We start from the raw sequence: 57671 nt of genomic DNA on the forward strand, positions 1-57671 counted from the left end.
CCCGTCGTGATTTGTTCATGACCTTAGATTCGCTTGTATCGATACGTCATCCCCTTATCAGGTGGTTATGGCGGCAGGGTTCCACCTCTTCCCATTCCGAACAGAGAAGTTAAGCCTGCTTGCGCCGATGGTACTGCAATGCAATGCGGGAGAGTAGGTAGCCGCCTTTTTTCAAACAGAAGCCTTCAGGACTAAATTGTCTTGGAGGCTTTTTTTTGATATTAGGCCAATAAGGCTTATTAGGCTAATTGGGCTTATTAGGCTAATATGGCTAATTAGGTTAATTGGCCTAATGATACTATACAATATTTACTTGGTTCATCCGTTGTAACACTATGCAATGGACAGACCGAATTAGGCAGGTAAAGCTTCTTCTCGTCGTGGCCGCTATACTTATAGCGGTGGTGTCGCTTGTGGTTTCTCATTACCTCATCAGGGACCTTGAGAACGAAGAGCGCAACAAGATGGAAGTATGGGCCGAAGCTATGCGCACTCTCAACCAGGCGGATGAGAACACAGATCTGAACCTGGTGTTGAAGGTGCTCAACGAGAACCATACCATTCCGGTCATCGTCATGGACTCAACGGGTGAAGTGCAGACCTATCGCAACATCAGCCTTGACAACCGGTCAGGAGAGGACAGCACGGCTTACCTCAAGACCTTGGGCTATCGTCGAAAAGCGGCCAACCACTTTATTCGTATTTCTTTGAATGACCGTGTGAAAGACGATTACATTGACGTTTGCTACGACGACTCACTGATGCTCAAGCGATTGGCCTTTTATCCTTACGTGCAGTTGGGCGTGGTGCTCATCTTCGCCGTGGTGGTGATTTTTGCTTTGCTCACCTCTAAACGTGCCGAGCAAAATAAGGTTTGGGTGGGACTGTCGAAAGAAACTGCGCACCAGTTGGGCACCCCCATCTCCAGTTTGATGGCTTGGACGGAAATCTTGAAGGAGAATTATCCTGACGATGCACTGATTCCCGAAATGGAACAGGACGTGAAGCGGCTGCAATTAATCGCCGATCGGTTCTCAAAAATCGGTTCGATGCCAGAATTACAGCCATACAGTCTGCGAGAGGTGATGAGTCATGTGACATCCTACATGAACCGCCGCACATCGAAGGGCATCCGGATTCAGATTCAGTTGCCAGAGGATGAAGATATGCTCATGGTGCGGATGAATCCCGCACTCTTTGAGTGGGTTATCGAGAATTTGTGTAAGAATGCCGTTGATGCCATGGGTGGAGAGCAAGGCCTCATCACCATCCGTGTGCAAGACGCCTTTGGGAAGGTCGTTGTAGAGGTGTCTGATACAGGGAAAGGCATCAGGAAAAAGGATATCAGAAATGTTTTTCGTCCCGGATTTACCACCAAGAAACGTGGTTGGGGACTGGGACTTTCGCTGGCCAAACGCATCATAGAAGAGTACCATCGAGGCCGAATTTGGGTGAAGAGTTCAGAAATGGGGAAGGGTACGACGTTTCGTATCGAGCTGAAGCGGTAAGCCTCTCTGTGTCAACGCTCTATGTTTTCGTTGTAAGAGCATTGACCTTGCGCGCTAATACCAACGCCTTTGCCGCTTAAACGCGATGAGCTTGTGCGCAAAAGTCACTGCTTCGGTCGTATCTTTAAATGAAACAGTTTTCACCGTCTCATTGTCGCAATATAAAAATGATGGTATTTATAAAAAAGAAGCAAGCCTATTTAAATGAAGAAGCCGTGTGCAGATTAAAAAACGAAGTGCAATAAAAGATTAGGCATAGAGGCAGGGACAAAATCTCTGCCTTTTGCTATAAAAGAAAAAATGAACTTACGAGAACGCTTCGGCACATTACGTCCAGATTGGAAGTGAAAAACTCAAGTTTTCAACACCAAACAAGAGTTTTATAAAATGATTGACTAATTTTGCACTTGTTGGTTGACTCTACGAATGGTTATGTCTTGATGGGTTCTTTTAGAATCAGTCAAGATATGACCGTATTAAAAGACAAATGGCATGACATATAAGAATTTTTCTATACTAACTAAAGTTGTTACAACCCTGACTCTAACATATTCTGTATTTATGATACTGTTCGTGTCAATTTTTGACTTGCTCTCTATGTCGACATCTGTGAGTTTTACAACATTCTTTATCGAAAAGATGATTTCTAATATTTCAGCTGTAATTGCACTTATTTTTCTTATTAGGTATCTTTGGATTACAGATAAGAACTCCAATACTTCTAAAAAAGATTCCATTGAAAGAAACAATCGCTAATGATGATCGACGGACATAAAGACCGTACAGTCGAAGAGCGCAAGCTAATCTGGGACGAGGAGAACCGCTTGCTGGCAGTCGATGAGAATGGTTTTGTGAGCAACTATTGGTATGATGCCGATGGTGAGCGCACGGTGAAGACTAGTGGCGAGAACGAAGCGATTTATGTAAACTCCGAGTTCTCGGGTGGCAACACTGGTACGGCACGCTTCTCGCTCTATGTCAGCCCATACTTGGTCGCAGGACAGGGTGGTAAGTACACCAAGCATATCTACATCGGTAGTCAAAGAATCGTTTCTAAATTGGGCGACTTGGCAAGCTATGGTGCAGACCCAAGACGAATACCGTATGCAGGAAATGAGGCTGATGGTTTGACTATCAATTACAAGGATAAGTATGCACAACAACTGCAATCTATCAAGGACAACTATAAGACGTTTGACATCCCTTATACTGGAACGGACAATAACGACTATGTAAACGGTCAAGGCTTTAGTAGTGATGACGACACGCCAGAGGCTGCACTGGCACGGGCGATGACACGCACAGCCATTGACGAAAACTTTAAGCCAAACGATGACCACGAAAAGATGCAGTTCTACTATCACCCAGACCATTTGGGTAGCAGTAGTTACATCACCAACCTTGATGGCGAGGTGGTGCAACATATCGAGTATGTTCCTTTCGGAGAAGTATTCGTTGAGGAGCGCAATAACATTTGGAATACGCCTTATCTTTTCAATGCGAAGGAATTCGATGAGGATACAGGTATGTACTACTATGGTGCGAGGTACTATGAGCCGAGATTGAGTCTGTGGATGAGTACGGATCCGATGGAAGAAAAATATCCGGCGACAAGTTCCTATTGCTTCGTAGCAAATAACCCTATTAAATATTTTGATTTGGATGGCTTACAATTATGGGTTGCTAATAATGAAGCTATGAGTCTTTTATTACATACCTTAGCACCTGAAGATCGAGGGTATGTGGTAAGAGATAAAAATGGATTTATAGATTCTAAAATACTAACAGAAGGTGTAAAACATTCTGTTTCTAACAGTGAAAATTTAAAGTCATTGCAAAAAATTGTCGCTGATCCAGATAACACTGTTCGATTGTATGGATTAGTAGAACAATATGATTTTTTATCGGTTAACAATGAAAAAAAGACTAAGATTTTTGAAGCTCCGAATAGACAGAATCTATATCGAGAACTAATGGAGGGTTTTAGTGGAGATGAATCTATGAAGGCCAAATACAGTGAAACTTTAATACAACAGGGAATTGTAGACGAATATGAATTAACAGGAAATCTCGGTGCAACTTTACGTCCCAAAAGGTTAACAAATGTTTTTCCCGCAGGACAAATGTCCATGTCTAATGATGTCGAAATATACATAAGTTGTAAAGGTACTACAACCTTGGAGCAAGTTAAAACACTTGGACATGAACTATATGGTCATACTCTGTTTGGAATTAGCGGATTAGATCCAAGACATGGAGGAAATACTGGACGACCTGATGGTAATCCTACTTTGGAAAAGCAAATAATTAAATCTGAAATGGAATCAGAAAAGAATTATAATCAATGAGAAGTATTCTTCTTTTATTTATCTCACTAGTAGTAGGCGGTTGCTCCTGCAGTCAACTGTCTACTACTGTGTGTAGCATTGATAGTATTGCTGTGTACATAAATGATACGTTATATATAGCAAAACCATTTGTATCGAAAGATATATCAAAGGAAATAAACAATAAATTTAATTGGTCAAATATACCCAATAATGATCTTGAATGGAGAGGAAAGGTCTATATAGAATTTACTCTGACCCAAACAGGTAGATGTATAGACATTAAGATTTTAACAAGAACTAATAGCAAGTATATTGACACAGAAATAGTTCGATGTATAAGAAGAATAAAATATAATATCCGTTATCGTTCCAAACATAAGGTTAAAGTTTTTGCGATTGTTGATTTACAAGGAGGTCTTGGATAATTTATCATTATGGTATCAAAGAGAAAATAGATAATGCCCCAAATTAGGTGTTGTGAAAATAAGGTACTGATTATCAATGCTATCTGACAAAATGAAAAGTGTGAAGGCTGGAATTAACGCTTTGCTTTCGCATTATTTCCGACATTACAGCATAAGCACATGAGCAAAGATATTTTTTGGGTACTTTAAGCTCCAGATTGGAAGTTATCAAAATTAAAAGAACAACAAATATGGCACGCAAACGACAAGTCACAATAGTGATAGATAACTGTATGACATTAAAACAGCAAGAATATGGCAAACAGACCGTTAGTCCATATATAGATTGCTTGAACTTACCCATACAAGGGTAACAGGCAATACCCATATAAGGGTGTTCATCATTACCCTTACATGGGTATTAAAAGCCGTGAGCAATAAATAGAAAAGAATGACGTTACATAAGTGATAACCATAAACAATTAAGAGTATGATAGAATTTGAAGTAAAATCAAAGACGCAGCCTATCGGCAAGCGAAAGGGGCAGACGGTGTACTTCGCCCAGCCTGTTTCGCAACAGCATCTGACAAACAAGATGGTAGTAGGCCGTATCGTGCGTGAGTCCTCCCTCTCGGCAGGTGACGTGAGCAATGCGCTCATCAGCCTTGGCGCCATCGTGCGTGATGCCCTCTAATTAGGTCAGAGCGTGGATTTGGCAGACCTTGGCTCATTTCGCATCATAGTACCGCCAAAGATGATGGATAGCGAGGCAGAAGTTACCGCCGACAGCCTGAAGGCGCCGAAAATCGTCTTTACGCCAAAGGTAGCCATGCGTAACGCTGCAAAATCTGTAGGACTCCGAGTGGTCAAAAAGAAGAAAGGCGATAACGAAAAGCCTAAAGAGGAAGAAGATCTGAATCCTTAACAGCACATCTATTGCCTAATTGATGTACGCTCAAAACCATAATACACTTAATTTTGCCTCTATGCACAAGCCTATGTGTGTGGAGGGAATAGGTGTGACTTATGCCACACTGTACCGTTTGTCAAGTGCAACGGGTACTTATAGGGGAACGGACAATAAGACGGCTTCTTACACCCTTGCCATGAGCTACGACAACATGCACCGCATCACGAGCAAGAAGCAGCACCTCACGCAAAGTAACGTACAGTTCAACGGCACTCTCAATGCAGGCTATGACCTCACCTACACATATAATAATGATGAGGGCAAGAAGTTCCAACTGGCCAGTGTCCGTGACATCAACTACCGCACGGAAGAAGCGCCGACAGACAGCACGAACATCAACAACGGACACAAGTACGAGTATGACCTCAACGGAAACCTTGTCTATATCAATACCTCTCGTGTAAAGCATGATGGCAAGGAAGATGAAAAGGCAACCGAGCAGAAGTACAAGTGGGATGAGGAAAACCGACTCCTTGCAGCCGATGAGAACGGCTTTGTAAGCAACTATTGGTACGATGCCGATGGCGAGCGTACAGTGAAGACCTCAGGCGAAAACGAAGCCATCTATGTGAACTCCGAGCTCTCTGGTGGCAACACCGGTACGGCACGCTTCAGCCTTTATGTCAGTCCATACCTCGTTGCAGGGCAAGGTGGTAAGTACACCAAGCACATTTACATCGGCTCACAAAGAATCGTCAGCAAACTCGGTGACCTCGCAAGTTATGGCGCAGACCCAAGACGAATACCATACGCAGGCAATGAGGCTGACGGCTTGACGGTAGACTACAAGGCCAAGTACAACCGGCAGCTCCAATCCATCAAGGACAACTACAAGACATTCGACTTGCCATACAACGGTCAGGACAATACCGACTATCTCAATGGCAAAGGCTTTAGCAGTAATGACGACACACCAGAGGCTGCACAGGCAAGGGCAATGGCACGCACAAGGGCTGCAAACGGTAACTTCAAAACAAATGAAGAGTACGAGAAGATGCAGTTCTACTATCATCCTGACCATTTGGGTAGCAGTAGCTACATCACCAACCTTGACGGTGAGGTGGTGCAGCATATAGAGTATGTTCCTTTCGGCGAAGTCTTCATAGAGGAACGCAACAACGTATGGAACACGCCTTATCTCTTCAACGCAAAAGAGTTTGATGAGGAGACAGGTCTGTACTATTATGGTTCTCGATACTATAATCCTCGTTTCAGTTTTTGGTTATCTACGGATCCTATTGAAGAGAAGTATCCCAATATCACAAGTTATTGCTATGTCGCTTCTAATCCTGTAAAATTTATTGACCCTGATGGTAATGATATAGTAATTGCTGGAAAAGAAAGCTCAAGTGTTACTCTTACCACAGATCTCATTGACATTAGAGTCAATGCATCGGCTTTAGGAATAAATTGGGGTGGTAATTATGTGCTCCAAGGAGAAGCTTTGTTAAGTGCCACCTTAGATTTGGTAGGAATCGTAGATCCGAGTGGTGTTGCAGATGGCCTAAATGCTTCATTACAAGCAAAAAATGGGGATTGGGGTGGAGCCTTAATAAGCGCTGCTGGTCTTGTGCCTTATGTTGGTGATATAGCGAAAGTTGGCAAGATAAGCAAAGATGTCAAGATAATTAAAACCGCTATTAATTCTACCAAGGCATCTAAGAGCCTCTCCACCTTGAGAAAGCAAGCTGTTAGAGATGCTTGGAAAGCAGAACAGCAATTAGTCAAAAAGACAGGAAGTGGCACCAGAAATTGGACAAAAGCGGAAAAGGCTGAATTATTGAAAACCGGTAAGGTTAAGGGATAGAAGGTCATCACATTAATAATGTGAAAGATCATCCTGAATTTGCCGGCAATCCCAATAATATTGAATTTGTCAAACGTCCTGAGCATCTTGATGCTCACGGCGGGAACTTCCGCAACGAAACACATGGAGAGTTACTAAACCGAAATCCGAATAAAGATTAACAATTCGGTGTCCTGTTCAGTGATTAAACTGAACAGGATACCGAATCAAACGTTACTCAAATATGAAAGACTATTCAGAAATAAAAGAATTAATCCTAAAATTTTCATTCTTAGGAATAGAAGAGAGTAAATCAACTGGTGCTTTGCTAATTGGCAGAGCACCGCATATTGCGGAAAGTGCGTGGCTGAATCGACTCTATTCACCAATAGACAAAAACGAAATAATAAAAATGGAAGATGGTATTAGCAAAAAGATTCCAACTTCATATGTTGATTTCTTGACCAACTTCTCAAATGGACTCAATATACTTGGGGATACCTTATGTCTATTTGGATATCGTTCTAACTATGTGAGAACTGTTGATTTCTCATGGCAACCATATAGTTTAATTAGTTTTAATAAGTATGATAAGCCTAGAAATTCAACAGAAGAAATGTTGTTTATCGGCAGTTATGATTGGGATGGTTCTCTATTATATATGACCACTGATGAGAAGGTACACTTTTGTAATCGCGATGATTCAACAAGTTTATTTATATGGGACTCTCTTTCATCTATGTTAATCAGTGAACTGAAACGGCTTTATAATATTTTCGATTCTTCTGGTATTCAAATTGATGACACGCAAGCCACCACACCTATTTAATGAGCACTTGATGTTGCGATGAACAACTAACAGAAGAACAACAGTATGGGAAACGGCAATCTTTGGCGAGTTACATATTCCTACAACCTCGGCGGGCAGCTCACCCACGTGCGTGGCTACAAGTCCTACGGCTACGACTATGTGAACAAGATTGGCTACGACAAGTTTGAGCAGCGCACTTATCTCAAATACTGTAACGGAGCGGAAACGTTCTACAGTTACGACCCACAGCGCCGCAGACTACAGAACCTTGCAGTCAATGCAGGTGGCAAGACCATCATGGACAATGCCTACGGTTATGACGTGGTGAGCAACGTACTTTCTGTTGTCAATAAGGCGGCAATTCCGGAAAAGGGCAAGGCAGGCGGACAGATGAGCCACAGCTACACTTATGACCCACTGTACCGTTTGTCAAGTGCAACGGGTACTTATAAGGGAACGGACAATAAGACGGCATCTTACACACTTGCTATGGGCTATGACAACATGCACCGCATCACGAGCAAGAAGCAGCACCTCACGCAAAGTAACGTGCAGTTCAACGGTACCCTCAATGCAGGCTATGACCTCACCTATACATACAATAGTGATGAGGGCAAGAAATTCCAACTGGCCAGTGTTCGTGACATCAATTACCGCACGGAAGAGACCCCGACGGACAGCACGAACATCAACAACGGACACAAGTACACCTATGATGCCAACGGAAATCTTGTCTATATCAACACCTCTCGTGTAAAGCATGATGGCAAGGAAGACGACAAGGCAACCGAGCAGAAGTACAAGTGGGATGAGGAAAACCGACTCCTTGCAGCCGATGAGAACGGCTTTGTAAGCAACTATTGGTACGATGCCGATGGTGAGCGTACAGCAAAGACGAGTGGCGAAAACGAAGCTATCTTTGTCAACTCCGAGTTCTCGGGTGGTAACACGGGTACGGCACGTTTCTCGCTCTATGTCAGCCCATACTTGGTGGCAGGGCAAGGTGGTAAGTACACCAAGCATATCTACATCGGCTCACAAAGAATCGTCAGCAAGTTAGGTGACTTGGCTTCTTATGGTGCAGACCCAAGACGAATACCATACGCAGGCAATGAGGCTGATGGCTTGACCATCAACTACAAGGACAAGTACTATCAGCAGTTGCAATCCATCAAAGACAATTACAAGACGTTCGATTTGCCATACAACGGTGTAGACAATACCGATTATGTCAATGGCAAAGGCTTTAGTAGTGATGACGACACGCCGGAGGCAGCACAGGCAAGGACTATGAATGCCAGCACACGTGCTGCTGTAGATAATAATTTCCATGACAAGGACAATTATGAAAAGATGCAGTTCTACTACCATCCTGACCATTTGGGTAGCAGTAGTTACATCACCAATCTCGACGGTGAGGTATCGCAGCACATTGAGTATGTACCATTTGGTGAGGTGTTCATCGAAGAGCGCAACAACACATGGAACACACCTTATCTTTTCAATGCCAAGGAGTTTGATGAGGAGACGGGATTGTACTACTATGGTGCAAGGTATTATGAGCCAAGGTTGAGTCTGTGGATGAGTACGGATCCGATGCAGGAAAAATATCCAAATATTAGTACTTATTTGTATTGTCATGGTAATCCTTTAAAATATATAGATCCTACAGGAATGGATGATATTTTTGATGAAGAGGGACATTTTATTAAGGATACAGGCAAAGGTTCCAATGTTATTATTGAAAATAGACAGCAACAACAAGCTATGTTATCATCATTTGATTATAGCAAAGGAAATGATTCAAATAGAAAAATGCTTAAGAATGTTACCGCGTATTATTTATCAAAAAGTGATAAGAAACAGTTTGATATTAGAATAGCAGAAACAAAACCAGAAGAGCCTAAAGGAGCTGTTTTAGCTAATGTTGCTGGTACATCTAAATATTATGTTCAGTTGGATAATGGAAAAATTAACCCAACATTAGATAATAAATATGACTTTTGGAGTATAACGTATCACGAAAGCCTACACAGGTCTGATTCTCGTACACATGGTGGAACAGTAGGAGAAGTTGAAGCTATTTTACAACAAACAAAGCATGAGGCCTGGAATAAAGTTTCCGATAGTTATTTAAATTCTCAGGCAACTTATGCTAAAAATAGTTTGCAACTGGCACTTCATAATCTATCTGAGAATCAAATTAATGGTTATATAAATAGATTAAATAATGCTTTCATGGGATCAGCCTCTTTCTCCTATGAAAAAAAGACTCATGAAATAAATTTCAATTTATCAATACAAGAAGTTATTATTAAACCTCAATAATGATATGAAGGGGAAGTTATTTAATTCAATATTTGGAATAATATTCTTTTATTTTACATCTTGTAGTTCTGGAATAGCAATTAGGAATCTACAAGACAAGCAATCCTTTCATGCAAGAATTATAGGATTGCTGACAGATGATAGTATTAAATATTGGAAATCTACGGAATATCCATTTTCCATAGAGTTTAATAAAAGAGAGAATCAATTTAGGACATATGATAAAGAAGGAAAGTTGATGATATCATCTCAGCAGGATGCAATGTTCTCTAAAAAGTTCGAGTTGCATAATATGACAATTTCTATTTATTATGTAATCCCAAATGAAAATCACTCTTTATACCTCAAATATGATATAAAGAAAATTTCAAAAGATACTTTATTATTAAATAATGGGATACGAAACCTAATTTTTGTTAAAGATGAAAAAAGCCACATTTAGCGCACACACTTACGAATTTAACGGGGTAATCTGATTATTACGAGAACACTTCGGAACTTTATGCTCCAGATTGGGAGTTGAGTTTCTATGGCCGCATTGCAGAAATCGGGAAGAATGACGTTAAATGATTGATAACCATAAACAAAATGGTGGCATATCGCATCATGCTTGCCCCCTCTTGTTTGGTGATTGATAACCCATGCAAACGTATTCAACAACCCATACAAACATGGTCAACAACCCATGCAAATAAGCGAGCAAACTCAATGGGTCATTAAGTTGTTGTTTAACAGATAGTTATATGGTCTATCTAATAGATTATTATCTCAATGCCAAGGCAGGCACCATCATGGACAATGCCTACAGCTATGATGCTGTGAGCAACGTACTCAGCGTAAAGAGCAATGCTCCACTCCCGCAGAGTGGTAAGGCAGGTGGACAGATGAGCCACAGTTATACTTATGACCCACTGTACCGTTTGTCAAGTGCAACGGGTACTTATAGGGGAACGGACAATAAGACGGCATCTTACACCCTTGCCATGGGCTATGACAACATGCACCGCATTACGAGCAAGAAGCAGCACCTCACGCAAAGTAACGTACAGTTCAACGGCACGCTCAACGCAGGCTATGACCTCACCTACACATACAATAGTGATGAGGGCAAGAAGTTCCAACTGGCCAGTGTCCGTGACATCAATTACCGCACGGAAGAGACCCCGACAGACAGCACGAACATCAACAACGGACACAAGTACACCTATGATGCCAACGGAAACCTTGTCTACATCAACACCTCCCGTGTAAAGCATGACGGCAAGGAAGACGACAGGGCAAGTGAGCAGAAATACAAGTGGGACGAGGAAAACAGACTCCTTGCAGCCGATGAGAATGGTTTTGTGAGCAACTATTGGTATGATGCCGACGGTGAGCGCACGGTGAAGACCTCAGGTGAGAACGAAGCTATCTTTGTCAACTCCGAGTTCTCGGGTGGTAACACGGGTACGGCACGCTTCTCGCTGTATGTCAGCCCATACCTCGTTGCAGGACAGGGCGGCAAGTACACCAAGCATATCTACATCGGTAGTCAAAGAATCGTTTCTAAATTGGGCGACTTGGCAAGCTATGGTGCAGACCCAAGAAAGATTCCTTACGCAGGTAATGAGGCAGATGGTGTGAAAGTGGACTATAAGACAAAATATGGCGAGCAGTTGCAGGCAATTAAAGATAATTATCGTACCTTTGAGATCCCCTACAACGGTCAGGACAATACCGACTATGTGAACGGCAAGGGTTTCTGCTGTGACGACAACACCCCCGAGGCTGCACAGACAAGGGCGATGGTCAGAACAAGGGCAGGTGAAGGCAGTGGTGCTAACGAAAAGTTGCAGTTCTACTACCACCCCGACCACTTAGGAAGCTCCAGCTACATCACCAATCTTGACGGTGAAGTGGCACAGCACATCGAGTATGTGCCGTTCGGTGAGGTGTTCATAGAAGAACGCAACAATATGTGGAATACTCCTTACCTCTTCAATGCAAAGGAGTTTGATGAGGAGACAGGTATGTACTACTATGGTGCAAGATACTATGAGCCGAAGTTGAGTTTGTGGATGAGTACGGATCCAATGCAGGCAAAGTATCCTCATATTAGTACATATTGTTATACTTTTAATAATCCAATTAAGTTTATTGATCCAAATGGTAAAGATTCTTATTATAACGAAGCAGGCGAATTCCTTTTCAAAAATAAAAGAAAAACTGATATTATTTATGTTGTATCAGGCTATAGTTTTATTAAGAAATTAAAGGATGGTACAAAGGTTTTTAGCCTGAAAAATAGAAGAACGTTAGAAAAGTCAGATCTTTCTGCAAAAGCATATTCTAAAATATTTACTAATGTTCTAAAACGAAAAGGTTTTGATACAAGAAAATTGTATAATGGTCAGGTTTCTGTAAACAAATTGTATGATAAATATGATAATGATAGTAGAAGAATAGAAACATATGCAGAAGATTATAATGTTAGTGGCAATTTTTTGTCATATGACCCAAGACGTGAGAGAGGAGTTGCTCCTGCTGTTACAAAGAAAATAGGAGGAAAAATAGAAGTATGTGTAAATGTATATCCAGTTGGTTATGAAGAGAAAAACTATGTCTCTACAGAATCTAACATAGTAAATTTATTAGGAATACATGAATTTACATGGCATGGAGTAAAAGGTTTGGGTAGCAGTCAGCATTATAGGATTCTTAAAGCACAACGTCAGAGTCCTTCATGGCAAACAACTTCTCCTCAGTTTAAGAGTTTGTATGATAACTTAGAAAAGAATAACGATGAATATAAAAAACCTTAGTTATAATGTAATATTTTGTTACTTCTTTAGTTTGGTCGTAATTTCTTGTAATCTTCATTCCTCTCATCCTATATTAGAAGCATATTTATATAGAGTAATAGACAATTACCCCCAAAAAGAAAGTGGGGGTAATTGTCAACTTCCTAATTATACTCGATGGATACAAATGGAATTTGGTGTAAAAAATAATACAAAAGATACTTTATTTCTTCCTATTAGTATAGTAAATGGTTATAATTCGTTTCATTCAAAAATAGTTCTAAAGGAAGGTAATAAAAAATATAAAGAAAGCATTGATCAACGACTCATGTATGGAAAGAATGATGCTATATTGGCTCCAGGAAACCATACAACCATAAAAATATTATTATATGATACTGACCTTAAAAGAATGGGAATACAGCAGACGATTTCATCTAAACAACTTATAAATCGTATTTCTTTTATATTTTATTCTAATCAAAAAGATTTCTTTTATTACAAGATTCCATTTATTATGTTTTATAATAGTAATAAACAAAATAAAATAGATATAAAGGATATTGAAGAGGAAACAAAGCAATCGTGGGATGTTAATTGTGATAGTATAAACAAAATCGTTTATGCTTTTTACAAGAGTGGAATGATAATAAATCCTATAAAAACTGGTAACACTTCAAATCGGGAGTTATTAAAATAATCATCTGATTATCAATGTGATTTTTAAAAGATTAGACGTAAAGGCAGGGAAAGATTCTCTGTCTTTTGCTATATTTGTAGTCCAAAACAAAGACAAATGAATATACGAGAACGCTTCGGCACATTACGTCCAGATTGGAAGTAAAAAACTCAAGTTTTCAACACTAAACAAGAGTTTTATAAAATGATTGACTAATTTTGTACTTGCTGGTTGACTCTACGAAACAACCATTTAGTGTTAAAAACAACTTTTTTACTCCTAAGTGATGAGCATGTCGGAAAATATTCGTAACTTTGCACTCCAAAGTATAATTATGCGTGATTTAGAGCCATTTAAGATTGACTTGAAAGCTTTGACCGATCAGGTTGTGACCTATGCGTTTGAGCTTGACGATGCGTATTTTGAAGCCATTGAGGCTCCTGATATTCAAAAAGGCAATCTTTCTGTCGCACTGTCCATACGCAGGATGGCCGGCAGTTTTGAGCTGTCTTTCCATATCCAAGGGTTCGTCATCGTGACCTGTGACTTGTGCCTTGATGAAATGCAACAACCCATCGATACGGTAAACACGCTCATGGCGAAATTTGGCGAAGAATACTCAGACGATGATGACCTAATCGTAGTGCCAGAGCGCGAAGGCGTGCTCGACATCTCGTGGTTCATCTATGAATTTATAGACCTAAGCGTCCCCATCAAGCATGTGCATGCACCTGGAAAATGCAATGCTGTGATGACGAAAAAGCTGCAAGAGCTTTCGGCTACCCGAAGTAGTTTGGAGGACGGTGAAGAACCTGTGAATTCGTGCTGGGCTGGATTAGAAAAATTAAAAACAATAATTAAAGATTAAAAGAAAATGGCACATCCTAAAAGAAGACAGTCGAAGACTCGTACACTGAAAAGAAGAACCCATGATAAGGCCGTAGCTCCCACGCTGGCACTTTGCCCTAACTGTGGCGCATACTATGTTTACCACACTGTTTGTCCTACTTGTGGATATTACAGAGGTAAGGTTGCGATTGAAAAGGAAGTAGCTGAATAATGGAAAGAATCAACGCGATTATAACCGGCGTTGGGGGATACGTTCCTGACTATGTTCTCGATAATGAGGAACTCTCACGAATGGTTGACACCAGCGACGAATGGATTACTACTCGTGTTGGTATCAAAGAACGCCGCATCCTGAAGGAAGAAGGCCTCGGAACCAGTTACTTGGCACGTAAGGCTGCCAAGCAGTTGATTCAGAAAACCGGGGTAGATCTCGATACGATAGACGCGCTCATCGTTGCAACGACAACGCCCGACTACAAATTCCCCTCCACGGCATCCATCGTGTTAGGTAAGTTGGGGTTGAAAAACGCTTTCGCCTATGATTTGGAAGCAGCCTGCTGCGGTTTCATGTATGCATTGAGCACGGCATGCAGCTTCGTGGAGAGTGGGCGTTGCAAGAAGGTGATTGTCATCGGAGCGGACAAGATGTCATCGCTCGTTGATTATCAAGACCGACAGACATGCGTGCTCTTCGGCGACGGTGCAGGTGCCGTTTTGGTGGAAGCATCCGAGGACGGAGAGCTGGGTATGCAGGATATGTTCTTCCGTACCGACGGCATAGGACTGCCGTTCTTACACATGAAGGCCGGTGGCAGCGTTTGTCCAGCCTCACACTTCACGGTGGATCATCATCTGCACTACCTCTATCAGGAGGGGCGTTCGGTGTTCCGCTATGCGGTGACCGACATGAGTAATGACGTGGTGGAGATTATGAAGCGTAATAACCTTTCGGCAGCTGATGTGGATTGGGTGATACCTCACGAGGCTAACTTGCGCATCATCGAGGCCGTGACCAAGCGCGCTGAGCTTCCGATGGACAAGGTGGCTATCAACATTCAGCACTATGGCAATACCAGTGCCGCAACCATTCCGTTGGCTCTTTGGGACTATGAAAGCAAATTGAAGAAGGGTGACAACGTCATCTTCACAGCTTTCGGGGCCGGATTCGTACACGGAGCTTCTTTCTGCAAGTGGGCTTACGATGGCGCTGACGCCGTGACGAGGAAATAACGAATTGTGAAATTCCAGAATAAGAAAGCGCATCCTTTCCACGTAAAGAATGCGCTTTTTTCTTCTCAAACAAGTAGCAGCTTATGCACAAGGCAGGTTTTGTAAACATTGTGGGCAACCCAAACGTGGGCAAGTCGACGCTGATGAACCAGTTGGTGGGCGAGCGTATCTCCATTGCGACGTTCAAGGCCCAGACCACCCGGCATCGCATCATGGGAATCGTGAATACCGACGACATGCAGATTGTGTTCTCAGACACTCCGGGCGTGTTGAAACCCAATTACAAGATGCAGGAATACATGTTGGCTTTCTCTGAATCGGCTCTGGCCGACGCTGATATCCTGTTGTATGTAACCGATGTGGTGGAGGATCCGGAGAAGAATGCCGACTTTCTTGAAAAGGTGAGGACGATGACCATTCCGGTTATCTTGGTCATCAACAAGATTGACGCGAGCAACCAAAAGACCGTTGGCCAACTGGTGGAGAAGTGGCATGCGCTGCTGCCCAATGCCGAGATTCTTCCCATTTCAGCTGCTAATAAGTTTGGTGTGGACATGCTGCTCAAACGCATTCAGGAACTCCTACCCGACAGTCCTCCTTATTTCGACAAGGACCAACTGACTGATAAGCCTGCCAAATTCTTTGTCAGTGAGATTATCCGCGAAAAGATTTTGCTGTATTACGACAAGGAGATACCTTATTCGGTGGAGGTGAGGGTAGAGCAATTCAAGGAGTCGGCCAAGCAAATTCACATCAACGCAGTGATCTATGTGGAGCGCGAATCGCAGAAAGGCATCATCATCGGGCATCAGGGCGTGGCGCTAAAGAAGGTTAGCACCGAGGCTCGCAAGACCTTGGAGAAGTTTTTTGACAAGAAGGTGTACCTCGAAACCTTTGTCAAAGTAGATAAAGACTGGCGCAGCTCGCAGAAAGAACTTAGTAGTTTCGGGTATAATCCGGAGTGAGGGGAGCCTCCCCCAGCCCCTCCGAAGGAGGGGAGCGGACTATTGAGGAGAACGATGTGACATGCTCCCCTCCTTCGGAGGGGTTGGGGGAGGCTTTAATATAACTCTCTTTGGCACACTCCCCTCCTTCGGAGGGGTCGGGGGAGGCTTTAATATAACTCACTATGACACACTCCCCTCCTTCGGAGGGGTTAGGAGAGGCTTTTTTTTCAATATGGCAAAATTAGTAGCAATCGTTGGACGTCCCAATGTAGGTAAGTCCACATTATTTAACCGTTTAACACAGTCGCGCAAGGCGATTGTAAGTGATACTGCCGGTACCACCCGCGACCGTCAGTATGGAAAATGTAGTTGGAACGGACGTGAGTTCTCCGTGGTGGATACCGGAGGCTGGGTGGTCAACTCGGATGATGTTTTTGAAGACGCCATTCGCAGGCAGGTTATCGTGGCTACCGAAGAGGCCGACCTGGTGCTCTTCATGGTGGATGTGCAAAACGGATTGACCGACTGGGATGCCGACGTGGCGCAGATTTTACGTCGAACAAAGCTGCCCGTCATCCTGGTGGGTAATAAGGTAGACAACAGTGCCGAATATTATACGGCGGCCGAGTTTTATCGGTTGGGCCTGGGCGAGCCACAGTGCATCAGTGCAGCCACAGGTGGCGGTACGGGTGATTTGCTGGATTTGGTGCTGGAAAAGCTCCCGGCTGATGAGAAGGAAGCGCTGGAAGAAGACATCCCCCGCTTTGCTGTCGTGGGTCGACCCAATGCTGGCAAGAGCAGTCTTATCAATGCCTTCATTGGTGAGGATCGTCACATCGTGACCGAAATAGCCGGCACCACGCGGGACAGCATCTACACGCGGTTTGACAAGTTTGGATTTGATTTCTACCTGGTTGACACAGCCGGCATCCGTAGAAAGAACAAGGTTTCGGAAGATCTTGAGTTCTATTCGGTGATGCGCAGTATCCGCAGCATTGAGAATAGTGACGTGTGCATCCTCATGATTGATGCCACACGAGGCATTGAGTCCCAGGACATGAACATCTTCCAGCTCATTCAGAAAAATAACAAGTCGTTGGTGGTGGTGGTCAATAAGTGGGACTTGGTGGAAGATAAGGATCACAAGGTTATCAAGACCTTCGAGAACGCCATCCGTGAGCGTATGGCGCCATTCACCGACTTCCCCATCATCTTCGCTTCTGCCCTCACCAAACAGCGCATCTTTAAGGTGCTGGAAACGGCCAAGCAGGTGTACCTCAACCGTAAGCTGCGCATCGGAACATCCAAGCTTAACGAGGTGATGCTTCCCATCATCGAGGAAACACCGCCGCCATCCATCAAGGGAAAGTACATCAAGATAAAATATTGCACGCAGTTGCCTAACACGCAGATTCCTTCGTTTGTGTTTTATGCCAATCTGCCTCAGTATGTCAAGGAGAACTATCGTCGGTTCCTGGAGAACAAGATTCGCGAGAACTGGACGTTGACGGGCTGTCCCATCAACGTGTTTATCCGGCAGAAGTAATTTTGTTATAGGGAGTTATTGGGAGTAAATAGGGAGTTAAATGGAGTTAATGGACGAATGTTTTTTTAGTGGGGGTTAATGAGGATGTTAATTGGATTTAATGGACAAATGACTGCTAACTCCCCCGTAACTCCAGTTACCTCCTGCTAACTCCTCTGAATAAAATATCTAATGTCCGCTAACTCCCCCATAACTCCTGTTACCTCCCGTTAACTCCCTGTTAGATGATTATCTCCCACTAACTACTTGTAAAAAATAGCTGTAAAATGAAAAAACTTCTCTATCTGTTTGTCGCCATGGTGATTGTCGCCTGTACATCTTCTCTTGATGAAGGCGAGGTAGCCGCACGCGCAGCCAAGGAATATTACGACTATTTGATTCAAGGCAATATTGCCTCGTTCGTGGACGGGCACTATCGTCCCGATAGCATTCCTGACACCTATCGGGAACAACTCATCACCAATACTAAGATGTATATGAACCAGCAAAACGAAGAGCATCGAGGCATCAAGGACATTCGTATCGTAGATACCAAGACCGACATGCAGAAACATGCTGCCAACGTGTTCTTAGTGCTTAGTTTCGGTGATAGCACCAGTGAAGAAATTGTGGTTCCGATGGTTGAAAGTGGTGGCGTGTGGTACCTTAGATAAACAACAACCTCACTCTTCTCTTGCCCTTCGTTCTTCGTCAATGAGTTGGAAATCTTTTTTGCGGAGGATGAAGTTGCTTCCTAAGTATTTTTCTCGTACAATTTTATTGTCGGCAAGTTCTTCCGGTGTGCCGTGGAACAGGATTTTTCCCTCGAACAACAGATAGGCGCGGTCGGTGATGGTCAGCGTTTCTTGTACGTTGTGGTCGGTGATGAGGATGCCGATGTTACGGTATTTCAGTCGCCATACAATGTGCTGGATGTCCTCCACGGCAATGGGGTCGACGCCGGCAAACGGCTCATCGAGCATGATGAACTTGGGGTCGATGGCCAGGCAGCGGGCAATCTCCGTGCGTCGGCGCTCACCTCCCGACAGTTGGTCGCCCTTGTTCTTGCGCACTTTGTTCAGTCTGAACTCGTTAATTAGGCTCTCCAACTTGTCTAACTGCTCCTGACGGGATAGCTTGGTCATCTCCAGAACCGACAGGATGTTGTCCTCCACGCTCATCTTCCTGAACACGCTGGCCTCCTGTGGCAGGTATCCAATGCCGGCCTTTGCGCGCTTGTAGACGGGATATTCGGTAATCTCTTCCTCGTTGAGATACACATGTCCTTCGTTGGGAATCACCAGTCCTGTGGTCATGTAGAACGAAGTGGTCTTTCCCGCACCATTGGGTCCCAGCAGACCAACAATCTCTCCTTGTCGCACATTGTAGCTCACCTTGTTGGCAACCGTACGCTTGCCATATCGTTTTACCAGTCCTTCGGTACGCAGTACCAAGCTTTCGCTTTCCTGTTGTGGCACTTCCGTTTCTCTTTGCTCGTTCATGAATGCTGTATCTTGATTTTTACTCACTTTGTTAGGCGCAGCCTATCTTTTGCAAAGATAGAAAAATTTATCAGAATAGAAAGGGAGTTCCTGTTGGTTTGTTGCTTGTTTTTGAAAAAGGGTCAGCAAACAGCAAGGGGTATTCGCTGTCTGTCAGACCAGTGAATACCCCTTGTAGGTTATGATGTCAAGCGTAAGGCTTAGAAGTTGGCAGCGCCTTGCTTGTCCCACCAAACGCGAGTTCCGCCAATGTCACCTTTGAACTTGGAGCTTGAATTCTCTTTGTTGAGTAATTCGATGCCCTTTTGCAGTTCGGCATTGTTGGTGTTTTCGTATTTGATGCACCCTTAGAAAGTCTTGCAAATTTGACATCAGTAAGTACTTATATGCGCAAAAACAAGATTCTTATACGCAAAAAAGAATCCATTGGATAAAAATATTGCCTAATTTTGCAAAAAACAATTAAATATTAACCTTATCTAAATTATAAAATTATGGCAATAAAAATGAATCAAACAAATGACTCGTGTTCCATACAGTTTGGGCGCATTCTGAGTCTATGTGTATTTTTGCTGTTGTGGTACATTCCCTTAGGTGCACAGCAAATTATTCCCATTCGTGGAACTGTTTTTAGTGCTGACGACAAGGAGCCGCTCACTGGGGTTAGTGTCCATGTGGAGGGGGCTTCTGCAGGAGCCGTGACCGATATTGATGGGAACTTTGTGTTAAAGACCGCACTTCCTGCAAGATTGAAATTTAGTTATGTTGGATTTCAGACGGCCACCATCGAAGTGCAGGAGAACAATCCTGTAAAATTATTCATGAAACCAGATACCCACTCTTTGGACGAAGTGATGGTAGTAGGTTATGGAGTTCAAAAGAAAAAACTTGTTACCGGCGCTACAGTCCAGGTGAAAGGTGACGATATAGCAAAGCTAAACACTGTCAATGCTCTTGGCGCACTACAGAGCCAATCACCAGGTGTTAATATTGTTTCCAGTTCGGGCATGCCTGGTGAAGGTTTTAAAGTGACCATTCGCGGATTGGGTACTACAGGATCTTCTGAACCGCTTTATATCATTGATGGTGTTACGGGCGGCGATATCAATGCGCTCAATCCAGGTGATATAGAATCTATTGATGTACTCAAGGATGCTGCTTCTGCTGCTATTTATGGAAGTCGTGCTGCTAATGGCGTTATCCTTGTAACTACCAAGCAAGGACTTAAGGGTAAGCCACAGGTAACTTATGATGGTTATATTGGATGGCAGAATGTATACAGACAGCCTGATCTTCTTAACGCACAAGAATATGCTAAAATTATGAGTGAGGCACGCTATATGGACGGGCTTTCTGATTTTGATTATCAAGCACTCGTTCCTGATTGGTCCATGATAAAAAATAATGAATGGAATGGAACAAATTGGATGGACGAAGCAAGAAATAAAAACGCATTGGTGACAAACCATGGAATTAATATCATAGGTGGCAGTGATTTGTCTACATATTCACTCGGCCTTTCATATACAGAGCAAAACGGAATCATTGGCAAGCCAGTTTCTCCAAAATATGACCGCTACAATGTGCGTCTAAATTCCGACCATAACCTTATTGTATCGGGAAAGCTCAATATATTAAAAGTTGGAGAAAACCTTACCTACTCCTATTCAGAGCGCAGTGGCATCCGAATCGGTGATATGTGGAGTAATGACATTCGCAATCTTTTACATACAAGCCCATTCCTTCCCAATTTAGATAAGGATGGCTCCTCATACCATTATGCTATTCCTTGGGAGTCTCGAGAGCCAAACCCTATCGGTTTGATGGATTATGTAGGAGGGCAAAACGTTTCCAAATCACACTGGCTGCAAGCAAATCTATATGCACAGTTAGAACCTGTCAAAGGTCTTCGCATAAAGACCAATTTCGGGTACAAATTTAATGCGAACAGCAATCGCAGCTTTGTCCCAGTTTATAAACTAGCAAGTAATAATTTTGCCTCAGAAAGCCAAGTGACCCAAGGAGCAAGTATTGGAACGTCTATTCTTTGGGAAAATACGCTGAACTATAACACGAAAATAAAATTGCATACCATAGATGCTCTTCTTGGTCAATCGATTGAGAAGAACAACATGGGCGAATCAATCAGTGGCACCAACTTTAATTCTATATTCCCAGATTACAAACATGCCTATCTAAACAATACTCCTGTAGTAACGGGACGCACAATCTTGGCAGGAGCTCCATGGGGTAATAGTCAGTTGGCGTCATTCTTCGGTCGTATCAATTATGACTTCAATGGCAAATATATGGCTACTGCAGTAGCTCGAGTTGACGGCTCTTCTAATTTTGCACGTGGGCACAGATGGGGGTTCTTTCCTTCAATATCAGCAGGATGGATTATAACAGAAGAACCGTGGATGAGACCAGTACGGGGATGGATGGATTATCTAAAATTACGAGCCAGTTGGGGACAAAATGGCAATCAGGAAATCCCAGCTTTCCAATACCTTTCAACGATCTCTTTCGCTGGTTCTGATTATGTTTTCGGTCCTGATAAGAGTGCTATTCGCAAAGGAGCCTATCCTGACATTCTGGCTAATGAGAATCTAACATGGGAGACTTCCGAGCAGCTGAATCTGGGCTTAGATGCTCATCTCTTTAATAACCGACTTGCACTAATCTTCGATTACTACATAAAAACCACTGTAGATTGGCTCGTGGTAGCTCCTATTCTCGATAGTTATGGCACCGGAGCTCCTTATATAAATGGTGGCGACGTTCGCAACAGTGGCGTTGAGCTTGCTCTGAATTGGAATGACAATTTGGGTAAATTAAAATATGGAGCGAGTTGGAATATGGCATATAATAAGAATGAGGTCACGAGGATAGCCAATTCAGAAGGAATTATTCATGGAGCCAATGACGTACTGAGCAACCAGACCACTGAAATATACCGAGCACAAGTGGGTTATCCGATAGGATATTTCTATGGTTTTAGCACAGCGGGGATATTCCAAACCGAGGAGCAAATCAAAGCTTACCACGGAGCGAAACTTGAAGGAACTCGGCCTGGAGATGTTATTTGGGTAGACAGAAATGAGGATGGCGTCATAGATGAACATGATCAGGGAATGATTGGTAACCCACATCCTGATGTGACGATAGGACTCGGTCTTACAGCATCGTATAAAGGTTTCGATTTCAGTGCAACTCTGCATGGAGCCTTTGGGCAACAAATCATGAAATCATATCGCTCATTTGTCGATTATGCCAGACAAAACTATACATCAGAAATTTTTGGTCGCTGGCACGGACCTGGCACGTCAAACCGACTGCCTAGGTTAACTACTGGTACATCTACTAACTGGCAGTTTGTATCAGACCTATATATGGAAGATGGAGATTATCTGCGCTTACAGAATATCACCTTCGGATATGATTTTAAGAGCTGGTTTAAGAATTTGCCTTTAGAACAGCTTCGTGTCTACCTTGCCTTCGAAAATCTTTTTACAATTACAGGTTATTCTGGAATGGATCCGGAAGTAGGCTATGGTGGATACGAATCTTGGGTGATGGGTGTAGACATTGGGTCGTATCCCAGTCCCCGCACCATCATGGTTGGTCTTAATGTCAAGTTCTGATAACTTTAACATGCTACTTTCTAATTCTAAAATTAAAAGTCTTAAATTACCTATACAGATGAAAAAAATATTGTTGTTCATAAGCTGCATACCCTTAATCTCTAGTTGTGAAGGATTTCTTGATACTGAAAACCTCACGAAAAAGGACAGCTCAAATTTTCCACAGACAGAAGCTGATATTGAATCAGCCGTAGTATCTATTTATGATGAGTTACGCAAAACAACAGGCGGTGAAGAAGGTCAGTGTTTCTTTATCACTTCTGAGGTCCTCTCTGATGATCGGTTTGGTGGAGGAGGACCTGATGACCGCCGTATAGCTGCTATAGATTTTCTACTTAAGTCAGACGAAAATATGTTTGCCGATCCATGGAAGCAAAACTATAGCGGAATTTTTAGAGCAAACTTCCTTCTTGAGAAATTGAATGCAATCAATGTCAGTGAAGATATTAAACAGCAAGCGCGTGGAGAGGCGTCTTTCCTGAGGGCCTACTTCTATTTTCAATTATGCCAGATGTTTGGAACAGTTCCACTAATAGTCTCAACAAAAGCCGAGAACTTGCCCAGAGCCAAAAAAGAAGATCTCTATGCTCAGATTGGAACTGATCTGAAGACAGCTATTGAGTGTTTGCCAGCAACGCCCTATAGTCCATCAGATGTATCGAAACTCGGCCGCGCCAACCATTGGGCTGCGGAGGGTATGCTTGCACGCGTATTTCTGTTCTATACGGGATATTACAGTGAAAAGAGCATGCCGCTTATTAAAGGTACATTAACAAGAGAAGATGTGATAAAGTACATCGATGATTGTGTGGAAAACAGTGGCTATGGACTTGTTGCAGATTTCCGTAGTCTTTGGCCATATGCAAATGAGTATACAACAAAAAATTATTCATTTGCGAAAGACAACAACTTGCATTGGATTGGAGAATCTGGAAATAACATCGAGAGCATATTTTCCATCAAATACTCAACGCAGGCTTCATGGAACGATGGATCTGCGTATCGTTCAAACAGAGTGTGCCTGTTTATGACTCCACGTGAGGGAGCCGATATGATGAGCAATTTCCCATATGGATTGGGCTGGGGCATTGGTACAGTCAATTCAAGGACCTATTCTGATTGGCCTACAAACGATTTGCGTCGTGATGCTTCGATTATGAGTGTGAACAAAGAAATGCCAGATTACGTTTGGGGCAATGATAAGCAGATGAACGAAACAGGATACTGGCAAAAGAAATATGCAGCGTTCAATTGTATTGATGACGACGGAAGCAGTGTTAACTTCTATATGAAGATGTATCCTTCGTTAGACCCCGACTACCAGCTCAACAACATGCAAGACATCTATGTGCTTCGATTTGCCGATGTTTTACTCATGCAGGCAGAACTTAAGCAAGATGCTGTACCCCTGAACCGCGTTCGTCATCGTGCAGGGCTTGCCGATGTCGCATATTCGGATGAGAATCTGCGCAATGAGCGGCATTGGGAACTTGCGTTCGAAGGATTAAGATATTGGGATTTGTTACGTTGGAATATCGCAGGGGATGTCCTGGACGCAAAACAAAACAATGTAAAAGTTAAGAATAATCTTGTAGATGAGAAGATGAACTTTACTGGAATAAAGGCACGTATTCAGGCAACAAAGGGTGTACTTCCATTGCCCAAAACACAGATAGACCTCTCTAACGGAGTTCTTCTGCAAAACCCAGGCTGGGGTACTGAGAGCTTAAAACCATAATCACTTTACAAAAACTGTTTTTATCATGAAAAGATTCTGTATATTTGCTACATTAACGATTGCCATTTCGTTAGCAGCATGCGACCCGTTGATTGATGACAAACCTATGGGGGCGATATTGTCACCAGAACAGCTTGACATTGAAGTAACTAACATCAAAGAAGGAAGTAATGCCATAGTCCTAAGAAACAACACTTCACGCACGGCCGCCTATTGGGATACAGGCATAGGGTTGTCTACACGTCAATGTGACACCATAATCATGCCATACATTGGTGATGTTAAGGTGAAATTCATAGGTATGTGCGATGGTGGACAGGTAGAAACTGAGCGGTCTGTTCACATCAATCAGATAGATCATCCCATCCAGAAAGAATGGACTTCGTTTGCGGGAAATGGAACAAAAGGTAAAACTTGGACGTGGAATTTTGACAATACGGACCAGGCGGTCTATGGCACTGGTGGCTGGCTTACGCAGGATAATCCTTCATGGGACGTGAAGCCGCTCAGTGAGTTGGAAGACAGGAACTGTTCTCTTGTGTTTGACTTAAATGGCGGAGCCAATGTTACTAAAGTTGATGCAAATGGCAAGATACTTGAGAAAGGAAAGTTCTCTTTTGACATGACAGCCACAAAGAATAACCCTGACAATGGAGAGCAATGGTCAATAGGTCAGCTTACGCTTACTGGAGTCACAATGCTTTCGGGACATGCCTTTTATGATCCTAACAACAAAATCACCACGTTTGAAATACTTAAACTTACTGACGACGAATTGGTGTTATGCTATAACGCGCCAGATGCAGCGGCATGGTCTGATGCCACTTTCTGGATGTTATGCGTCAAATGATAAATAGAAATATTTGAATAAATGAAAATAGGATTAGATGTGGGTGGCACGAATCTACGTGCTGCCCTTGTAAGTAAGCACAGCATTTTAAAAAAAGAGCAAGTGCAATGTCCTGCAGACGGCTCTGTACAAGACGTGGTAGATGCATTATGTGGAATCATTGACAAACTCTTTGATGAGAATATAGAGTCCTTAGGAGCTGGCATACCATCAGTAGTCGACAGCGAGAGTGGCATTGTATATAATACGGCGAACATACCTTCGTGGAAAGAGGTAAGACTGAAGGAGATTCTGCACAAGCGTTACAATGTTCCGGTTGCAGTCGAAAATGATTCTAACTGTTTTGCATTAGGCGTTTCACTTCATGAACAAGATAACAAGTTTAAGCACATGGTTGGGATTACTCTGGGAACAGGACTTGGCTGTGGCGTTGTCATAAATGGAAAATTGTATAGAGGAGCAAATGGGGCCGCTGGTGAGATAGGCTCACTCCCTTATCTGGATAGTGATGTAGAACATTATTGTGGCAGCATGTTCTTTTCTCGCTTCTGCCATAAAACAGCTCTACAGCTCTACAGTTTGGCAAAGAATGGTGATGCCGAGTCTATTGAAAAGTGGCATGAGTTTGGCTGCCACATGGGAAACATGGTCAAGATGGTGATGTTTGCTTACGATCCAGATGCGATTTATTTTGGCGGAGGCATTTCACAAGCGTTCTCTCTGTTCGAGCAATCCATGAATGAAGTGATTAAGTCGTTCCCATATCCGAAATCGACAAAACTTCTACAAATCAGGCCCACCAGATTACAAGATGCGGCACTGTTAGGAGCTGCCAGTCTTATTTAAAATTCAAAAGCAAAAGAATAACCTATAAAACCAATAGACAATGAAAGGAACATTAGTACATATACAACGACACATTGCATTGTTCTCACTACTTTTCTTTCTTGGAGTAACGACTTTGCCAGCTCGCATATTTGAGTTAAAAAATGGATGGATCTTGCAGGGTCGATACAAAGCTACTGTGCCATCAACCATTATGGGTGTATTGACAGACAATGGCGAATACAACGGTATACTTGAAGGAACCGCCTATAAGCAGATAGACCGCACACGGTTTGACAAGCCTTGGACGTACTCCAATACATTCAGTCTCACGGAAAATGATCGGAAGGGGCATGTCTTCTTAAAGCTTGATGGAATCAGTTACCGTGCAAACATTAAACTTAATGGGGGCCTAATTGCAGACACCTCAGTTGTGTATGGCACATATCGTCGCCATCTACTTGATATTACTTCTGTTGCGAAAGAGAAGAACAATCTTCAGATTCAAGTGTATAGGGCTATGCCTGGCGAGCCCAATGCAGGATATGTGGACTGGAATCCAAGACCAGCCGATGAAAGTATGGGAATCATACGGCCAGTGAGTATTGTTACCTGTGGCGATGTGATGTTGACAAGTCCTGCAGTGTTCAGTGAGGTGAACATGGCCACGCTTGACGAAGCTTGGTTGACATTTTCTACTAAAATAACCAATTTGTCCGATCACGAGGTTCATGGTGAAATACATGCATCGTTTGGAGAAGTTGAGTTTACATATCCTATATCTCTACATGCTGGCGAACAACGGCTGTTGACACTTACGCCTGACCAGGTAAAGCAACTACATATAAAAAATCCAAGGTTGTGGTGGTGCCGGGGTTTAGGAACCCCGGAACTATATAAAATGGACCTCACGTTCTTATCCAATGGGAAAATTCAAGACTCTAAGTCCTTCCAGTTTGGCATCCGTCAGGTAGGAGAATATTTCACCTCAGATGGCGACCGTGGATTTACACTCAATGGTAAGCGTGTGCTTATTCGAGGAGGCGGATGGACCGATGATATTTTTATGAGAGATACGCCTGAGACAAATGCAGAGCAACTCTATAAAGTATGTGACATGAATCTTAATGCAATACGAATGGAAAATATTTGGGGAAAGTCGCAAGATATATTCAATCGATGTGACTCTCTCGGTATAATGGTACTTCCTGGTTGGACATGCCATTGGGAGTGGGAAGTATACCTTGGAAAATCCTGTGATGATTTATATGGATGTATGACATCGGAGAATGACATACGTTTGATGACACAATATTTTCATGACCAATTGCTTTGGTTGCGTAACCATCCGAGTATTATTTGCTGGTTTGTTGGGAGCGACAAGATACCTGTACCTAAACTTGAACAGAATTATCAGCGACTACTTCGTAGATTTGATCCCTCTCGCTCGATAGTCACATCTGCAAAGAAATTAGAAAGCCAATTGTCTGGAACCGCAGGCATGAAAATGGAAGGACCATACGACTATGTTGGACCGGCATATTGGTATGCACAGGAGGCTCCAGGCGGCGCGTTTGGCTTTAATACAGAAACTGGCATTGGAGCACAAATTCCACAGAAAGAGTCACTCAAACGTATGATAGGCAAAAATCTATGGCCGATTAACGAGACTTGGGAATATCATTGTACGGCATCTCAAACTTCCATGAATTCTCTTAACCATCTACAGAAAGTCATTTCCTCGCGTTATGGTACGCCAACTACCTTAGACGATTTCTTACACAAGGCAGATTTAGCCAATTATGAGAGTACAAAGGCAATGTTTGAAGCTTTTCGTGTGAACACTCCACGCTCTACGGGCATTGTGCAATGGATGCTTAATTCTGCGCGTCCAGGATTGTACTGGCAACTATACGATTACTACGGGCAGCCAAATGCGTCATATTATTCGGTGAAAAAAGGTAACTCTCCAATACAGTTGATTTATAACTACGCATCAAAAAAAATCATCGCTGTCAATGAGTCGATACTTCCTGCACATGTTCATGCATCCATGAAAATATATTCTTTGGACGGAAGTCTGATCGATGAACAAAATACTGATATTTCTATTTCTGGTCAGAAGCATGAAATCATATTTAATACACCAGAAATAAAGGAAAACGCTTTTCTGTTCTTGAAACTCACCGATGCTAAACACAACATCATTTCCACCAACGAGTATGTTCTTGCAGAACAAATGGATATTTATGATTGGGAAGCTACCGACTGGATAACAACTCCAATAAAAAGGTACGCTGACTATTCCGCTCTTGCAAAACTTGAAAGAGTGAAGCTTAACTTCAAAGCCGAATCAAGTAACAATGTCGAAGGGAAAAGTATCAATATTAGTGTGAATAATCCTAATAAAGTGGTTGCATTACTCATACGACTTGCCCTTACTGATCAGAAGGGGCATCTTGTGTATCCTGCATATTACACAGACAACTTCATCACTTTGCAACCAGGTGAAAATAGGAATATAAGATGCAATCTCCCCAAAGGAGTTGATACCAAAGACCTGAAGTTACAGGCTGACGGGTGGAATCTGGCTGGAATCAGTGAGATAAAAATTAAATAGAAGACCATTACATGATTCGTCTGATATTGCTTATAGATTTCACAGAAACCTACGCCACGGAATTATTACGGGGAATACTTGATTATTCCCAATCTCACGAGCCCTGGGTTATATGTCGTATGCCTCCTTCATACCGTGTTGAGCATGGTATTGAAGGAGTGCTTCAGTGGGCAAGACAATGGAAAGCAGATGCCATCATCGGCCAGTTTAATAACAATGATGATGTAAGTGTCTTTGCTGAAAATGGAATAATAGCACTTGCACAAGATTTTATTCAACGATTCCAGAACATACCTAATATTACGGGGGATTATATAGGCCAAGGCAATTTGGCTGCAGAGTTCTTCATAAAAAAGGGCTTTAGAAGTTTTGCTTTCTATGGCTATGCAAATGCGGTATGGAGCCAAGAACGTTGTAAAGGTTTCTCTGATACTATCAAGTCTTACGGATACCATTCACCTTCTATCTATATAAAGCAGTCACTTGAATATCTGTGGTATTATGACTTGGAACCGCTGGCTGAATGGCTGAGAAAATTACCTTCCTCCACGGCTATTCTAGCCTGCGATGACACACGAGCTAGCGTGATACTTGAAGTTTGTCGGATACTTAGGATCAAAGTTCCTTCAGAAATTGCTGTTTTAGGTGTTGATAATGATGAAATTACATGTACGCTTACATATCCTCTGCTATCGAGTATAAGTCTTGATGTTCGTCGTGCAGGTTACAATACTGCACAGTATATCGACCATGTGTTAAATCATAATTACAAGCGAGTTGACAATATCATGGTGGATTATATGGCAGTAATCGAAAGACAGTCAACTGACATATTTATGACGTCTAACAAGCATATTTTAACCGTTTTATCATTTATACATCAGTTTTATGCAGATAATCTCTCGGTGGACCGCCTTCTCAAACTTGTTCCTATGTCGCGTCGCTTATTGGAGAAAACTTTCAAAGCGGAAACTGGAACTTCCATCCATCAGTATATTTTGGATTTACGCTTTGAACGCATGAAACACAAATTGGTGTCCACAGATACACCAATTGCAGAACTTGCATTATTAACAGGTCTTTCTGATGCCAAGAATGTCGCGCGTATGTTTAAAAAACGAATGGGTATCACTCCTCTTGAATACAGAGACAAGCATCGTTGTGAACATACATGATTATGCATAAAATATTTGTTAGCTTTTAACTCAAATTATAGGAAGAAAATTTGGATTAAAGGGCGTGGATGAAATGAACGACATGCGGAATATACGCAACTGTGGTGATCAATGATTATAAATCTTCTTGCAAAAACACTTTCACATGCTTGGCGTATCTCACTTTGATTTTGAATCAGCCAAGCAGTTGTGGATAATAAGTGAATATGACTGCGTATAAACTGTCGTTTTGATTTTATTAGCAGCGATGGCTATAAGGACGAATCTCGGGAGTATTAATGGCTGCTTGAGAGAAAAACTACAGGGTTTATGGGTGAATGTAGATGAATTTAATTACTTTTGCAAAAGGTATTCAAACTCGCATCAAGAATGATTATAAAGCTGTTGATAACATATCTGACCACTTTCGGTGAGTACTTGATTCTGATGGGGCGCACGTTCAGGCGCCCCGAGCGCATGCGCATGTTTTTCAAACGTTATGTCAAGGAGATGTGTCAGTTGGGTGTCGATTCGATACCACTCGTGTTGTTGATATCGTTTTTCATCGGTGCTGTCATCTGCATCCAGATGAAAGTCAACGTACAGAGTCCGTGGATGCCTCGGTGGACCACGGGTTATGTTACCCGTGAAATCTTCTTATTGGAGTTTGCCAGCGCGTTCATGTGCTTGATTCTGGCTGGAAAGGTGGGGTCTAACATTGCTTCTGAATTGGGTACTATGCGGGCGACCCAGCAGATTGATGCCCTTGATATCATGGGTGTGAATCCGGCCAGCTACCTCATTCTTCCCAAGATAGCCGGATTGATTACCATTATGCCCTTCCTGGTAATCTTCAGCTCGGTTGCCGGTATCATTGGCGCTTACGGTACGGCGTATAGTGGCGTGCTCACTCCAGACGACTTGACGGCAGGTTTACAATATTCGTTTAACGTATGGTTTGTATGGATGAGTATCATCAAGAGCATCGTCTTCGCGTTCATCATTGCCAGCGTTTCTTCTTTCTATGGCTTTTCGGTACAGGGAGGCTCGGTTGAGGTGGGCGAGGCTTCCACGAACGCCGTGGTGAGCAGTTCTGTGTTGGTGTTGTTTGCTGACGTGTTCCTCACTCCGTTGCTGAGTTGAGTTTTTCAAAGTTTCAGAGTTGTTGAGTTTATGATAGAGGTAAAAAACTTAAATAAATCGTTTGGCGAGAAACAAGTATTGCGCGACATCAACGTCCGATTCGAGGATGGGAAAACCAATCTGATCATTGGACAGAGCGGTTCGGGCAAGACGGTTTTGGTGAAGAATATCGTTGGTCTGCTCACGCCCGACAGCGGGCAGGTGCTTTATGACGGGCGTGACTTTGTGGCGATGAGAAAGCGAGAACAGGTGATGATGCGTAGGGAAATGGGGATGGTGTTTCAAAATTCTGCCCTGTTCGACTCAATGTCGGTACTCGAGAATGTGATGTTCCCATTGGATATGTTTTCTACGAAGAACTATCGCGACAGGGTGAAGCGAGCACTTGAATGTCTGGACCGCGTGAACCTGGTGGAGGCGAAAGACAAGGCTCCAGGTGAGCTGTCGGGCGGCATGCAGAAGCGTGTGGCCATCGCGCGCGCCATCGTGCTGAACCCCAAATATCTCTTCTGTGACGAACCCAACTCGGGGCTTGATCCAAAGACCTCGTTGATTATAGACCAATTGCTGTCGGGCATTACCAAAGAGTTTGGCATGACCACCATCATCAACACCCACGACATGAACTCGGTGATGGAGATTGGCGAGCATATCACTTTCATCTATCATGGCCGCGTGGAGTGGGAGGGAAATAAGGATAATGTGGTGAATTCGGATAACAAGAAGCTGAACGGTCTGGTCTTCGCCTCCGATTTGTTCAAGAAAGTAAAGCAGGCCGAAAACGAATGAGGATAAACAGCATTTGGCAGGTTTCTGCAGTATTAGGCTTAAATTGGTGTGTGGTTTTGTCTGCCTCCATTGGACGGAGATATTGAACAAAACGAAAATAGCTAACCTCTCCAAGAAATTTTGCAGCCTTGGATGAATCATCAATATTTAAGCCTCTACTTTTTAGTAGTTCTATTTGTTCTGAAATAGGGAGAGCCAGCTTAGTGTATGATCTTAATGTACTCATAAAAAGCAAAAGACCCGCCCTGGTTCGCTGTTCAAATGGGAAGCGTGGCGGATTCTGTTGCTACAAAGTTATGAACAATCATTGGATAATACAAACTTTTAAGCAAAAAAACACGAAAAAGTTACTTGTGGGCAAAAAAGTAGATGCAACATATTTGCGGCTGTTGCGATAGGCTTGTTGGCAGTTTCATTTGGTGCAATCATATATAGGCTAAGAAGTGGGTTTCTTAAAGCATGTCTTTTAGCCCCTTTATGCAAAGGGTTAAGGCGGTTAAAGCAATGAGTTTGCGTGCTAATCTCCATGAGTTAATAACAGTCTGATTTATAGCTGATTATTTTGCCGCAATTGCGTTAAAAAATCAAATAATTCAGAGTGAAGTTAGGAGATTAGGGTAAAAATGCGTAATTTTGCCATTCATTTGAAAACAACAAAAATAATCATAAATCAAAACTTTAAAGATGAATATTTCATTTGAGAATCCCGACAAGATCAATGGTCAGTTGACCGTGACAGTCGAAGAGTCCGATTACAAAGAGGATGTCGAGAAGACATTGAAAGATTATCGTAAGAAGGCCAACATGCCAGGTTTCCGTCCCGGACAGGTTCCGATGGGAATGATTAAGCGCCAGTATGGCCCCGCCGTTAAGATGGACGTCATCAATAAGCAGGTGGGCAGGAAGGTCTACGATTATATCAAAGAGAACAATATTCCGATGCTGGGCGAACCTCTGGCATCTGAGAAGCACGACGCGGTGGATCTTGAGAAGGATGCTCCTTATACCTTTGTGTTTGATATCGCCGTAGCGCCCGAATTCAAGATTGAACTCAATGGCAAGAACAAGATTGATTATTACAAGATACAGGTTGACGACAAGCTGATTGACCAGCAGGTGGATTCGTTTGCCGCTCGGATGGGCGAGTATGTCAAAGCAGAAACTTTCGAAGGCAATGACATGCTGAAGGGTGACCTGCGCGAGCTCGATGAGCAAGGCAACACCAAGGAAGGTGGTCTGACGGTTGAGGCTGCCGTGTTGATGCCCTCTTATATTAAGGTGGAGGAAGAAAAGAAGAAGTTTGATGGTGCCAAACTGGGTGACATCATCACCTTTAATCCGCGTAAGGCCTACGCCAGCGATGTAGAATTGGCTTCGTTCTTGAAGATTGATAAAGAACAGGTGAAAGACCATGAAGGCGACTTCAGCTATCAAATCACCGAAATCAGTCGTTTCCAAAACCATGCAGTGAATCAGGAACTGTTCGACAACATCTATGGCAAGGACGCTGTGAAGGATGAAAAACAATTCCGTGAGAAGATAGCCGAGGGACTGAAAGCACAACTCGAGGGCGAGAGCGACTACAAATTCTTGTTGGATACCCGTGCTTATGCTGAAAAGAAGGTTGGAAAACTGGAATATCCTGACGAACTGTTGAAGCGTATCATGCGTAAAAACAATCCCGATAAGGATGAGGCGTTTGTAGAAAAGAATTATGACGAGAGCCTCAAGCAGCTCACTTGGCACCTGATTAAAGAGCAGTTGGTGAAAGCACATGATATCAAGGTAGAGGACCAAGATGTCAAAGAAGTGGCGCGTGCTGCCGCTCGTGCCCAGTTCGCTCAATATGGTATGAGCAATGTTCCCGATGAGTATATCGACAATTATGTCAACGATTTGTTGAAAAAGCAAGAGAGCGTAGATGCTTTCATCGATCGTGCAGTAGACACGAAGCTGACACAGGCCTTGAAAAATTCAGTGAAATTGAATGAGAAAGAAATTTCACTGGATGACTTTCAGAAGATGATGGAAGAGAAATAACGTTTTTTCACTTAAAAAACTTCTTGTAACAAGAGGTTATCGACTTTTTTTATTAACTTTGTATAATCGAGGTTTTAAAAAGTGTCGATAACCTCTTTTATATTATAATGAGAAAGGATAAAAACAAAATGAATGACTTTAGAAAATATGCCACTCAACACTTGGGGATGAATGGCATGGTGCTTGATGACGTCATCAAGAGTCAAGCGCGATATCTTAACCCGTATATTTTGGAAGAACGTCAGCTGAATGTAACGCAGTTGGATGTGTTCTCGCGCCTGATGATGGATCGAATTATCTTCTTAGGAACGGAGATTGACGACTATACGGCCAACACTTTGCAAGCGCAGCTGTTGTACCTCGACAGCGCAGACAGTGGCAAGGACATCTCCATCTACATCAATAGTCCTGGCGGAAGCGTCACGGCAGGGTTGGGTATCTACGATACCATGCAGTTTATCTCGTCAGACGTGGCAACCATCTGTACAGGCATGGCGGCTTCGATGGCTGCCGTGTTACTGGTAGCAGGACAGGAAGGAAAGCGTAGTGCCTTGACACACAGTAGGGTGATGATTCATCAGCCGCTCGGAGGCGTGCAGGGACAGGCTTCTGACATCGAGATTGAAGCCAAGGAGATTATCAAATTCAAGAAAGAATTGTTCACCATCATCGCCAATCACTCTCACACACCGTACGAGAAAGTCTACCGAGATTCGGACCGAAACTACTGGATGGACGCAGAGCAGGCGAAGGAATATGGAATGATTGACACGGTGCTGGTTAGGAAACAACAAAAAGGAGAAAATGCCGACGATTAAGAAAAAGTGTAGTTTTTGCGGAAGAAGCGAGCAAGAAGTACGACTGCTCATCACGGGAGCTGACGGATTTATCTGCGAGGATTGCGTTCAGCAGGCTTACCAGATAGCCGTGGCTTCTGGAGCACTGGATGAAGAAGTGGAACAGCACGCCAGTGACCAGCCCTTCAAACTCAAGAAAGTTCCCAAACCACAGGATATCAAGGCTTATCTCGATGAGTACATCATTGGGCAGGATGACGCCAAACGATATCTGTCGGTGGCAGTGTACAACCATTACAAGCGGTTGCAGCAGCCCAAAAATGATGACGGTGTGGAGATTGAGAAGAGCAACATTATCATGGTAGGCTCAACGGGAACGGGTAAGACGTTGCTTGCCAAGACCATTGCTCGACTGCTCGATGTGCCTTTCACCATCGTTGATGCAACGGTGTTTACCGAGGCTGGATATGTGGGTGAGGATGTAGAAAGCATCTTGTCGCGCCTGTTGCAGGTGGCCGATTATGACGTGCCGGCAGCCGAGCGGGGCATCGTTTTCATTGACGAGATTGACAAGATTGCCCGCAAGAGCGATAATCCATCCATCACACGCGATGTGAGTGGCGAGGGCGTGCAGCAGGGACTTTTGAAATTGTTGGAGGGTACCATGGTGAATGTGCCGCCAAAAGGCGGTCGCAAGCATCCCGACCAAGACTATATCCATGTGGACACGAAGAACATCCTGTTTATCTGCGGCGGTGCTTTCGATGGCATCGAGCGTAAGATAGCGCAGCGACTCAACACGCATGTGGTGGGTTACAACTCGGTGCAGAACGTGCGGAACATCAACAAGGGCGACCTGATGCAATATATCTTGCCGCAAGATTTGAAATCGTTCGGACTGATTCCCGAGATTATTGGCCGTCTGCCTGTGCTCACCTATCTGAATCCTTTGGACAGAGAGGCGTTGCGCAAAATCTTGGTAGAACCCAAAAATTCGATTGTTAAACAATATATCAAGCTGTTTGAGATGGACGGAATCAAGTTGACGTTCGCCGAAGATGCGCTCGATTACATGGTTGACAAGGCTGTTGAGTATAAATTAGGTGCGCGTGGTTTGCGCTCTATCGTGGAGTCGGTGATGATGGATGCCATGTTCGAAATCCCCTCCAAGCATGTCAAGAGCTTCAAAGTGACGCTCAAATACACCCAGGAGCAGCTCGACAAGGCTCATCTACAGAAATTGGAATCGGCTTAAACAGCCGCACAATGAAACACAATAGCGATAATCTAAGTCGGATTGTTCGGCGGGGAAGGACCTGATCCCCGCCGAACACATCGGCACTAATGAAACACTATGGCGAAAAAAGTTAATCTTACAGAGAAGTTAAAACTCTACTTTGGCTTTGATTCTTTCAAAGGCGAACAGGAAGCTATCATCAATCACCTTTTGGCAGGTAACAGTGCGTTTGTATTGATGCCAACAGGAGGAGGGAAAAGTTTATGCTATCAACTGCCCTCCTTGCTCATGGAGGGTACCGCCATTGTCATCTCTCCCCTCATCGCCTTGATGAAAAATCAGGTAGATGTCATCAATGGCATCAGTGAGGAAGAAGGCGTAGCCCATTTCCTTAACTCGTCTTTAAACAAGGCTGCCATCCAACAGGTCATGGACGATGTCCGCTCGGGGCGTACCAAGTTGTTGTATGTAGCTCCAGAGTCTTTAAATAAGGAAGAAAACATTGAGTTCTTAAAGACCGTCAAAATCTCTTTTTATGCCATCGATGAGGCGCATTGCATTTCAGAGTGGGGACACGATTTCAGACCGGAATATAGAAACATCCGACCCACCATCAACAAGATAGGCGATGCCCCTGTAATCGCTTTGACGGCAACCGCCACCGATAAGGTGCGCACAGACATCAAGCGTAGCTTAGGAATTGCGGATGCTCGCGAGTTTAAAAGCTCGTTCAACCGTCCCAATCTGTACTACGAGGTACGCCAAAAAGCCTCGGATATCGACCGTCAAATCATCATGTTCATTCGTCAGCATGAGGGCAAGAGTGGCATCATTTATTGCCTGTCGCGCAAAAAAGTGGAAGAATTGTCTGAGGTTTTGAAAGCGAATAACATCAAGGCGGCTCCGTATCATGCAGGTTTGGACAGCGCCACCCGCTCACAAACGCAAGACGACTTCTTGATGGAGCGCATCGATGTCATCGTGGCCACCATCGCTTTTGGCATGGGTATCGACAAGCCCGACGTGCGCTTTGTCATCCACTACGACATCCCGAAAAGTCTGGAGGGATACTATCAGGAGACAGGACGTGCCGGTCGAGATGGCGGTGAGGGCATCTGTGTGGCTTTCTACGCACGAAAAGACCTCAAAAAGTTGGAGAAGTTCATGGAGGGAAAGCCCGTGGCAGAGCAAGACATCGGCCGCCAACTGCTGCAAGAAACGGCGGCTTATGCCGAGTCTTCCGTGTGCCGACGCAAGATGTTGCTACACTATTTCGGGGAAGAATATCGGCAGGACAACTGCCACAACTGCGACAACTGTCTGCATCCCAAAGAGCGGCGCGAGGGCAAGGACGCCCTGCTCATCATTCTCAAGGCCATTGTAGCACTCAAAGAAGAGTTCCGTCAGGGTTATGTCGTTGATTTTGTCATGGGCAAAACCACAGAAGACATCACCTCGCACAAGCACGATGAGCTGGAAGAGTTTGGCTCCGGCGAGGACGAAGACCCCAAGATGTGGAATCCCGTCATTCGCCAAGCACTCATCGCGGGATACATCGAAAAGGAAGTGGAGAACTATGGGGTGCTCAAAGTGACGGCAGCCGGCAAGAAATTCATCAAAAAGCCCGTGTCGTTCATGGTCGCACTGGATACCGAGTTCAGCGATTACGATGAGGTCGAGGCACCAAAGGGCGGAACCGGCGTACTCGATCCGGCGCTCTTCAGTATGCTGAAAAATCTGAGAAAGCAAATGTCGGCCAAGCTGAACCTGCCAAAATACGTCATTTTCCAGGATGCCTCGTTGGAGCAGATGGCTACCGATTACCCCATTACTTTGGAGGAATTGCAACAGATTCAAGGCGTGGGAGCCGGAAAGGCCAAGCGATATGGCCCTAAATTCGTCGAGCTGATCAAGGCGCATTGTGAAGAGAATCACATAGAACGACCCGAAGAGATGCGTGTACGAACGGTAGCTAAAAATAGCATGACCAAGATCAAAATCATTCAGAGCATTGATCTGCAGGTGGCACTCGATGACATCGCCAATGCCTTGGGACTTGACTTCGACGAACTGCTCGACGAGCTGGAAGCCATTGTATACAGCGGAACCAAAATCAACATCGACTATTTTGTGGAAGATGTGATGGATGAAGAGCATGTGGACGAAATCTACGACTACTTCTTGGATAGCGAGTCGGATGGTTTGAAACTGGCCATGGAAGAGTTGGGCGACATATATACCAAGGAGGAGTTGCGCTTGGTGCGCCTCAAATTCATTTCTGATTTAGCCAATTAACACTCTTTCAATCTCCCGTACACTTTTTGTTATTGTTTGTAAGTAATCAAGGCGTTTCACTTCGTGAACAGAGAAAAAGTGAAACGCAAGATGGGAGAAATGAGGAAAATAACGATGGAGGGGCGGTATTCCCACTATTCCTGAAATGATAGGGAGGGTGAGCATGCCGCCCCTTCATGGTATATAGCTGCTCATCGCAGATGCCTTTTTCCCTTCGTGCATCCGCAACGTTCGGTTGCGCTAATTCGAGTCGGTTTTTTAATCGAATGATGATAGATTTGAAAAGCATGGAGTTTGATGGCTAAACTCCATGCTTTTGGCACCTAAAGTCAATGGGTTTAAGCACCAAACTCCATGCTCTTTTCTACGAACCATGTAACATGATGAATACACCATGTAAATAATGCTTTTGTCATGCCCGAAATTAAAGCGTCACAAACAAAACCCTCGTGCTCGTATTCGGTAAGCATTTAGTGAAGATGTAGAGATAGAATGGAGCGATGGAACAAGCAAAAAGGCACGTCAAATCAGTGCCTTTTTGCCTTTTTAAAAGATGTTGAGAAAGCGGTTGTTGCCGCCTTTTAAACCGTTAATTTCTAAACCCAATCGATACAAATGGAAGGGCAAGTCTTAATGAGCTGTGCCAATATTCCCAGTTGTGAACACCATTGCGAATGCGAAGTTCGCTTTTGAGGCCTGCTTTGCTGCAAAGCTGGTGAAGGTTAAAAGAGTCTCCTACATCAGGATCGTCATCTCCGCAATCGAAGAACCAGCGTACTGTGCGCAGCTGCTGCTTTGTTGCTTCATTTGCATTCAACATGAAATCAATTGCAGAGTGGTCACGAACCGATTTGCAGACATAGTATAACTTGTCCTTTCCATGCGGGGCAACTTCTGGTTCTTTGGTGTCCAGCCAAGCACTCATGGCAAAAGACGATGAGAAAAGCTCGGGATGATGCTGGCAGTACACGGTGCTGGCACCTCCACCCATCGAAAGTCCCATAACGGCCCGGTGCGCTTTGTCGGTATAGGTATGATACTTTTTCTCTACGGTAGGCATCAGTTCGGTAAAAAAGAACGTTTCATAGTTCCATCCAGGCATGTTATAGTAGCCATTCCAATGATTTCTTGCATCAGGATGTCCTGCGTTGGGCATAATAATAACCATGGGTACAGCCTCTTGGGCTTTAATCAATTCATCTGCAACCTCTCTCATGTTTGCTTTCATAGCCCAGTCTTTATATGTGCCATACAGACCATGCAGCAAGTAGGCAATGGGATACTTTTGTGATGCTGGCTCATACCCTGTGGGCAGATAGACATTGTATTTAATCGTACTATTCAGCACCTTACTGTGTATGCTGTCGGTAATTACTTTACCAGCCCATGATGGTGCACTCATCCAAAAGATAAAAAATAATAAAAATAACTTTTTCATTGTTATATTGTTTAAAATAGTAATTTCTGGCAGAATCAATTGGTTGCGGGCAAATGCAAAGGTTGTCAGTAGCTATTGATGCCATGCAAAGGTATACATTTTTTCCTTTTCCAGATAGGAAGGATTGATAAAAATAGCGAGTTTATGGTTTTTTCTCGCTGCGTTTACTTACAGTGATTCTGTTGCGGTGGGAGCAGGGGGATGGCTATGGATATTCATTACAGCCAGAATCTTTGCAAACCCCACAATTGGACGAGAAGAAATTAAGTGTAAGTGCAAACAAATACAATTCAAAAAACAAGTAAAGCCTGGTGTCCTAACAAGTTGCTGTGTGTTTTTGATGTGGCAGCGATCGTCGCGTTAATTTCAATTAAATGACATAGAAAAACGGGAAAAGTGCGGCAGATGTGGATTTTTATTGCTAAATTTGCACGCAATAAATTTTTAAATAAGGTACCTAAATATGTCATCATTTGTTGCAGATAAAATTATGATGGACGGTCTTACCTTCGATGACGTCCTGTTAGTTCCCGCTTATTCTGAAGTTTTGCCCAAGGAGGTTCAGTTGAAAACCAAATTCTCTCGTCACATCGAGATGAACGCTCCTTTCGTGTCGGCCGCCATGGATACCGTCACCGAGTCGGCCATGGCCATCGCTATCGCACGCGAGGGAGGCATCGGCGTGATACACAAGAACATGTCGATTGAGGAACAGGCACACCAGGTGGCTATCGTGAAGCGTGCCGAGAACGGCATGATTTACGACCCAGTGACCATCCGTCGCGGCAAGACCGTGCGGGATGCGCTGGAAATGATGCGCAGCTATCACATCGGAGGTGTTCCGGTTGTTGATGACGACGGGCATCTGGTTGGCATCGTGACCAACCGTGACTTGCGTTTTGAGCGCCGGTTGGACAAGGCCATCGACGAGGTGATGACACATGAAAACCTGGTGACCACGCATGCCAGGACCGACTTGGCTGCGGCTGCACAAATCTTGCAGGAACATAAAATAGAGAAGTTGCCGGTGGTGGATGCCAACAACAAGTTGGTGGGACTCATCACTTACAAGGACATTACCAAGGCCAAGGACAAACCCATGGCTTGCAAAGACGAGAAAGGCAGGCTGCGCGTGGCTGCCGGCGTGGGCGTGACTGCTGACACCATGGCGCGTTTGGAGGCATTGGTGTCGGCAGGTGCCGATGCCGTGGTTATTGATACGGCTCATGGTCATTCAAAGGGAGTGATAGAAAAACTGCGCGAGGCTAAGGCTGCCTTCCCCGACATCGACATTGTTGTGGGTAACGTGGCTACGGGTGCCGCGGCCAAGATGCTGGTGGACAATGGCGCTGATGCCGTGAAGGTGGGTATCGGGCCTGGCTCAATCTGCACTACTCGTGTAGTGGCCGGAGTGGGTGTTCCGCAGTTGTCGGCCGTTTACGACGTATTCTCCGCGCTGAAAGGCACGGACGTTCCGTTGATTGCCGACGGCGGACTGCGCTATTCGGGCGACGTGGTGAAGGCTTTGGCTGCCGGCGGCAGCTCGGTGATGGTTGGGTCGTTGGTGGCAGGTACCGAGGAAAGTCCTGGCGAGACCATCATCTTCAACGGTCGTAAGTTCAAGAGCTACCGCGGCATGGGCAGTCTGGAGGCGATGGAGCAGAAGAACGGATCGAAAGACCGCTATTTCCAATCAGACACCACGGACGTCAAGAAGCTGGTGCCGGAAGGCATCGCCGGCCGTGTGCCTTACAAGGGAACCGTTCAGGAGGTGATTTACCAGTTGATGGGTGGCCTGCGTTCCGGCATGGGTTATTGCGGGGCGGCAACCATAGAGGAATTGCATGATGCGAAGTTTGTGCGCATCACCAACGCAGGCGTTTTGGAAAGTCATCCGCACGACATCTCCATCACCAGTGAGGCTCCCAACTACAGCCGGCCGGAGTAAACGATTTGGCGGGAGTTCCCGGTGAAGACAGATTAGCATCGAGACATGAGAAAAATGAAAAAGCTTTTAACGATCATGCTCTGCTGTAGCAGCATGGCTCTGGCACAGCAGACCGATCCTGTCGTGATGACCATCAACGGTCAGCCCATCACGCGTTCGGAATTTGAATATTCTTATAACAAGAACAATGCGGAAGGCGTAATCGACAAGAAGACCGTTGACGAATATGTGGACTTGTTCATCAACTACAAGTTGAAGGTGATGGCCGCCCAAACTGCCAAAATGGATACGGCTCGCTCGTTCAAGACCGAGTTTGCTACCTATCGTGACCAGCAAATCAGGCCAGCCATGATTACGGATGCCGACGTAGAGCAGCGCGCTCGTGAGATTTACAGAGAAGCCCAGCAGCGTGTTGACGGTGTGGGCGGACTGGTAAAACCGGCACACATTTTGTTTGGTATTCGCCAGACCGATGGTGAGGACAAGAAGAACCAGGCGAAGCAGCGAGCTGATTCGGTTTACAATGCCCTGTTGAAGGGTGCCGACTTTGCCACGCTTGCCAAGCGTCTGTCTGACGACAAGGGCTCGGCTGAGCAGGGTGGCGAACTGCCATGGATAGAGAAAGGGCAGACGCTGAAAGAGTTTGAAGACATGGCTTTCTCCCTACGCAAGGGTGAGCTTAGCAAACCTTTTCTCTCTCCCGCCGGCTATCACATTGTGTTGATGAAAGACAAAGGCAAATTCTTCCCATACGATTCGTTGCGAACCAGCATTTTGCGGTTCATCGAGCAGCGGGGCATTCGCGAGCAAATCATCTCGCAAAAGATAGAAACCTTAGCCAAGGCTGCCGGACCTAACGTGACTGCGGACGAGGTGCTGGCCAAGAAGTGCGCTGAAATGGTGGCGAAAGATTCAAACTTGAAATATCTCATTCAGGAGTATCACGATGGCCTTTTGCTCTTTGAAATCAGCAGTAAAGAAGTTTGGGCCAAGGCGCAGAGCGATGAAAGGGGCCAGGCTGACTATTTTAAGAAAAACAAGAAAAAGTATAAGTGGGAGCAACCCAGATTCAAAGGCATCGCCTACTATACAAAAGATAAAAAAGATGTAAAGGCTGTGCGGAAGGTAGTGAAACAACTGCCGTTTGACCAATGGACGGAAAAACTGCGCAGCACATTCAATAACGACAGCATCTTGCGCGTTAAGGTAGAGAAGGGTATCTTCAAGGCAGGTGACAATTCGCTGGTAGACAGGAATGTCTTTGGGAAGAAAGTGCCGCTGAAGCCCGAGAAAAATTTTCCTTACGCCGCCACCTACGGCAGAAGACTGAAGGCCCCGAAGGACTATCGGGACGTAAAAGCACAAGTGGTCGCTGACTATCAAGATGAACTGGAGAAGCAATGGGTGGAGAGGCTTCGTAAACAATATGCCGTGACCGTGAACCGCAGCGTGCTCGCCACGGTGAACAAGCATTGAGGTTCGGCGGTGCGTAAACAGACAAAACAAGAAACATGAATAAGACTTTTAACGTGGGCTGTGCCCTTCTGGCACTCACGGTCGTGCTGGGAATCAGTGCCCGGCCGCATGGCTCTGCTGCCGTTCATCCTGTGGCCGACTCTACGAATGTGGAGCGGCGTGCCCCTGAATCGAGTGTCATTGACGAGGTGATTTGGGTGGTTGGTGATGAACCCATCTTGAAGTCGGATGTGGAGATGTCGCGGTTGCAGGCTGAGGCCGAGGGCGTAAAGTTCAAGGGGAATCCCGACTTCGCCATACCGGAGCAGATCGCCGTTCAGAAACTGTTCCTGCATCAGGCTGAATTGGACTCTGTCAAGGTGCAGGAATCACAGGTGTCCGCAGGCATTGAACGGCAAATCAATCGTTGGATAGAGATGGCAGGCGGTTCGGTGGAGCGGCTGGAACAGTATCGCGGGCAATCCATTGCGCAGATGCGGGCACAGTTGCGCGATGATTTCCGCAATAATTTGCTCGTGCAGCGCATGCAGGAAAAATTAGTGGAGGATGTGAAAGTGACTCCCTCTGACGTGCGTGCCTATTTCAAGAACCTGCCTGAAGACAGTATCCCCTTTGTGCCAACAGAGGTGGAAGTAGAGATTATCACCCGTACGCCACGAATCTTACCTGAGGAAATCAATCGGGTGAAGGACGAATTGCGTAACTATACCGAGCGTGTAACCAAGGGTGAAACCACCTTTGCCACGTTGGCTCGTCTTTATTCAGAAGACCCAGGTTCTGCTCGCCAGGGAGGTGAAATGGATTACACAGGGCGTGGCATGCTCGACCCGGCATTCGCCAACGTGGCCTTCAACCTGACGGATCCGAAAAAGATTTCAAAGATTGTAGAGACGGAGTTTGGTTTTCACATCATTCAGCTGGTTGACAAGCGTGGTGATAAAATCAAGGTTCGCCACATCTTAATCAAGCCGAAGGTTACCGATGAAGAGGTGAACAAAACGCTAACGCGACTTGACTCCATTGCAACGCAGCTCCGCAAAGACAGCTTTTATATAAAAGGTGAGAAATTGTCTTTTGGTGACGTAGCAACCTTCATTTCGGATGACAAAGACACCCGTAACAACAGAGGGTTGATGGCTTTTGTGGATCCGATGACCGGAAGTCTGTCTTCAAGATTCCAGATGAAAGATCTGCCTACGGAAGTGGCTCGAGTAGTGGAAGGTATGAAGGTGGGCGATGTGTCTAAGCCTTTTAGAATGATTAACAAGCGCGGCAAGACCGTTTGCGCCTTTGTCCGACTGCGCAATCGTATCGATGGACACCGTGCCACGATAACGGAAGACTATCAGGTAATGCAGAACATCGTGTTGGCCAAGGAGCGACAAGACTTTATCCACAATTGGGTGGTCAATAAGATTAAGAAAACGTATGTGCGGATGAAAGACCGCTACAAGTCGGGTGAATACGAATACGAAGGTTGGGTTAGATGATTAATCGAACAGGTAAATTATTTTCAAAGGGCGGGCATAGAATCAGGTTCATCGTGAGTCTATGCCTGTTTGGACTTTGTATGGCGCAGGTCCTTCCTGCTCAGCGCAACAAGAGAAAGACGCAAAAGAAAGACCGCGTAGAACTCTTGCATGCGGATGAGTTGCGCTATGACCTGTATGGACCCAATCCCGAGGCGCAGATACTCAAGGGGCATGTGTCGTTTAGACATCAAGGTGCCAGGCTGACCTGTGACAGTGCTTACTTCTATGAGGCCGACAACTCCATGCAGGCTTTCGGACATGTACGTTTCCGACAAGGCGACACCCTCTCACTGACAGCCGACCGAGCTGATTATGATGGACAGGAACAAGTGATGCGGGCCAGGAAGAATGTGGTGCTGAAACACCGCCGACAAATCTTGCGTACCGACAGTCTGGACTATGACCGACTGTACAAGAATGCTTATTTCTTTGAGGGTGGAACACTGATAGATGGGAAGGACCGACTGGTTTCCGACTGGGGTGAATATAACACTGAGACCCGACAAGCTGTGTTTTACTATAATGTGAAACTCAAGAGCCCTGAACGGGTTGTCACCACAGATACGCTGCATTATGACACCAAGAAATCAATTGCCCATGTGCTGGGGCCATCCAAGATAACCACCAAGTCGAGTGTGGTGGAAACCAAAGATGCATTTTTCCACACCAAGAGCGATCAGGCGCAGCTGTATGGCAGGTCCACCATTGTGGATGGAGAGAAAACCATTACGGGTGACAGTCTGTTCTATGACAGTCGTACGGGCGACAGTCATGGCCACGGCAACGTGGTGTTCGTTGATAAGAAAAACAAAAACTCACTAATGGCCAACTATCTTCAGTACAATGAAAAGACGGGGAAAGGCGTGGCCACCGACAGTGCATTGGTCATCGACTATTCGCAAAAGGACACTTTGTACATGCATGGTGATACGTTGAAGTTGTTTACCTTTCATATCAACACCGACTCCATGTATCGCAAAGTGCATGCATATCATAAGGTGAGGGTGTACCGAAAAGACCTTCAGGCGGTATGCGACTCGTTGGTGTTCAGTACGGAGGACTCGTGCATGACCATGTATCAAGATCCCATCATCTGGAACAACAATCGTCAGCTTCTGGGAGAGCAGATTCATTTGTATATGAACGATAGTACCATTCGTGAGGCGCACGTCATTGGGCAGGCATTGTCGATAGAACAGGCTGACCAAAAAGATCATTACAATCAATTGTCATCAAAAGAAATGCACGCTTACTTCACCGATGGTAACATCAGGAAGACGGTCGCAGTGAGCAATGTGCTGTCGGTATTCTACCCCCTTGATGACAAGGACAGCTCATTGGTGATGATGAATTATCTGGAAACAGATACGATGAAAATGTATTTTGCCGACCACCGACAGCTCGAGAGGATATGGACACCCAAGGCGGTGGGCACCTCTTATCCGATGTCACAGATACCAGCCAATAAGGAACGCTTGCCCGACTTTGCCTGGTTTGCAGACATCAGACCGAAGGATAAGGATGATGTCTTCCGTTGGCGAGGGAAAGAAGGAGGCAACAAACTGAAGTATGTGCCACGACAGCAAGCTCCGCTGCAACGATTGAATCGAAAGAAAGGAGCAACGCCATGAGTTTCTTTCAGCAACCAAAGCCGCGTGGCTTTCAGCATCAGTATCTCTATGTGGACGAACGAAAAGAACGTCTGAAGGCGATGGAACGCCGGGCTAAGGCTGCATTGGGTCAACAAGAGAAGCAACCTTATGATGCTGAAGCGCAGTTGAAGGGGACTATCAGACGCTCTTCCCATCATGCCCACCGAAGGAAATCTCTTTCGATTGCCACCGTGTTGCTGCAAGCACTGTTCGTTGTGTTGCTGGCATTTGTTGTGTTGTGGTTGCTCATCCAACTGAAGCGGCTGCCCGTATAGAAAACAATAAAAGGAGAAAGAACCAGGAGAATGAAGGACGTTATACAACTTTTACCCGACATCGTAGCCAATCAGATAGCCGCTGGTGAAGTGATTCAGCGCCCCGCAAGTGTTATCAAAGAGCTTGTGGAGAATGCCGTTGATGCCGACGCCAAGGAAATCAACGTCCTTGTTGAGGACGCTGGACGGACCTCCATCCAAGTGATTGATGACGGAAAAGGTATGTCTGACACAGATGCCCGTTTGTCATTTGAGCGTCATGCCACGTCCAAAATCCGCAATGCCGACGATTTGTTCGCCTTGCAAACCATGGGCTTTCGCGGTGAAGCCCTGGCATCCATCGCCGCAGTGGCGCAAATAGAATTGAAGACGCGTCGGGAAGAAGATGAGTTGGGTACTCATTTGTCTATCGCCGGGTCCAAATTTATGGGGCAAGAACCTTGTTCATGTCCGGTAGGGAGTAATTTTATGGTCGCCAATTTGTTCTATAACGTCCCAGCTCGTCGCCGTTTCCTCAAATCAAATACCACAGAACTCAACCACATCATCTCGGCTTTCGAACGCATTGCCTTGGTCAACCCACAGTTGGCCTTTACCTTGTACAGCAATGGGTCGGAACTATTTAACCTCCGTCCAGGAGGATTGAAACAGAGAATCGTTGACATTTTTGGCAAGCGCATCAATCAAGACCTGCTGCCATTGGGCGTGGAGACGTCGATGTGTAAACTGAGTGGTTTTGTCGGCAAGCCAGAATCATCCAAGAAAAAAGGAGCGCATCAGTATCTCTTCGTCAACAACCGCTACATGCGGCATCCTTATTTCCACAAGGCCGTGATGAACGCCTTCGAGCGATTGGTGCCGCAAGGCGAGCAGGTACCTTATTTTATTTACTTTGAGGTGAAGGCGCAGGATATCGATGTCAACATCCATCCCACCAAGACTGAAATCAAGTTTGAGAACGAACAGGCCATCTTCCAAATCCTGTTTGCGGCAGTCAGAGAGGCGGTAGGACTTTTCAATGATGTGCCATCAATCGAGTTTGACACCCAGGGTCAGCCCGATATTCCCGTCTATACGCCAGGAAACGATGGTGCAGCGGTGCCAAAAGTGAACTACAATCCGCAATACAATCCGTTTAAAGGGGTTGAACCCGCATCAAAGCCATCAACAGACCATTGGGAACAGCTCTACGACAGCATCAGTCAGCCGACCGCCATACCCAATGTTTTTGATCAGTCTGCTAATGAAGGGGCAGGCAGCGACGATGAACTGGTAGAAGACAAATCTCCCATACATTATCAATATAAGGGTCAGTACATCATGACGGCCGTCAAGTCGGGATTGATGATGATAGACCAGCACCGCGCACACGTCAGGGTGTTGTACGAACGATATTTGCAGCAAATCAAAAATCAGAAAGCCTATCCGCAGAAAATGCTGTTCCCCGAGTTGATTGAATTTTCTCCATCCGAAGCGATGAACTTTGCCAAGCTCATGCCGGAATTTGTCGCCATGGGCTTCGAGTTTACCGCCATGGGCAACCATGATTATGCCATTCAGGCCGTCCCATCGGGGATTGAAGGACTGGATGCCGTCCAACTGATACGCGATATGCTGGTGTCTGCCAAAGAGAAAGATTCCAGTGCGATAGAAGAAGTGCATCGGGCTTTGGCTTTGAGTTTGGCACGAAATGCAGCCTTGCCAGCAGGACAAGTGCTGAATAATGACGAAATGGAAAACCTTGTCAATAGTCTGTTCAGGTGTCAAAATGTAAATTATACGCCTGATGGTAAATCTATCTTACAGATTCTCCAACAGTCTGAAATAGAGCGCTTGTTCGATTCATAAAGGCCTAAAATAGACTTGAATTATTAAAAAAGCTGTTTTTCCCCATCAAAAAGGTTGATTTATGGGAGAAAAGTGATTATATTTAATTTTTATTATTATCTTTGTCCACGATTAGCACTATATGCTATCTTGTTTAAGATGATTTTTTGATTGTTTAATAAATAAAGGTTATGAGAAAATTTTTAATCGTTTTGGCATTTGCCGGCGTTTCTATGTGCTCAATGGCACAAGAAGCAGACCCTACGTTGAAGCATAGCGTAGCAACCAACTCTTTCTGGAGTAACTGGTTTATCCAGGTAGGTGGTGAGTGGAATGCTTGGTATTCAAGCGAAGAACATGGAAATGGTTTGGCCAGAAGTCCATTCAAAGATTTCCGTTCAAGCCCCGCTGCATCAATAGCCGTAGGTAAGTGGTTTACACCGGGCCTCGGTCTCCGCACAAAGTTGCAGGGTGTTTGGGGTAAGACTGTTTATGCTGACAAGGCTGGAAAGCCAGTAGGACATGATAACAAGTATTGGATTTTGAACGAGCATGCATTGTTCAACTTGAGCAACATGCTTTGTGGTTACAATCCAAATCGTGTTTGGAACTTCATTCCATTTGCAGGTGCTGGCTTTGGTCGCACGATGACACACGACTTGTATGCTATGGACTTGAGCGTTGGTATCTTGAATACATTCCGTTTGGGTCAACACGTAGCTCTTCACTTAGAGGCAGGTTGGAACCGTTTGGAAACAGATATCGATGGTGGTACCGAAAAGACAATTGGTACTCGTGGATGGGATTCACACGACAACAACTTCTATGGCGAGCTTGGCTTGACCTTCAACTTGGGTAAGGCTTCATGGGATCGCGTACCTGATGTTGATGCCATCAAGGCTTTGTCACAGTCACAGATTGACGCGCTCAATGCACAGCTCAATGACGCTAATGCTGAGAACGCTCGCTTGAAGGACATGTTGGCTAACCAGAAGCCAGCTGAAACTCCAGCTGTTAAGGAGTTTGTTACAACCCCTGTATCTGTATTCTTCAACATCAACAAGACAAACATCGCTTCTCAGAAGGATCTCGTAAACGTACAGGCTGTTGCTAAGTATGCTAAGGAGAACAACTCTCGCTTGATGGTTAACGGTTATGCTGACAGTGCAACTGGCAAGCCCAAGTACAACCAGTGGTTGTCAGAAGAGCGTGCCAAGACAGTTGCTAACGAGCTTGTTAAGATGGGCGTAAGCCGCGACAACATCTCTACCAAGGGTAACGGTGGTGTTGATGAGCTTTCTCCAATCTCATTCAACCGTCGTGCTACTGTTCAGGTTGCTGAGTAATTTAGAAGAATCTTATCTCATATAAGATATTATATCATGAGAGAGGTGTTTCACGAGGTGGAACGCCTCTCTTTATTTTTGTTAAGTAGTAAGTTTTCCGTCTCAAGATGGTTGCGTTATGTCTTTCCTACAGCTTCTCATTTAATAAAGAGTTGTTCGCTGAAAAAACAGCACCATCCTTCATCTTTACAGCGAATTGAACGAATGAAACAACCTTTGCGAAATTGTGTTGAAATATTCCAGAATGATTGATAGCACAATCCATGTATGTTAATAAACCTTTCGTTTGTTAAATTCGTTCATAAAATCTTACAAAATAAAATCGCAAAATAGAAAGATTAGATGTTGTTTTTAGACGTTCAAAACCTTATATTCATCATTTAGTGTCTAATTCCAATGGGGTAAGTCGGCTATTACCATGCCTTTGTCGTCCAACTTGTATGCTTTTTCCTTCTAATTTGCATCCTATAGAAGGCTTTTATAAGCACAAAGAAGGATTTTTTGTTCCAAACACATTCCTTTTTGATTGTCGTTTAAGTAGAAAAAACCTATAAAGCATTAGTAATCAACTTGATGGAAGACTTTGCGTATTATTCGCATATTTTCAGCACATGACATCGTTTGTTGAAAAAACTATCAGCATTTGTGTTAAAATGATGATGAAACAGAACGTATTTTGTAAATGTTCCGTTCCGTTTGAGCAATAAAACGAAAAGCACTATTCTTACATGAAGGAGTTGTAGTACTTTTCCTTATTTTTTAGAAAAAAAACAATTTATTTTTTTCTCTTTTTCACTTAATTTATCTATCTTTGCCACTGTAAAATAAAACTTTAATAATCCAGACGCAGATACTTAAATGAGAAGCTGTCATCATTATTCTTGCAAACGCCTGAGAATCAGCATCTTACCCCCCCCCCTAAGTATGTGGTAAGAAAAATTCCTTTACCTGTATTATATAATCATGTAATCATGAATTTATGTAGGAGTTTTATCATGACCCTACAGCTTGAAAGATGAGTCAATGTCTGTTTGGCTTCGTCTACCTTCTTCTATTTTTAAGAAACAATTTATTCACCTTTAATAACAATATGATGAAATTATGTAAATTTTCATTCCTGATGATGTCGTGTGTGATGGCAACGGCATTCGTGGCAGGTTGTAGTTCTTCAGACACAGTTGAGGGTACCCTTGGGCGGGCCTATGATCCCTCACAGCCTGTGAAGCTGTTGTCTTTCTATCCTGACTCCGGAAAATATCTTGAAAAGGTCATCTTGAAAGGTTCAAATCTGGGGAACGACCCCAAAGCCATCAAGGTTTATTTCAACTCTCGCAAAGCAGCTGTTGTGGGTTCAACGGGAGAGAATGTGTACGTTTTGGCCCCGCGTCTGCCGGGTGACACCTGTGTCATCTCCGTTGTTGTGGGAAAAGACTCACTGGTTTACCCCAAAACATTCAGGTACCATAAGTCAGTTACCGTTAGTACCATAGCGGGGAATGGTAATAAAGACGAGGTGGTGGTAGGGCCGCTCGAAGAAACGTCCATCCAGCCCTATTATGTGTGTGTAGATAAAGACAACAATATATTCTGCGTTAGTCGCAATGGCGGGACAGATAAAAGTTGGGCCATTACTCGCATAGACGAGGAGAAGAACGAGATGGTGATGCTAATTCCACCAAAAATTGTAGGCAATGTACCCTGTGCTGACCCAAACACTGGTATCATTACGATGCCTACCGAGACAACGCCAGGCTCGTTTGTCTCCATGAATCCTATGGAGTTTTGGGCACCGCGAAACCGAGAAATGAGATTCCCCGAAGGCTATCCCATTCCCGAATATGGGTGGAAACACTGTATGGTTGTCAATCCTTCTGACAGTGCCATCTACACAAGATTTTATTATGGTGATTTGGTGAAAATTCACCCAAGCACTTATGAGTTGACACCTATACACAAGACTCCACAAGGAGATAGTTATGGGTTAACCTTTAATCCGCTGCATCCAAACATCCTGTATATCTCTTTCTGGGACAACGCAGGTGACTTGGCCAATAGTATCTGTACGGTAGACGTGACTGATCCCGAGCGAACTTTCCGCCGCGTGTCAAGTAGTAACACTTCTGGAGGCCACCGTGACGGCAAATTGGAGAATGCACAATTCTTGCGTCCTGCTCAGATCTTCTGTGATAAAGATGGAAATATCTATGTTGCCGACAGCGGTAACCACTGCATCAGGCGCATCACACCCGACAATATGGTAGAAACCGTGCTTGGCATGCCAGGATCGGCGGGATGGAAAGATGGTACCAAGGATGATGCCTTGTTTAACGAGCCTCGTGGTATTGGTATCAGTCAGGACGGTTCGGTCTATGTGGCCGATTACGGGAATGCACGAATTAGAAAACTCACCATTAATTAACCTTGAATCGTATGAAAAGATATTTAGTTGCAATCTTTGCCATGATGGTGGTTGTGCAGTCTATGTTGGGACAGGCACAGCAATTTACAATGGAAGGAGTAGTGTCGGATAATAGTGGACCTCTACCGGGGGTAACCATCACTATTTCTGACAAAGCGACAACAGGCGTAGTCTCTGACATAGATGGAAAATTCTCCATCAAAGCTGTTCGCGGTGACAAACTTGTGTTCAGTTATGTTGGAATGAAGAAAATAGAATATTTGGTTACGGAAGAAAAGCGTGACCTGAAAATCAAGTTTGTTGAGGAAGAAAGCAAGTTGGATGAGGTTGTTGTCACTGCTTTGGGTACGCAGCGCAAGATATCCTCGCTGGCTGCTGTCACCAGTGTAGACGTCAGTGAGTTGCAAACGCCAACCACCTCGGTAGCCAATCTTTTAGGCGGACGTGTTGCCGGTGTTATTTCAACGCTGGGAAGTGGTGAGCCGGGTAAGAACATCGCCGACTTCTGGATTCGTGGAATGGGAACTTTCGGTGCCAATGCCAGTGCATTGGTCTTGATTGATGGTTTGGAAGGTGACATCAACTCACTCGACCCTGCCGATATCGAGAGTTTCTCAGTTTTGAAAGATGCTTCTGCCACTGCGGTTTATGGTGTTCGTGGTGCCAATGGTGTCATCTTGGTAACAACCAAGCGTGGTGAGGCTGACAAAATAAGAATCACGGGCCGCGCGTCGGTGTCATTGTCACATTTGAAACGTATGCCCAAGTATGCACGTGCTTACGATTATGCTACGTTGGCAAATGAGGCAAGAGCCATGCGTGGTGAAACACCGCTTTATTCACCAGTGGAGTTGGACATCATCCGCGACCACACCGATCAAGATATTTATCCTGACGTTGACTGGCAAGACCAGATTGTTAAGAATAATTCGTGGAGACAGAGCTACTATGTTAGTGCGCAAGGTGGAGCCAAGGTTGCGAGATATTTCGTGAGTCTTGGTATGAACAAGGAAGATGCCGCATACAAGACGCAAAAGAACAATCCTTACAGTTCAAACGTGGGTTATAACACGTATACCTATCGTGCCAACTTGGATATCAATCTCACTCCAACCACTAAGGTATATTTTGGTACAGACGGTTTCTTGTCTGTGCACAACGAGCCAGGCATTGCCTCTACCGATTATATCTGGACAGCCCAAGCTCAGATTAACCCATTGCGCTTGCCTGTTTTGTACTCCAACGGACAGTCACCAGCCGTAGGACCGGGAGCCGAGATGTCACCGTTCGTCATGATCAACCAGCTGGGAAAGCGCAAGTCGGAGAAGAATACCAACAAGGTTACTTTGGCACTCGAGCAGGACTTGTCGATGATTACCCCAGGTCTGAAGGTCAGGGCTCAGGGAGCTTACGATAACTATAGTTGGTTTTGGGAACACCGATATGTGCATCCACCGTTGTATGAGGCCGTAGGAAGGTCACAGAACGGAGAATTGGTTACTGCTCTGCGGGTGGCTGAAAGGAATTCGCTTTATTGGCAAAATACCGATCGCTATCGCAAATACCATTTTGAAACCACTTTGAACTATGACCGTGTGTTTGGTGATGATCACCGTGTGTCGGGTTTGATCTACTACTATATGAGTGACGAGAAGAAGGCCAGTGATGGCACGTCCAACATGAACGCCATCCCTCTTCGGTATCAGGGAATCTCAAGCCGTCTGACGTATGGTTTCCGTGATACTTATATGGTTGACTTGAACTTCGGTTACACGGGTTCTGAAAACTTTCAGCCTGGTCGCCGATTTGGCTTCTTCCCTTCTGTAGCTGTGGGATGGATACCTACCAATTATAAATTTGTGAACAAGATGTTGCCGTTCTTGGACTTCTTAAAACTAAGAGCTTCATACGGTACTGTGGGCAACGACCGAATCAGTAAACGTCGTTTCCCTTATCTCACTTTGGTTAGCCGAGATAATGTTTATCCCTTCGAGTCGCCTGTTGCTGTCGAGAGCTTGCGTGAAACCTATATTGGTGCCGACAACCTGAGATGGGAAAAGGCCATAAAGATGAATCTTGGCGTGGAAGGTAAGTTGTTCAAGGAGAAAGTATCGTTCACGGTTGATTTCTTCCATGACACGCGTGATGGTATTTTCAAACCGCGTGTGCAGATTCCTGCCTTCGTCGGCTTGGTGTCAGAAACCTATAGCAACGTGGGAAAGATGGTGAGCTTTGGTGCAGATGGTAATGCATCATTCCGTCATGATTTCAGTAAAAGTATGTCGCTCACCGTGCGAGGCAATTTCACTTATTCCAAAAACGATGTGTTGAACTGGGAAGAAGAACCGCACATCTATCCTTATCAGGATGCCAATGGCTATCCACTCGGCACTATACGCGGTCTTCAAGCAGTTGGTCTGTTCAAAGATCAACACGACATCGAGACCAGCCCCATCCAGACATTTGGCGCTGTGAAGCCTGGTGACATCAAGTATAAGGATATCAACGGCGATGGAGTTATCAATGCCGATGATAGGGTGCCTATTGCCTATCCCTTCAATCCTCCTACGTTAATGTATGGTTTTGGTGGAGAGTTCAGATATAAAAATTTCTCGTTAGGTGTTCTTTTAAAAGGGACCGGACGTACTGATTACTTCAAGGAAGGCTCAGGCTATGTTCCGTTTGCCAACGGTAGGATGGGCAATGTGCTGACGCAGGCATTGGATCCTGCCAACCGATGGATTTCGAAAAAGTATGCACAAGATAATGGTATTGACCTGAAGTATGCAGAAAATCCAAACGCCATGTATCCCCGCATGCAATACGGCAACAATGCGAACAACTCCCAAACCTCAGACTTCTGGTTGGGTGACGCACGTTATCTCCGTTTGCAGGAAGTAACATTGAATTACAACCTGAACAATAAATTCATCAAGAGCTTGGGCTTGTCGTCCATTGACGTCCAGTTGATTGGCAACAACCTATGTGTATGGGACAAGGTGAAGATCTTCGATCCCGAACAGGCGCATAAGAATGGGCGTGCCTATCCGTTGCCAGCCACTTACACCCTGCAGCTCTACATTCACTTATAAGCACCTTAAAGAACGCATAATATGAAAAGACAAAATAAAATGATTGCAACATTGTTGTTGGCATCATCCAGCTTGTTCACGTCGTGTGACTTCCTGGATGTGGATAATTACTTTACCGATGAAATCAAGATCGACTCGGTGTTTGCCAACAAACGTAATGTAGAAGCCTATCTGTGGGGCATCACAGCCGAAGAAAGGGACGAAGGCTCTTTGTTGCAGGACGCCGACTTCCCTGGCCCGTTGGCCACAGACGAGGCCTTTACCATGTACGCTACACGCCATGGCTATAATGGTTTGCGCTTGGTGTTGGGAGAGATTAACGCTTCAAATCTCTACTCGTTCTGGGATCTTTGGAGAGGGTCGTACATCACTGTCCGCAAATGTAACACCTTATTACAAAGGGTAGATGAGGCAAGAGACCTCAAAACAACCGATCGTATGCGTATCGTCAGTTATGCCAAGTTTCTCCGAGCATACGCTTACTATAAACTCTTATTAGCCTATGGCCCATGCGTTATCGTGGGTGATGACATCCTTCCTTCCAACGAAGGATTGGAGAGTTACGACCGTCAGCGTTCAACCTACGACGAAACGGTTGATTATATTTGCAACGAATTAGAAGAAGCTGGCAAATACTTGCCACAAACACTTCCCATCATGGAGTTTGGGCGTCCTACTCAGGCAGCCGCTTATGGCTTGATTGCCCGTCTAAGACTTTATCAAGCCAGTCCAACTTATAATGGCGGTGCATCTGCACGTCGTTACTTTGGCTCCTGGAAACGCTCTACTGATGGCGCCTTCTATGTTTCTCAAACGTATGATGAAGGTCGTTGGGCCGTTGCAGCGGCAGCTGCTAAGCGGGTCATGGAACTGAAGAGTGGTGGTGCGCCTTTGTTTAGATTGCATACGGTTGAGGCCGATAGTGACACTCCGCCATTACCAGAGGGGGTAACCTCTGACCCTGACTATTACAAGTCTTGGCCGGATGGTGCTGCTGGAATCGATCACTTTAAATCCTATTCGGAAATGTTCACCGGCGAGTCTGTTTTAGCAAGCAACCCAGAGTGGGTGTGGGCACGCAATAGTCAGACCTTAACGGATAATACTCGAATGTCGTTCCCCCTGAAGCAGAGCGGTTGGAACGGATATGGCATCACACAGAAAATCATAGATGCTTATTCGATGGTTGATGGTCGTTCTATCGATCATTCATCAACAGCTTATCCTTATTCAGAAGAAGGTTTTACAACGTCGCAGAAGACATTCTCCGGTTATCGACTGAATTCTGGCGTGTATAACATGTATGTCAACCGCGAGATGCGCTTCTATGCCTCGATTGGCTTCAGCGAGTGTTGGTGGCCCATGTCTTCGGCTACTTCATCGGGCGATTACAACAAGACCATTACTTATTACTTTGACGCACCGAACGGCAAGCAGAATAGTGCCACCGACTTTACGCCAACGGGATATGTGTTGAAGAAGTTCATCCATCCGAATGATGCGTGGGGTGGAACCAATGCCCGTCGTATGGCTAAGGCTTATCCTATTATTCGTTTGGCTGACGTTCTCTTGATGTATACCGAGGCATTGAACCATCTAACCACTAGCCATACTGTCAAGCTGGGCGACCATGAGTACACGGTTTCTCGTGATGTTGAAGAAATGCGTAAAGCCTTTAATCAGGTGCGCCACCGTGCTGGTATCCCCGGAGCTTCGGCAGATGAATTGGCCAGCGTAGAAACCATGCAGAAGCTGATTGTCAAAGAGCGAATGGTGGAATTGCTTTGTGAAGGCTGGCGTTACTTTGATGTACGCCGTTGGGGAACCTATGAGGAGAGTGAGAGCGAACCCATCATGGGCATGAATGTGGATGGTACCAAGGAAA

At 44.7% G+C, this 57671-nt stretch carries 38 protein-coding genes, 1 rRNA gene and 3 pseudogenes (1 of these 42 running past the window's edge); 40 read left to right on the forward strand and 2 right to left on the reverse strand.

The genetic code is table 11. The features are described from left to right. The first annotated feature begins 57 nt into the window (after positions 1–57). From rrf to HMPREF1254_RS08890, 18 genes and pseudogenes are all read left to right on the forward strand, one after another. Positions 58–170 (forward strand): 5S ribosomal RNA (gene rrf, locus HMPREF1254_RS08810). Positions 171–335: 165 nt separating this feature from the next. Then, complete coding sequence (locus tag HMPREF1254_RS08815; protein WP_023058363.1) at positions 336–1508, forward strand: sensor histidine kinase; 1173 nt, start codon at positions 336–338, stop codon at positions 1506–1508. Positions 1509–2305: 797 nt separating this feature from the next. Beyond that, a pseudogene (locus HMPREF1254_RS12365) lies at positions 2306–3856 on the forward strand (RHS repeat domain-containing protein); the annotation flags it as partial. Continuing rightward, positions 3853–4263, forward strand: coding sequence for an energy transducer TonB (locus HMPREF1254_RS08830; protein ID WP_025073133.1), 411 nt, complete (start codon positions 3853–3855; stop codon positions 4261–4263). The pseudogene HMPREF1254_RS12365 and the gene HMPREF1254_RS08830, both read left to right, overlap by 4 nt. A 469-nt stretch (positions 4264–4732) precedes the next feature. Next, positions 4733–5167 (forward strand): annotated as a pseudogene (locus tag HMPREF1254_RS08835) (HU family DNA-binding protein). A 61-nt stretch (positions 5168–5228) separates the two neighbouring features. Continuing rightward, positions 5229–7019 carry an RHS repeat-associated core domain-containing protein gene (locus tag HMPREF1254_RS08840; RefSeq protein WP_196806305.1) on the forward strand — a complete coding sequence of 597 codons (1791 nt, stop codon included), beginning with the start codon at positions 5229–5231 and terminating at the stop codon, positions 7017–7019. 20 nt (positions 7020–7039) lie between these two features. Continuing rightward, entirely contained in the window at positions 7040–7180 is a 141-nt protein-coding gene (locus HMPREF1254_RS12200; protein WP_023058329.1) for a hypothetical protein, read from the forward strand. 62 nt (positions 7181–7242) lie between these two features. After that, positions 7243–7827, forward strand: coding sequence for an SMI1/KNR4 family protein (locus tag HMPREF1254_RS08845; RefSeq protein ID WP_023058340.1), 585 nt, complete (start codon positions 7243–7245; stop codon positions 7825–7827). Between the two features lie 45 nt (positions 7828–7872). Beyond that, a complete protein-coding gene (locus tag HMPREF1254_RS08850; protein WP_023058323.1) occupies positions 7873–10137 on the forward strand; it encodes an RHS repeat-associated core domain-containing protein in 2265 nt (754 codons plus the stop codon). Between the two features lie 4 nt (positions 10138–10141). Next, positions 10142–10579, forward strand: a complete 438-nt coding sequence (locus tag HMPREF1254_RS08855) for a hypothetical protein (RefSeq protein ID WP_036879637.1) — start codon at positions 10142–10144, stop codon at positions 10577–10579. A 325-nt stretch (positions 10580–10904) separates the two neighbouring features. After that, a pseudogene (locus HMPREF1254_RS08860) lies at positions 10905–12938 on the forward strand (RHS repeat domain-containing protein); the annotation flags it as partial. Continuing rightward, positions 12919–13617, forward strand: a complete 699-nt coding sequence (locus tag HMPREF1254_RS08865) for a hypothetical protein (protein ID WP_023058358.1) — start codon at positions 12919–12921, stop codon at positions 13615–13617. The pseudogene HMPREF1254_RS08860 and the gene HMPREF1254_RS08865, both read left to right, overlap by 20 nt. A gap of 313 nt (positions 13618–13930) precedes the next feature. Beyond that, complete coding sequence (locus HMPREF1254_RS08870) at positions 13931–14464, forward strand: YceD family protein (RefSeq protein WP_023058331.1); 534 nt, start codon at positions 13931–13933, stop codon at positions 14462–14464. A 6-nt stretch (positions 14465–14470) separates the two neighbouring features. Next, complete coding sequence (gene rpmF, locus HMPREF1254_RS11810) at positions 14471–14656, forward strand: 50S ribosomal protein L32 (RefSeq protein ID WP_036880240.1); 186 nt, start codon at positions 14471–14473, stop codon at positions 14654–14656. Further along, positions 14656–15675, forward strand: coding sequence for a beta-ketoacyl-ACP synthase III (locus HMPREF1254_RS08875; RefSeq protein ID WP_023058325.1), 1020 nt, complete (start codon positions 14656–14658; stop codon positions 15673–15675). Before rpmF ends, HMPREF1254_RS08875 begins: the two co-directional genes overlap by 1 nt. Before the next feature lie 83 nt (positions 15676–15758). Further along, positions 15759–16640 carry a GTPase Era gene (era, locus tag HMPREF1254_RS08880; RefSeq protein ID WP_004349055.1) on the forward strand — a complete coding sequence of 294 codons (882 nt, stop codon included), beginning with the start codon at positions 15759–15761 and terminating at the stop codon, positions 16638–16640. 214 nt (positions 16641–16854) lie between these two features. Continuing rightward, positions 16855–18168 (forward strand): ribosome biogenesis GTPase Der, encoded by a 1314-nt coding sequence (gene der / locus HMPREF1254_RS08885; RefSeq protein ID WP_023058341.1) that lies wholly within the window; start codon positions 16855–16857, stop codon positions 18166–18168. 266 nt (positions 18169–18434) lie between these two features. After that, positions 18435–18821 (forward strand): DUF4878 domain-containing protein, encoded by a 387-nt coding sequence (locus tag HMPREF1254_RS08890; protein ID WP_023058366.1) that lies wholly within the window; start codon positions 18435–18437, stop codon positions 18819–18821. 9 nt (positions 18822–18830) lie between these two features. Here the strand turns inward: HMPREF1254_RS08890 and lptB are convergent, their stop codons facing one another. Then, on the reverse strand, positions 18831–19649 hold the full coding sequence (lptB, locus tag HMPREF1254_RS08895) for an LPS export ABC transporter ATP-binding protein (protein WP_023058364.1): 819 nt from the start codon (positions 19647–19649) through the stop codon (positions 18831–18833). A gap of 494 nt (positions 19650–20143) precedes the next feature. On the opposite strand from lptB, the gene HMPREF1254_RS08900 reads away from it, so the two are divergent. The 12 genes from HMPREF1254_RS08900 (at position 20144) to recQ (ending at position 38781) form a co-directional block, all read left to right on the forward strand. After that, complete coding sequence (locus tag HMPREF1254_RS08900; protein WP_023058319.1) at positions 20144–23293, forward strand: SusC/RagA family TonB-linked outer membrane protein; 3150 nt, start codon at positions 20144–20146, stop codon at positions 23291–23293. 58 nt (positions 23294–23351) lie between these two features. Continuing rightward, complete coding sequence (locus HMPREF1254_RS08905; RefSeq protein ID WP_036879651.1) at positions 23352–25031, forward strand: RagB/SusD family nutrient uptake outer membrane protein; 1680 nt, start codon at positions 23352–23354, stop codon at positions 25029–25031. Between the two features lie 25 nt (positions 25032–25056). After that, positions 25057–25881, forward strand: a complete 825-nt coding sequence (locus HMPREF1254_RS08910; protein ID WP_036879654.1) for a hypothetical protein — start codon at positions 25057–25059, stop codon at positions 25879–25881. A 21-nt stretch (positions 25882–25902) separates the two neighbouring features. Continuing rightward, entirely contained in the window at positions 25903–26727 is an 825-nt protein-coding gene (locus HMPREF1254_RS08915; RefSeq protein ID WP_023058328.1) for an ROK family protein, read from the forward strand. A 40-nt stretch (positions 26728–26767) separates the two neighbouring features. Then, on the forward strand, positions 26768–29326 hold the full coding sequence (locus tag HMPREF1254_RS08920; protein ID WP_023058368.1) for a glycoside hydrolase family 2 protein: 2559 nt from the start codon (positions 26768–26770) through the stop codon (positions 29324–29326). An 11-nt stretch (positions 29327–29337) separates the two neighbouring features. Next, complete coding sequence (locus HMPREF1254_RS08925) at positions 29338–30501, forward strand: AraC family transcriptional regulator (protein ID WP_023058332.1); 1164 nt, start codon at positions 29338–29340, stop codon at positions 30499–30501. Positions 30502–30870: 369 nt separating this feature from the next. Further along, the gene (locus tag HMPREF1254_RS08930; RefSeq protein WP_023058360.1) at positions 30871–31623 is read left to right on the forward strand and encodes an MlaE family ABC transporter permease; all 753 of its coding nucleotides are present in this window, start codon (positions 30871–30873) and stop codon (positions 31621–31623) included. 30 nt (positions 31624–31653) lie between these two features. Further along, positions 31654–32412, forward strand: coding sequence for an ABC transporter ATP-binding protein (locus HMPREF1254_RS08935; RefSeq protein ID WP_023058322.1), 759 nt, complete (start codon positions 31654–31656; stop codon positions 32410–32412). A gap of 684 nt (positions 32413–33096) precedes the next feature. Continuing rightward, entirely contained in the window at positions 33097–34452 is a 1356-nt protein-coding gene (gene tig, locus HMPREF1254_RS08940) for a trigger factor (RefSeq protein ID WP_023058320.1), read from the forward strand. Between the two features lie 128 nt (positions 34453–34580). After that, positions 34581–35270 (forward strand): ATP-dependent Clp endopeptidase proteolytic subunit ClpP, encoded by a 690-nt coding sequence (gene clpP / locus HMPREF1254_RS08945; protein WP_036879712.1) that lies wholly within the window; start codon positions 34581–34583, stop codon positions 35268–35270. Continuing rightward, the gene (clpX, locus tag HMPREF1254_RS08950; RefSeq protein ID WP_023058335.1) at positions 35257–36504 is read left to right on the forward strand and encodes an ATP-dependent Clp protease ATP-binding subunit ClpX; all 1248 of its coding nucleotides are present in this window, start codon (positions 35257–35259) and stop codon (positions 36502–36504) included. The genes clpP and clpX overlap by 14 nt, the downstream gene beginning before the upstream one ends. A gap of 99 nt (positions 36505–36603) precedes the next feature. Further along, positions 36604–38781: a DNA helicase RecQ gene (recQ, locus tag HMPREF1254_RS08955; RefSeq protein WP_023058370.1), complete on the forward strand. Its 2178-nt coding sequence runs from the start codon at positions 36604–36606 to the stop codon at positions 38779–38781. Between the two features lie 589 nt (positions 38782–39370). Here the strand turns inward: recQ and HMPREF1254_RS08960 are convergent. Next, positions 39371–40219, reverse strand: a complete 849-nt coding sequence (locus tag HMPREF1254_RS08960; RefSeq protein ID WP_023058350.1) for an alpha/beta hydrolase — start codon at positions 40217–40219, stop codon at positions 39371–39373. 463 nt (positions 40220–40682) lie between these two features. Between HMPREF1254_RS08960 and guaB the strand changes: the two genes are divergently transcribed. From guaB to HMPREF1254_RS09010, 10 genes are all read left to right on the forward strand, one after another. Continuing rightward, positions 40683–42167 (forward strand): IMP dehydrogenase, encoded by a 1485-nt coding sequence (guaB, locus tag HMPREF1254_RS08965; RefSeq protein ID WP_023058351.1) that lies wholly within the window; start codon positions 40683–40685, stop codon positions 42165–42167. Between the two features lie 45 nt (positions 42168–42212). Next, positions 42213–43643, forward strand: coding sequence for a foldase protein PrsA (locus HMPREF1254_RS08970; RefSeq protein WP_036891200.1), 1431 nt, complete (start codon positions 42213–42215; stop codon positions 43641–43643). Between the two features lie 35 nt (positions 43644–43678). Next, positions 43679–45133, forward strand: coding sequence for a peptidylprolyl isomerase (locus HMPREF1254_RS08975; RefSeq protein WP_023058362.1), 1455 nt, complete (start codon positions 43679–43681; stop codon positions 45131–45133). Next, positions 45130–46806, forward strand: coding sequence for an OstA-like protein (locus tag HMPREF1254_RS08980; RefSeq protein ID WP_023058342.1), 1677 nt, complete (start codon positions 45130–45132; stop codon positions 46804–46806). The genes HMPREF1254_RS08975 and HMPREF1254_RS08980 overlap by 4 nt, the downstream gene beginning before the upstream one ends. After that, positions 46803–47102: a hypothetical protein gene (locus tag HMPREF1254_RS08985; RefSeq protein ID WP_023058355.1), complete on the forward strand. Its 300-nt coding sequence runs from the start codon at positions 46803–46805 to the stop codon at positions 47100–47102. The genes HMPREF1254_RS08980 and HMPREF1254_RS08985 overlap by 4 nt, the downstream gene beginning before the upstream one ends. A gap of 30 nt (positions 47103–47132) precedes the next feature. Further along, positions 47133–48950 (forward strand): DNA mismatch repair endonuclease MutL, encoded by a 1818-nt coding sequence (gene mutL, locus HMPREF1254_RS08990; RefSeq protein ID WP_023058327.1) that lies wholly within the window; start codon positions 47133–47135, stop codon positions 48948–48950. A gap of 170 nt (positions 48951–49120) precedes the next feature. Continuing rightward, on the forward strand, positions 49121–50275 hold the full coding sequence (locus HMPREF1254_RS08995; RefSeq protein ID WP_023058353.1) for an OmpA family protein: 1155 nt from the start codon (positions 49121–49123) through the stop codon (positions 50273–50275). Positions 50276–51365: 1090 nt separating this feature from the next. Next, the gene (locus HMPREF1254_RS09000; protein ID WP_231385843.1) at positions 51366–52694 is read left to right on the forward strand and encodes an IPT/TIG domain-containing protein; all 1329 of its coding nucleotides are present in this window, start codon (positions 51366–51368) and stop codon (positions 52692–52694) included. 11 nt (positions 52695–52705) lie between these two features. Then, positions 52706–55786, forward strand: a complete 3081-nt coding sequence (locus HMPREF1254_RS09005) for a SusC/RagA family TonB-linked outer membrane protein (RefSeq protein ID WP_081699063.1) — start codon at positions 52706–52708, stop codon at positions 55784–55786. 21 nt (positions 55787–55807) lie between these two features. Next, positions 55808–57671, forward strand: the 5' portion of a protein-coding gene (locus tag HMPREF1254_RS09010) for a RagB/SusD family nutrient uptake outer membrane protein (RefSeq protein ID WP_023058334.1). 140 nt of this gene lie beyond the right edge of the window; 1864 of the gene's 2004 nt are visible here — the first part of the coding sequence; it begins with the start codon at positions 55808–55810; its stop codon lies beyond the right edge, outside the window.

Source organism: Prevotella sp. BV3P1 (assembly GCF_000479005.1).
GTDB lineage: Bacteria > Bacteroidota > Bacteroidia > Bacteroidales > Bacteroidaceae > Prevotella.

What these genes read in the sequence shown, in the direction of transcription:
- HMPREF1254_RS08815 (WP_023058363.1), top strand. Translation starts at nt 336, where the DNA reads ATGCAATGGACAGACCGAATTAGGCAGGTAAAGCTTCTTCTCGTCGTG.
- HMPREF1254_RS08830 (WP_025073133.1), top strand. Translation starts at nt 3,853, where the DNA reads ATGAGAAGTATTCTTCTTTTATTTATCTCACTAGTAGTAGGCGGTTGC.
- HMPREF1254_RS08840 (WP_196806305.1), top strand. Translation starts at nt 5,229, where the DNA reads ATGCACAAGCCTATGTGTGTGGAGGGAATAGGTGTGACTTATGCCACA.
- HMPREF1254_RS08845 (WP_023058340.1), top strand. Translation starts at nt 7,243, where the DNA reads ATGAAAGACTATTCAGAAATAAAAGAATTAATCCTAAAATTTTCATTC.
- HMPREF1254_RS08850 (WP_023058323.1), top strand. Translation starts at nt 7,873, where the DNA reads ATGGGAAACGGCAATCTTTGGCGAGTTACATATTCCTACAACCTCGGC.
- HMPREF1254_RS08855 (WP_036879637.1), top strand. Translation starts at nt 10,142, where the DNA reads ATGAAGGGGAAGTTATTTAATTCAATATTTGGAATAATATTCTTTTAT.
- HMPREF1254_RS08865 (WP_023058358.1), top strand. Translation starts at nt 12,919, where the DNA reads ATGAATATAAAAAACCTTAGTTATAATGTAATATTTTGTTACTTCTTT.
- HMPREF1254_RS08870 (WP_023058331.1), top strand. Translation starts at nt 13,931, where the DNA reads ATGCGTGATTTAGAGCCATTTAAGATTGACTTGAAAGCTTTGACCGAT.
- rpmF (WP_036880240.1), top strand. Translation starts at nt 14,471, where the DNA reads ATGGCACATCCTAAAAGAAGACAGTCGAAGACTCGTACACTGAAAAGA.
- HMPREF1254_RS08875 (WP_023058325.1), top strand. Translation starts at nt 14,656, where the DNA reads ATGGAAAGAATCAACGCGATTATAACCGGCGTTGGGGGATACGTTCCT.
- era (WP_004349055.1), top strand. Translation starts at nt 15,759, where the DNA reads ATGCACAAGGCAGGTTTTGTAAACATTGTGGGCAACCCAAACGTGGGC.
- der (WP_023058341.1), top strand. Translation starts at nt 16,855, where the DNA reads ATGGCAAAATTAGTAGCAATCGTTGGACGTCCCAATGTAGGTAAGTCC.
- HMPREF1254_RS08890 (WP_023058366.1), top strand. Translation starts at nt 18,435, where the DNA reads ATGAAAAAACTTCTCTATCTGTTTGTCGCCATGGTGATTGTCGCCTGT.
- lptB (WP_023058364.1), bottom strand. Translation starts at nt 19,649, where the DNA reads ATGAACGAGCAAAGAGAAACGGAAGTGCCACAACAGGAAAGCGAAAGC.
- HMPREF1254_RS08900 (WP_023058319.1), top strand. Translation starts at nt 20,144, where the DNA reads ATGGCAATAAAAATGAATCAAACAAATGACTCGTGTTCCATACAGTTT.
- HMPREF1254_RS08905 (WP_036879651.1), top strand. Translation starts at nt 23,352, where the DNA reads ATGAAAAAAATATTGTTGTTCATAAGCTGCATACCCTTAATCTCTAGT.
- HMPREF1254_RS08910 (WP_036879654.1), top strand. Translation starts at nt 25,057, where the DNA reads ATGAAAAGATTCTGTATATTTGCTACATTAACGATTGCCATTTCGTTA.
- HMPREF1254_RS08915 (WP_023058328.1), top strand. Translation starts at nt 25,903, where the DNA reads ATGAAAATAGGATTAGATGTGGGTGGCACGAATCTACGTGCTGCCCTT.
- HMPREF1254_RS08920 (WP_023058368.1), top strand. Translation starts at nt 26,768, where the DNA reads ATGAAAGGAACATTAGTACATATACAACGACACATTGCATTGTTCTCA.
- HMPREF1254_RS08925 (WP_023058332.1), top strand. Translation starts at nt 29,338, where the DNA reads ATGATTCGTCTGATATTGCTTATAGATTTCACAGAAACCTACGCCACG.
- HMPREF1254_RS08930 (WP_023058360.1), top strand. Translation starts at nt 30,871, where the DNA reads ATGATTATAAAGCTGTTGATAACATATCTGACCACTTTCGGTGAGTAC.
- HMPREF1254_RS08935 (WP_023058322.1), top strand. Translation starts at nt 31,654, where the DNA reads ATGATAGAGGTAAAAAACTTAAATAAATCGTTTGGCGAGAAACAAGTA.
- tig (WP_023058320.1), top strand. Translation starts at nt 33,097, where the DNA reads ATGAATATTTCATTTGAGAATCCCGACAAGATCAATGGTCAGTTGACC.
- clpP (WP_036879712.1), top strand. Translation starts at nt 34,581, where the DNA reads ATGAATGACTTTAGAAAATATGCCACTCAACACTTGGGGATGAATGGC.
- clpX (WP_023058335.1), top strand. Translation starts at nt 35,257, where the DNA reads ATGCCGACGATTAAGAAAAAGTGTAGTTTTTGCGGAAGAAGCGAGCAA.
- recQ (WP_023058370.1), top strand. Translation starts at nt 36,604, where the DNA reads ATGGCGAAAAAAGTTAATCTTACAGAGAAGTTAAAACTCTACTTTGGC.
- HMPREF1254_RS08960 (WP_023058350.1), bottom strand. Translation starts at nt 40,219, where the DNA reads ATGAAAAAGTTATTTTTATTATTTTTTATCTTTTGGATGAGTGCACCA.
- guaB (WP_023058351.1), top strand. Translation starts at nt 40,683, where the DNA reads ATGTCATCATTTGTTGCAGATAAAATTATGATGGACGGTCTTACCTTC.
- HMPREF1254_RS08970 (WP_036891200.1), top strand. Translation starts at nt 42,213, where the DNA reads ATGAGAAAAATGAAAAAGCTTTTAACGATCATGCTCTGCTGTAGCAGC.
- HMPREF1254_RS08975 (WP_023058362.1), top strand. Translation starts at nt 43,679, where the DNA reads ATGAATAAGACTTTTAACGTGGGCTGTGCCCTTCTGGCACTCACGGTC.
- HMPREF1254_RS08980 (WP_023058342.1), top strand. Translation starts at nt 45,130, where the DNA reads ATGATTAATCGAACAGGTAAATTATTTTCAAAGGGCGGGCATAGAATC.
- HMPREF1254_RS08985 (WP_023058355.1), top strand. Translation starts at nt 46,803, where the DNA reads ATGAGTTTCTTTCAGCAACCAAAGCCGCGTGGCTTTCAGCATCAGTAT.
- mutL (WP_023058327.1), top strand. Translation starts at nt 47,133, where the DNA reads ATGAAGGACGTTATACAACTTTTACCCGACATCGTAGCCAATCAGATA.
- HMPREF1254_RS08995 (WP_023058353.1), top strand. Translation starts at nt 49,121, where the DNA reads ATGAGAAAATTTTTAATCGTTTTGGCATTTGCCGGCGTTTCTATGTGC.
- HMPREF1254_RS09000 (WP_231385843.1), top strand. Translation starts at nt 51,366, where the DNA reads ATGATGAAATTATGTAAATTTTCATTCCTGATGATGTCGTGTGTGATG.
- HMPREF1254_RS09005 (WP_081699063.1), top strand. Translation starts at nt 52,706, where the DNA reads ATGAAAAGATATTTAGTTGCAATCTTTGCCATGATGGTGGTTGTGCAG.